Source organism: Streptomyces sp. NPDC023573, from assembly GCF_055559735.1.
In genome coordinates, this window is sequence record NZ_JBVHKB010000009.1 from 166456 (window position 1) to 224126 (window position 57671).

Genomic DNA, 57671 nt, shown 5'->3' on the forward strand with positions numbered 1-57671 from the left:
GCTGGCCGCGCTGCTGGGAGCGGCGGCCGCCGAGTACGCGCGCACCAATGGTGCCGTACGGGCCTCCCGCAGCATCGAGGACCTGATCATCCCCGACCTGGGGCGCGAAGAGGCGGAGCGGTACGACGCCGCGCTCGCCGAGATCGAGCTCCGAGCAGGGCTACTGCGGGAACAGTCCGCCGCCCTCGACGACCTGACCCGCATCACGGCCGCCGGCCTCGCCGACGGCACCTTGACCATCCAGAACCTGCCCGGACTTCCGGGAACTGACGACTGAAGGAGACGGTCTGCCCGATGGCTACCGCTGCGAAAAAACCCACCGACCAGGCGGAGCTGTTCAGCGCCTCCACCACCAAGGAGATCCAGGCGATCCTGTGGAAGGCCGCAGACAAGCTGCGCGGCTCCATCGACGCCGCGCAGTACAAGGAGTTCGTCCTCGGCCTGATTTTCCTGAAGTACGTCTCCGACGCTTTCGATGAGCGCCGGAGTGAGCTGGCCACGGAGCTTGCCGACGACGGCATCACCGAGGATCGGATGGACGACTTCCTGGAGGACCGCGACGAGTACACCGGCGCACACGTCTTCTGGGTCCCGGAGACTGCCCGCTGGTCGTGGATCGCGGCAAACGCCAAAAGCCAGGGCGTCGGCAAGCTGCTCGACGAGGCGATGGATGCGGTCATGGCGGAGAACGCCTCGCTTAAGGGCGTCCTGCCGAAGATCTTCAACCGCGACAACATCGACCAGAAGCGCCTGGCTGAACTCGTCGACCTCATCAGCGACGCCCGCTTCGGCGGCACCGAGGACAAGCCGGCGCAGGACGTGCTGGGCGAGGTGTACGAGTACTTCCTCGGCAACTTCGCGCGTGCGGAGGGCAAGCGGGGCGGCGAGTTCTACACGCCGCAGTCCGTCGTCCGGCTGATCGTGGAGATCCTGGAGCCGTACGAAGGGCGGGTGTACGACCCGGCATGCGGCTCGGGCGGTATGTTCGTCCAGGCGGCCAAGTTCATCGAGGCGCATCAGGGCCGGGGGCACAAGGCCGACATCGCGGTCTACGGCCAAGAGCTCAACGAGCGGACCTGGCGTCTGGCCAAGATGAACCTGGCCATCCACGGCATCGACGGCAACCTCGCAACCCGTTGGGGCGACACCTTCGCCGAGGACAAGCACGCCGACCTCAAGGCCGACTTCGTCATGGCCAACCCTCCCTTCAACATCAAGGACTGGGCGCGGGACGAGAGCGACGCGAGGTGGAAGTTCGGCGTTCCGCCGAAGAACAACGCTAACTACGCGTGGCTCCAGCACATGGTCTCGAAGCTAGGCGAGCGGGGAACCGCTGGCATCGTCCTTGCTAACGGCTCGATGAGTTCCCAGTCGAGCGGCGAGGGTGACATCCGCCAAGCAATGGTGGAAGCGGACTTGGTTGCGTGCATGGTCGCACTGCCGTCCCAGCTGTTCCGTACTACGCAGATTCCGGCCTGTCTGTGGTTCCTGGCTAAGGACAAGACGCCGCAGGGCGCGAAGCGCCAGGAGGACCGGCGGGGTGAAATCCTGTTCATCGACGCCCGAGCAATGGGCGAGATGATCGATCGGACCGAGCGCATCCTGACCGAAACCGACCTCGCGAAGATCGCTGGCGCGTACCACGCATGGCGGGGTACAGCGTCGGCACGGGAGGAGGGACTGACTTACGAGGACGAGCCGGGGTTCTGCTTCTCAGCAGATCTGGAGACCGTGCGTCAGCACGGGTACGCGCTGACACCGGGACGGTATGTCGGCGCCGTCGAGGTGGAAGAAGAAGACGTGGAAGCAGTGGCGGCAAGGATCGCCGAGCTGACGGAGGAGTTGTACACACTGTTCGAGAAGTCGGTGACGCTGGAGAAGATGGTCCGGGAGCGACTGGGAGCGATCCGTGGCTAAGACGAACACATCCACCGGCGGCCGCGCCGCCACAACGGGCATCATCCCCGGTAAGTGGGCACTGAGTGTCGGTAAGCCCAGCATTCCAGCGCCTCCTGGCTTCAACTGGACTCCGCTGTCCGAAATCGCTCGCCTTGAGAGTGGGCACACTCCAAGTCGTCGAAATCCTGAGTACTGGGACGGAAATGTTCCATGGATCGGCATCAGGGATGCGACTGGAAACCACGGGCGGACAATTACGTCCACCCTGCAAACCATCACCCAGGCTGGACTCGATAATTCGTCTGCCCGTTTGCTTCCTGCTGGCACCGTCTGTTTGTCCCGCACCGCATCGGTGGGCTATGTCGTCACCATGGGCGCTCCCATGGCGACGAGTCAGGACTTCATCAACTGGGTTTGCGGGCCGAAGCTTTCGCCCCGTTACCTCCACTACATTTTGGTCATGGAGCAGGATTCCGTTCGGCGGTTCGCTCACGGGACCACGCACCAGACGGTGTACTACCCGGAAGCTAAAGCCTTCCATGTATGTATCCCTAATCGCGAAGAGCAAAATCGAATCGCGTCCATGCTCGGGGCGCTGGATGACAAGATTGCTGTCAACGAGCGAATCACAGCGACAGCCGATGAACTGGCCAGAACTCACTTCAGGGCAGGTTTCTCCCTTGCTCTCGACTACGTGACGGATGGCACCTCCCTACCGCCCGAGTGGGCCGTATCGACTATTGGCGATTCCGCCACTACAGTCGAAACAGGAATTCGCCCCAAGGGGGGTGTGGCTCAGTACACGTCCGGCACTCCAAGCATCGGGGCCGAAAGTGTCATTGGGCTTGGGAAATTCGACTTCACCAAAACAAAATTTGTACCCGAAAACTTCTTTGCTGATATGCGGAGAGGAATTATCCAGGACCTGGATATTCTCGTCTACAAAGACGGAGGGAAGCCGGGAGACTTTAAGCCGCACGTCACGCTGTTTGGGAAAGGTTTCCCATTTTCCAAGATGTGCATCAATGAGCATGTCTATCGCGTCCGAATGGCATCCAGCGTCGGGCAAGAGTTCGGGTACTACTGGTTGTCTTCTGTGCCGGTCATGGCAGAGATGCGACGGAGAGGTACGGGTGCGGCTATTCCTGGAATGAATTCGTCAGCGTTTAAGAGTATTCCGCTCGTTGTTCCCCCCTCCGACAAACTGGCCTCGTTCACAGATGCTGCTGCTCCCTTGGTGGACAGGGCCCTCATGGCGGCCGTTGAGTCCCGCACCCTCGCCACCCTCCGCGACACCCTCCTCCCCCAGCTCATGTCCGGCCGCCTCCGCGTCAAGGACGCCGAGAAGATTGTCGAGGACAACACGTGACGCACCCCGACTACGACAACCAGAACCACCGACCCCATGAGTCCGACTGGGAGCTCCTCGCCCTCGACGAGCTCGGCGAGCTCGCCTGGCAGCACACCCCCGGCAACGAATTCGCCCCCGGTTCCGGCCACCGCAAGTCGTGGGCCGACCTGATCCTCTACCCGGACCTCACCGAGGCCGTCGAGCGGCTCAACCCCGCCCTCCCCCCGGACGCCGTCCGTGACGCCGTCGCAGCCGCTGCGACCCCGGCGTCCCAGGACACGTACGAGGAGAACCGCACCGCCCACGACAACCTCACCGCTGGCATCCGATCCGTCACTTACACCGATGCCTTCGGCGCCGAGCACAACCCGACCATCCGCCTCATTGACCTGGACGACCCCGAAGCAAACGTCTACCGCGCCGTCAACCAGGTCACCGTCATCGACGGCGAGAAGAATCGCCGCTTCGATGTAGTCCTCTACGTCAACGGCCTACCCGTCGCCGTCCTGGAGCTGAAGCGCGCGGGCGACGAGGACGCCACGCTCCAGACTGCGCACTCCCAGGTCACCCGGTACGTCGAAGAGTTCCCGACCGCCTTCCGCTACAACGCGGTCGTTTTACTCTCCGATGGCATCACGGCGAAGTACGGCACGCCCTTCACCCCATACGAGCACTTCGCGCCGTGGAACACGGACGAGTTCGGTGCCCGCGTCGAACCGCTCGACGCCGAGGGCATATGGGACTCGGGCCAGAACCTGGCCGTACATGGCCTCTTCACCCAACTGCGCTTCATCTCCCTCATCCGGTCCTTCATCAACTTCGTCCCATCGAAGCGGATGAAGCGCATCGCCAAGCCCCACCAGTTCTATGCGGTGACCCGCGCCGCAGAAGCCGTCCGCGAGGCCTCCGCGAGCGACGGGAAGGCTGGCGTTGTCTGGCACACCCAGGGGTCCGGCAAGTCGGAGGAGATGGTTCTCACCACCACGATGGTGATGAGGGACCCGGCGCTGCTGAACCCGACGGTCCTCGTCATCACCGACCGCACGGACCTCGATGATCAGCTGTACTCGACGTTTCTCGAAAGCGAGATCCTCCCGCAGCCGCCCATACAGGTCCACACGCGCGCCGAGCTCCGAGAGACGCTCGCCGCCAAGCGGGTCGGCGGCATCCTCTTCACCACACTGCAGAAGTTCGGCAAAACCAAGGAGGAGAAGGACTCCGGCGCGTTCCACCCGCTGCTCTCCGACCGCCGCAACATCGTGGTCGTCGTCGACGAGGCGCACCGCAGCCACTATGACTCCCTCAAGGGCTATGCCCGCCACCTGCGTGACGCGCTCCCGCACGCCACGCTGCTCGCCTTCACCGGCACCCCGATCTCCGAGGACGACCGCAACACCCGCGAGGTCTTCGGCGACAAGGGCGCCTACAACGGCTACATCGACGTCTACGACCTCAAGCGGGCCGCCGACGACGGCGCTACCGTCAAGGTTTTCCATGAGAGCCGAGTCATCCAGCTCGTGCTGGACGAGGACGTCGACCCGACCACTATCGACGAGGAGGCCGACCGCATCACCGACGGCCTCGACGACACCGAGCGCCGCCGGGTCGAGCAGGCCGTCGCGACGATGAACGCGATGTACGGCGCGCCCGCCCGTGTAAGGGACCTCGCCGCCGACCTCATCGAGCACTGGGAGGGGCGGCGGGAGCGGATGCAGCCGTTCGTCGGTGTCTCCGAGGCGGGTGGCGCGACCGGCAAAGCGATGGTCGTGTGCGCGACCCGGGAGATCTGCGTCCGCGTCTACGACGCCCTGCGCGAGTTGCGGCCCGAGTGGCACAGCGACGAGGTCGACAAGGGCGTCATGAAGATCGTCTTCTCCTCCAACTCTCGCAAGGACCCGGACCACCTTCTGGTCCATGCCCTGAGCGACGGCCGGCGCAAGACGGTCATCAGCCGGGCCAAGGACCCCGACGACGAGCTCGAGCTGCTCATCGTCAACAACATGCTGCTGACCGGCTTCGACGCCCCGCCGGTCCACACGATGTACCTGGACCGGCCGCTGAAGGGCGCCAACCTGATGCAGGCCCTGGCCCGCGTCAACCGCCGCTTCCGCGCCAAGGAGGACGGCCTCCTCGTCGGGTACGCGCCGCTGACCGAGAACCTCCAGCGCGCTATCGCCGAGTACACCGAGGCCGACCAGCAGGACCGCACCCTCGGCCAGGACCTCGACCGGGCTCTGGACGAGCTGCGCAACGAGTACGACATCCTCGCCGACATTCTGCGTGGCTTCGAGTGGCGCCAGCGGTTGGAGATGCCGTCGAAGACGGCGTTCATCGACGCCGCCATCAAGGCCGCGAACTACCTGCGTGACCCGCGCACGGCCGGCAACAATCCTGACAAGCTCGACGACGCCCGTCAGACGCTCGGCCGTCGCTTCCGCGAGCACGCGCACCGCCTGGAGCGCTTCTACGCGCTGTCCGCCAGCGCCAAGAACATCGGGGAGCGCTTCCCGGACCACCCGGCCTGGCGGCGGGACGTCCAGTTCTTCGTCGAGGTCCGCGCCTACATGGCGAAATACGACGCGATGGACCGCGAGGCCCGCGGCCTGCCCGTCGCCCGCGACATCGAGCTGTACCTCTCGCAGCTCACGTCCTCGGTCGTCGAGACCAGGGGCGTGACGGACCTGTTCGCCGAGGCCGGCCTGGAGACCGCCGACCTGACGCACCTGAACGACGCCCTCGTCGCGCAGCTGCAGAACAGCGAGACCCCGCACCTGGCGGCGGAGGCGCTGCGGCGGCTTATCGAGCGGAAGATGCGTGAGGTGACGCGGCACAACGTGGTACGGCGCACCACGTTTTCCGAGCGGCTGCAGGACCTGATGGTCCGCTACATGCGGCAGCAGTACACGAGCGCCGAGCTCATTGCCAAGCTCGTCGAGATGGCGAAGGAGGTCATGGACGACGCCCGGCGCGGCGAGAAGTTCGAGCCGCCGCTGGACTGGCGCGAGCTCGCCTTCTACGACGCCCTGGCCGACCACGGCACGGCGCAGTCGGTGATGGGCGACGACGTCCTGGCCGGGGTTGCCCGTGAGCTGGTCGCGGAGGTCCGCAGCAAGCTGAAGCCGGACTGGATCGCCCGCGAGCCGGTACGCGCCCGGCTGCGCAGCGCCATCAAGCGCCTCCTGGCCCGCCGCAACTACCCGCCGGACCAGTCGCCGGAGGCCATCAACCTGGTCCTCAAGCAAATGGAACACTTCGCCAACGAGTGGTCCACGAAAGAACAGAAGGAGAACTGAGCCACAGTTCCGTGGCCGTGCTGGCTGGAACCATCTGACTCTGCGCTAAGAACGAGATGGCTCGCGTCTGCACTGCGATGGACCTGCTGTACTCCGAGAACTGGAGTGCCCTGCTGTTATGGCAAGGCCCGGTGCAGACCAATTGTTTCTGCAGGGCGCTCAGTAGGAATCAGCGCAGTCAAGGGGGGCGCTCGTGGACGGCGTAAGAATGACTCGCACCTGTTTGAAGTGCCGCAACTTTATCGAGGTCGAGCAGGACGGTTGCGTGGCCATCCACACCAGGCCGCTGAGTGGTCTCCACTGCCATGCCTCCGGTCAGCTCGCCTCACTCGTGTCGGTCCAGTGGGGGCTTGGACCTCGACATAGCCGCACGATTGTGAGCGGGGGCAAAAGAAGCGGGCATGGTCGGCGGAAGAAGGCCGAGTACCTCAAGCCCCCTGAGTGGATACCGAGTTATCAGGGCGCGCACCTGCCGTCGATCGGTTTGCCCGCCAAGGGATGGTTAGGCGTCTGGTTTCCGGCTCACACCATGTGGGAACACGAGCGGAAGCTCTACAACTGGCTCGGAAGCGACCGGTCGTTCCGGTGGGACGGCCGCCAGGGGTGTTGGACGGTTGCCAGCGATCACTTCCCCCGAATAAGCAGGGAGCTGCTCCAGAGGTACCCGGGCGTCCTCATCGGCCGGGAGTACAACCCGAGTGAAAGGTGCAACTCGTCCTGTCAGAATGCCCGGGGCTTCCTGTGCACCTGCTCCTGCCTTGCCAAGTACCACGGCCGCGGGAAATGGCGCAGCGGGTGGAGGACGCTGGGCGAGTTCAGCGATCGCCGCGAAGGAAGACCGTGGCACTGGATGGCCGTTGCCGTTGCAAGCTGATCGCCTCGCCACGCCCCCGCGCAGAAAGCTTGCCCAGCCGCCGAGCCCGCGTCCCGATCCCGCCGACGGAAATCCCTGCCCCCATGGCCGCCCCGGCTGAAGAGGCGCCACCGTGTGTCGGCGGCGGTCGAGCCGCCTCTTCACCGCAGTTCAGCGCACGACCGCCTCGGACGTGCGGGCCGGGTCAGTGTTCGGTGGTGAAGACAGCCTCCTGCGCGAGCTTGTTGGCCGGCCTCACGCGACTGCTGTCCGGGTACAGGTGGAAGACAAAGGCCTCTGCCTTGTTGGCGAAGTCCGTTGCGGGCCGCGTGATACGGCCGTTGACGAGGACAACCAATCGCTTCCCCTCGATCGCTGCGTCGGCATAGAGCTGCTTGATGTCGGCGGTTCCCAGGTCCTTGGACCGCTGCCACCATGCGATGTGGACTTCGTCCGAGCTGAATGGTGAGTCGTCGGAGGACGAGAATTTGAGGTCGGCGAACCCCATGGACCGAAGCTGGGCCGCGACTTCCGTGACCAGGACGTGAGGGCTGGCTGAGACCATTTCCTCACTGAAGAGGGCGAGTCCTTCTGAGCCGCTCGTCCCATGTGCCTCGATCTTGGTAACCGCTTCCGGGCAGGGGACGAAGGCGAATGGGTTGTCCATGAGTTCCTCGATCACGTCCGCCAGGCGGGTCGGATCGCCGTCGGGCAGTGAAGCCCCGGGTGTGCGGCTCGCCTGACCGTGAATGAGGCTGTTGAGATCAAGGCGCCACTGGACGCCATGCTCGAAGTCATGGATGTCAACCATCCACCCGAGGGTGGGTTTGCAGGAGACGCGGATCGTCCGAGGGCCACTCCGGGTAATGAGGAAGTCGCCCTCCTGCCGCGGAAGACTACGAGCTTCCCATCCCTTCGACGCCTCGTTGGCCCGCAGCCTGTTGTTTGCCACGACTTGGGCGACGGGAATGCCCCGCCCGACCAACGCATCCGCTAGGCAGACGATCCGGCACATCTCCGGCTCATCCCACTTCCAAGGGCTCGCCTCCTCGCGTCTGCCCCTCCAAGCAGCGATGCGCTCGTGGAAAGCGTCAGCCAGGACTCCCTCGCCCGTGCGTGGATCCCAGATACGAGGAGAACCTCCGTCGGCAGGACCGTATATGAGCCAGAACAGGTGGTAGTCGTATGGGCGACCGAACCTCGTCATCCAGAGCAGAGTCTTCGTGCCGTCGTCCCCGGCGACGGTGAGGGCCGCAGCGCGATGCTCTCCGACCAGCTCCTGCATTCGCAGCCGGTCGTTCAAGTCGGGATGCCTTTCGCGGACCGCTGACTCGACGCGCTGGTAGGCGAAGAAGGTTCCCATGGCAGACGACATGTCACCCCACGGAATCTGCATGAACGTCATCAGTCCGAACCCCCTACGCCTGTGGTCAGAGCAAGCCTCGGTGATCACGCTAGCGCGGTATCCGGCTCGACTGCCCTTGTATACGAAGAGGATGGCGCCCAACCGCGCTCACGTGTACGGAACCTCCCGGCAGTCGTGTTGGGGTCGATCGTCCGCGTGGTCGCCAGACGGCCACGCGCACCACTGGATTACGCCAACCAGTTTGGCCGCCCGCTGCCTGACCGTGCTGCAAGTACAGGTAGCGCGGAGGGGGCGCGGAGACCTACAACGCCATCGAGACGAGTAGCCCCGTCCTCCGCAACGTACGGGACTTACGACCGGTTGTGGGTAGGGAGAGTGCAGGGCGCAACCCGCGCGGCTTCATACTGGCCCACAACGAGGCGGCTGGCACTCGGATAGTCCCAGCTCCGCGAGGACTTGGCTCGCGAGGTCGAAGGACTGGTTGCGGGGGCCGTGCGGGACGGACACGGCGGACTCGAAGCTCCGTTGTGCAGCCAGGGCTCTGGGCCCCACCAGGCCAGCTAGCCGGTAGTGGCGCCACAGGGGTACGGCCTTCGCCGCGTCGACGATGACGAGATCCGGCCGGCGCCAGATGGCCAGGGCCCAGCGCTCGCCATCGGGACCACCCGTGGCCCATGCCCCCACTAGGGATTCATCCTCGGAGGCGCCGATCGCTTCCAGGGCCACGAGTGCGGGGTTACTGAAACGTCCGACGGCGTGCAGCATGAGCCGCCCATGGCGGTGCACGTCGCGGCCCCTTTCGGCGAGGGCCGAGACCGCGTCGTCGAGGGGATCGTCCTGAACGATGTCGCCCGCCACGGAGAGCACGTTCTCCGGGGCCACGGTGAGGCCGAAGGCGTTGCCCAGCAGGGACGCGTACTCGGCGATGTAGGCGGCGTCCGCTGCTGGAAGGAGGTGGCCTACCGCTGCGGATGTCTCGTTGAAGATGAGGGTCTCCGATGTCACCTCGTAACGGGGAGCGCAACTCCGGAGCACGGCGAGGGCGACTGCGGCGAGACTTCCGACCTCCGGCTCGATCCGGGTGGGAACGTCCCGTCCGTCCATGGCGCGCACTGCACCGGCCAGCAAGGGCATCCAGCGGGTATCGGTCGGTGGCCACGCGCCCGCAGCCACGGTCCAGAGGGCCAGGCGCACCGCCAGCATCCGCTCGAGCGGTGTCTTCTGGGGTTTCGGGGTGACGAGGTCCTCGACCCAACGCTGGTACTTGCGGCAGATGACCTTTCCGGCCTGTCGGAGATCGGGAACCAGCAGCGAACCCTGAGCACTGTCGAGTGGTTCGGTGTCCTGCTCCGCCGCCACCGACTCGGCGTCGTCCTCGTCGAGGCCCGCCTCGATGTCGTCGGTGAAGCGCTCGTCCCAGGCCACCATCAACAGGTCCTGAAAGGGCTCTTCCACACCGGCGGGCAGTGGGAGGCCGAGCGCGAAACGGACGAGCGGGGTTCCGATACGTCCGGCGCACTCGTCCAGGTAGCGCTCCCAGCCCTCCTTGTCGTCCGGTGTCCGCGTCGGGACTGTCGTACTCGGAGTACTCGTGACCGCAGGGGCCGTCGTCGATGCCGACTGCAGTACCGTCCGCAAGGATTCCAGGTCGCTCAGGAAACGCTCTGCGAGCCGAACGTCCGTGAACAGGTCCAGCGGCTGCGCACTGGGGACCTGGGACGGGGCCGGGGCTGACCGACGCAGGACGCGTTCCACATCGACTACGAAGACGATGTTGCCGAAGTTCGGGACACCCGAATCGTCGACGGTCACCAGACGTACGCGGCTGCCCCCGGCCGCCAAGACCGGCATGGTGGTCGTCGCCTGCCCCGGGGCGAGGTCCGAGAGGCGCTCCCACTGCTCCGGCGGCGCCTCGGCTGCCGACAGTTCCACATGGCTGATGACGGGCAGCGGCCGGGCGAGACTGATCTCCAGTCCGTCGGCCACGCGGACGGCACCGAGCAGGAGCGGTCCGCTGCGAGTCTGCGGGCGGGGCAGGGACGGCGCCGCCCGCAGCCGCGTGACCGGTTGTTCCATACCGTCGGGGAGGAGCGAGGCGGAGCTGGGGGTGATGATTCCGAGCTCGCAGTTGCCGCCCTGGCCCTGCTGGAGCAGTAGGGCGGCAGAGGAGAGGTTCGGGCTGCCGGTCAGGGCCCAGCGCCGCCCTTCCGCCACCCACTCGACTAGTTTGCCGTGGCGGTATCGCTGCCCGTCGTCACTGATGATCCGGCCGCCGTACTGCTGGACCAGCCCGGCGACCGACTGTCCGTCGAGATCGGTGAGGCCGGGCTGGTAGGCGAGGGTGAACCGGCTCGGGCGGAGGCGGTCGAGCAGGTGTCCCAGGGCCCGGCCCTGCCGGTCGTGGAACGGTGCGAAGACAGCCAACTCGTCGACCGGCCCGTTGGGCAGTTGGCTGAGGATGGGTGAGTGGAGGCTGCTGACGACACGCGTCTCCCGGTCTACTGGGGTCCTGTCACGGTGGAGTCGTGCCAGCAGGGCTGCGACCCTTCGCAGGGCCTGGGGGACGTGGGCCGAGAACTTCACCTCTTCGGGCAGGTCACGCAACCACGCTGCCAGTTCCAGGACCGCGGCCGGACTCCGGTCGTCAAGTACGCGAAGCACCGTCCATAACTCGGCGTTGCTCTGCCAGCCGGCCAGAGTGGTGTTGCCCGAGCCGAGCGCGATGGTGGCGTGCTCCTGTCCGGCCAGGACCACCACCTTCGGGTGGAACGCGGGTCCACCCGTGTATGCGAGCCCTGCCAGGTAGCTGCGCCCTGCTCGACGAACGGCTCTGGGATCAGACCTCGCCATGCCGACGTCCCCGACCACGGTGACACGAGCTCCCGTCGACTGGGTGACGCCGAGGGCGACCTCCTCGAAGAAGCCGAAGTCCGCGGTGAAGCTCAAGAACAGTGCTTCTTCGAGACTCTGACCGCCGTTTCGGGTCTCATCAAGAATGAGCGTGAGCGGCGATGCAATCGTGGATGACGGCTCGGTACTCGGGGCCGGTCCGCTGTTAGGCAACGAGCTCCTCCCCCCTGGCGGTCACCGACCAACGCTGTTTGCAGCGGTGCAGCACGCCACAGGTCGCCAGGACGGTGCCCAGTTGGTCCAGGCGTAGGCCCACGTCGCCGCGGCCCTCCTGGCTGGTCCTGTACAGCAGGCCGCTTCGTTCGTGCAGACGTGTGGGCAGCCAGAGCGAACCGTCGGGACGGCGCCGAGCCTTGGCCAGCGCGATGCGCTGGGACCGCGCCACCATGTCGTGGACCAGTCGGCGTGCCGTGTCACGCAGAGGCGCGGAGCGGGCTTCCTCCAGTCTCCACCCAACCCATTCCGGTCCGAGCTCGATACCGCGCTGCCCGAGGAACGCGTCACGGACCCGCCCCGAGAGCTCATCCACGCGGCGTGCTCCGACGGCCAGCACGCCCAGTTCGTTGAGGGGCAAAGGTGCGTCCGCTCCCCGAAGGCAGAGCTCGGCCGGCAGCGGCGCTCCGGTCGTGCTTTGCGTCGCAGGAAGGGACGCCAGGAACTCGTCCACAGTCTGTGGCGGTAGTTGTTCGGCAAAGCGGTCGGCCAGTTCCTCGGTCGTGATCATCCCTTCGACGTGCTCGACGAGCCATGACCACAGACGGCGCCAGGCACCGACGGAGTAGTTCCGCAGGGCCACCCCCCGCCACACGGGCGCCGCGTCGACGCCCCTGGTCACGCAGTCCGTTGCCAAGAAATCGCCGAATGCCAGCACACGGCCGACGTCCCGGGTGAAGCGCCCGACCGGGTGCTGGTAGACGATCCGTGCCATCAATTGGATCGTTTCCCGTCGAGCCCTCGACCGCGGATCTACATCAGATGCGTCCGGCCCGCACATGAGGTCAGCCAGCCAAAGTCCGTCAGCGTGCTCACCACCGGCACATACGCACAACTTCTCGCCCAGCGAGGCCAGATCGCCAACGTGCAGCGTGTCCTCGGTGGCCAGCTCGAGCAATTCGCCCAGGCCAGAGCGTACCGCCGACGCGTCGAGTCGAGGTCCGGGCAGGGGCATCCTTCCGGGGCTGAGGATGCCCAAGGCGGTTTCGGACCCTGCGTACGGCCCCCAAAAGCCCCAGGGGTTGCCCACGTACCCTTCCTTGCCCGCAGCCGCAGACTCAGCCATAGAAATTGCACCGCAGCGGAGCCTCTGGGACAGGGCATCGACCCCGTGAGCGCGTGGCATCCATTCCAGGCCCTGGGGATGGTGTGCGAAGGACACGGCGGCGAGGGCGACCTCGGATCGGCGGAGCAGCTCCTGAGCTGCTGGGGCAGACAGCCCCGCTGCGTCGGCGTGTGCCGCGACCAGGCCGTGAAGGGCGTAGTACCGCGCATGGGGTGTTACCGCAGTGACGCCGGGTACCAGGTGATCAACCATGTGCATGACGTGCCGCTCCACCGAAAGCGGATATCGGCCCGCGGCGACATCCAGGCCCGAACTGCTCCATGCCGGGCCCCCCACCGCTCTGGGGGCAGACTCTGCTGCTGGGGCCGCCACCGACTCAGGCACGGAACCTCGATGAGCCTGAGGGGCGCTTGGCCCCGCACACGATCGACTCCCAGCGGTCGCCGGCCGGGAAGCATCGGCTCACCCGGTCCGTCGCGAAATCTCCTCGCATGCTCCGCCCCCAATACCGTTCAACGAGCCGTGATCGCGGGTCGCCATTCTTACGCATCTTCCGTGCGTATAAAGGTCCTTGCTCATTAATCTGGCGCAATGGAACCCGAGTTCGTGGGGTTCTACCTACCGTGATCCGGTCCGGCTGTGGATCGGTCCAGCCGGACCAAACGGGTAGAGGCTGAGCCGGGTGTGGTCCAGCACAGCGCTTCGTAGTTGGTACGTCTCCGCGCTCCTGCCAGCTTGCGGCCACAATTGAAACTGCTGCCGATGTCCTGTGAGGCACGTGTGCACCACCGTGAGGGATGGTGACGAACTCCGCGGTGCTGGAGTTGGTGCACGTATGAGAGATGGAGTGTGCCGACAGGGTGTTCCTGCGCCGAGGGATGCCAACGTACGCCGTGTGATGTTGGCCCAGCGCAGTCGGAACACCGCTCCGGAGATGGCGCTGAGACGGGCGCTGCACGCGCTGGGCTTCCGCTATCGCGTTGACCTGCCGCTTCCGGGCATGCGCCGTCGGCGTTTGGACCTGACGTTCGTGAGGTGGCGCACTGTGGTGTTCGTGCAGGGGTGCTTCTGGCATGCCTGTCCGCAGCACATGCACGCGCCGCTGCACAACGCGGAGTGGTGGCGGGAGAAGTTCGAGGGCAACGTTCGGCGGGACACCGACACGGACACGCGCCTCGTCCGGATGGGGTGGGTGCCCTTACGGATCTGGGAACACGAGGTCATCGACGCAGCGGTGGGCAAGGTGGTGCGTGCCCTCGGCGAACAGGGGCATCCGCGGGCGCTGCGGATCCTGGGCGCTGCAGCGCCGGCGAGCATGTAGACCTTCTTAGGTGTGCCGTACACATGGTCGGGAAATGATCTTCGAATGATTGGGGAAGGCCAGCACGGGCGCCTCCGTAGGTGCAGGTCAGACCCACCCGTGAACGGTCCACCGCACACACGAGATCCCGTCCGATCGCAAGATCGGGCGGGATCTCGTCGTTTCCCGGCGGGGTTCACGGGGTCCGCCGCAGCGCGCCGGGCCGGCGCCCGCCCGGTTGACCACCCGGTAACCTGGGCCTTCCTCGCTCATCAGCCCTTCCGTCGACCGCTGTTGAGGGTTACGCGGGTCAGGTGCGGGCGAGGGAGCCTGTTCGTGGTTCCGTTTGGAGGGCGCACTGTGACAGCCGGTATACCCAGCTCCCGCATCGACACCAGCAAGCCGCACCCGGCACGGGTCTACGACTGGCTGCTCGGCGGGAAGGACAACTACCCGGTCGACCAGGAGGTCGCCGAGAAGCTGCCCGCCGAGGCGCGGGTCAACGCGGCGCGGAACCGGGCTTTCATGCACCGCGCCTCCGCCTGGCTGGCCCGGCAGGGCGTCGGTCAGTTCCTGGACATCGGGACCGGCATCCCCACTGCGCCGAACCTCCATCAGATCGTCCAGGCCGTCACCCCGGGCGCCAGGGTCGTCTACGCGGACAACGACCCCATCGTGCTGCGTCACGCGGAAGCGCTGCTGGTGAGCCACCCCGACGGTGCGACCGACTACATCCACGGGGATGTGCGTGAGCCCGAGGCGATTCTCGAACAGGCGGCGCGGTCAATCGACTTCACGAAGCCCGTGGCGCTGTCCCTCATCGCGCTGATGCACTTCCTGCCCGACGAGCAGGATCCGTACGCCATCACCCGCAGGCTGGTCGGGGCGCTGGCTCCGGGCAGCTTCCTCGTGCTGTCGCACGGGACCGCCGATCAGCATCCTGAGCTCAGGCAGGAGACGGAGTCCGCGTACAGGAAGGGCGCGATCGCGCTGCGTATGCGTTCCCGCGCGGAGGTCGAGCCGTTCTTCGAGGGGCTGGAACTCGTCGAGCCGGGGCTGGTCACGGCTCCCGAGTGGTATCAGGAGGAGCCCGCGCCGGTGTACGAGCGGAGCGGGTTCTACGTGGGTGTGGCGCGGGTTTCCTAGAAGGGCCGGCCCAGCGGTTTGGCCATGCAGATACTGCTGTCGTACGTGCGGTAGTGCCCGAACTTCTCGCAGAGCACGTATCCGCTGGAGGTGTACAGCGCTATGGCCTCGGGCTGCTGGTCGCCGGTCTCCAGGACCATGCGCGTGCGGCCGGCCGCACGGGCGTCGTCCTCCAGGGCGGCGAGGATACGGCGTGCGAGCCCCCGGCCACGGCCCTCGGGGACGACGAACATCCGCTTGATCTCGGCGTCGCCGTCAGAGTAACCCTCGTCGTTCCGCTCCTGGCTGCGCCAGCCGCCGGTGGCCACGGGACGGTTCTGCTCGTCGTAGGCGAGCAGGTACAGTCCGCGAGGCGGATCGAACATGGTGGCGTCGAGCGGTGTGATGTCGCCCTCGTCGCCGTAGCGCTCGGCGTATTCGAGCTGCACCTGGTCGTTGAGTTTCACGGCGTCGGGGTGATCGAAGGGCCGGGGGTGGATATTCATGCGCGCAATAGTACATGTATGCATGCCCTGTGTGTAGGTACTGTACCCGGATGCTGACTGTTACCACCGTGAACGTGAACGGGCTCCGTGCCGCCGCGAAGAAGGGCTTCGTCGAGTGGCTGGGGCAGACCGAGGCCGACGTGATCTGCCTCCAGGAAGTCCGCGCCGAGGCGCAGCAGCTTCCTGAAGAGGTGCGGGAGCCCGAGGGCTGGCACGTCGTGTTCGCCCCGGCCGCGGCCAAGGGGCGCGCCGGGGTCGCCGTCTACACGCGGCACGCGCCGGAGCGCGTCCAGATCGGGTTCGGCGGGTCCGGCGTCCCGGGGTGTGAGGAGTTCGACACCTCGGGCCGCTACGTCGAGGTGGACCTGCCGGGTGTGACGGTCGCCAGCCTCTATCTGCCCTCCGGTGAGGTCGGCACGGAGAAGCAGGAGGAGAAGGAGCGCTTCATGGCGGCTTTCCTCCCCTATCTCCAGGGCCTGAAGGCGCGGGCGGCGGCGGAGGGGCGCGAGGTGGTCGTGTGCGGCGACTGGAACATCGCCCACCGCGAGGCCGACCTCAAGAACTGGAAGGCCAACAAGAAGAGCTCCGGCTTCCTCCCCGAGGAGCGGGAGTGGCTGACCCGGGTCTTCGACGAGGCCGCGTACGTCGATGTGGTGCGCGCCCTGCATCCGGAGGAGGAGGGCCCGTACTCCTGGTGGTCCTACCGGGGCCGGGCCTTCGACAACGACACGGGGTGGCGCATCGACTACCAGGTGGCGACCCCGTCTCTCGCCGGGCGTGCGGTGAAGGCGTGGGTGGAGCGCGCCGCCACGCACGGCGAGCGGTGGAGCGACCACGCGCCGGTGACGGTCACCTACGAGCGCTGACCGTCCTCGCGTCGTAGCCGCCGGTCCAGGGCCATCGACAGCTCGGCGTCCACCACCGCCTGGGCGAGCGTGCGCAGTTGCTCCGGCTCGCTCTGTGCGGTGTGAGTGCGCAGGACGCGTACGAAGAGGTCGGCGAGAGCGTCGGCGTGCTCGCGGACCTGGCGGCCCGCGGTGAGTACGGCGTCGAGCGGTACGCCGGCCCGCACCAGTTCGGAGGACGCCTCCAGCAGCCGGCGGCTGATGTGGACGATCTCGTCGCCGTCGATGCCGAGATAGCCCAGCTCCATGGCGGCGGAGAGGTTCTCCGCCGTGGCCTGGTCCTGGAAGTAGTCGGCGAGCTGCTCGGGCGTGAGCCGGACAGGGGTCTCCTCGGTCGGTTCGCCCAGGCCCAGCACCTCGGCGACATCGCGGCCGCTGTCGAAGGTGGTGGCGAGGTCGGCGATGCCGTTGAGGGTGTGTCCCCGCTCCAGCAGGCCCGTGATCGTGCGCAGCCGGGCCAGGTGGTGGTCGTCGTACCAGGCGATGCGACCCTCGCGGCGAGGTGGCTGGATCAGGCCGCGCTCCCGGTAGAAGCGCAGGGTGCGCACGGTGATGCCGGCCTCCCGGGCCAGCTCCTCCATGCGGTACTCGCGGTGCTCGCGTCCTTCAGCCACACCCGCACCCTATGTTGTACCGCCGGTAACTTTCCTCGGTCCGCCCCCTACCCATCGGTACGGAGCTGCCCTACTCTCCCAACAGTGCCAGTGATTGCTGGCAGAGTCGTGGCACGTACCGCGGGGAGGCGGCAGCATGGCCCAGCACGAGCACGTACGAGTGGCGGTGATCGGATCCGGATTCGGGGGCCTCGGCGCGGCGGTCCGGCTCCGCCGCGAAGGCATCACCGACTTCCTGGTCCTCGAACGCGCCGGTGCCGTCGGCGGCACCTGGCGGGACAACAGCTACCCGGGCTGCGCCTGCGACGTGCCGTCCCACCTGTACTCGTTCTCCTTCGCGCCCAACCCCGACTGGCCGCGCACCTTCTCCGGGCAGCGGCACATCCGCGCCTACCTGGAGCACGTGGCCGACACCTTCGGGCTGCGTCCCCACATCAGGCTGAACCACGAAGTCACGGTCATGCGCTGGGACAACGACGAGCTCCACTGGGTGATCGAGGCGGCGAACGGCGCCACGGTCACGGCCGACACAGTCGTGTCCGCGACCGGCCCGCTCTCCGACCCGAAGCTGCCGGACATACCGGGGCTGGCCGAATTCCCCGGCAAGGTCTTCCACTCCGCGCAGTGGGACCACGACTACGACCTGAGCGGCAAGCGCGTCGCCGTGGTCGGCACCGGCGCCTCCGCGATCCAGATCGTCCCGGAGATCCAGCCGAAGGCCGGCCGGCTCACGCTCTTCCAGCGGACCCCGCCCTGGGTCATGCCCCGCATGGACCGGGCGATCAGCGGCGCCGAGAAGTGGCTGCACCGGACGCTCCCGTTCACCGCCACCGCGCGGCGCGGACTCCTGTGGGGTATCCGGGAGTTGCAGGTGGGGGCCTTCACCAAGCACCCCGACCAGCTCGGGCTGGTCGAGACGATAGCCAAGTCGAACATGGCGCGGGCCGTCAAGGACCCCGCGCTGCGGGCCAAGCTGACCCCCTCGTACCGCATCGGCTGCAAGCGCATCCTGCTGTCCAACGCCTACTACCCGGCGCTCGCGCAGCCGAATGTGGACGTGGTCGACTCCGGCCTCTCCGAGGTGCGGGGTTCCACGCTGGTCGGGTCGGACGGCACGGAGACCGAGGCCGACGTGATCATCCTCGGCACCGGCTTCCACGTGACGGACATGCCGATCGCGGACCGGGTCGTCGGCGCCGACGGCATCACCCTCGCCGAGTCCTGGAAGGACGAGATGCAGGCGCTGCGGGGTGCGACCGCCGCCGGCTTCCCGAACTGGATGACGATCATCGGCCCCAACACGGGTCTGGGGAACTCCTCGATGATCCTCATGATCGAGTCCCAGCTGAACTACATGGCCGACTTCATGCGTCAGCTGGACGTCCTGGGCGGGCGCGTCGCTCTCGACGCGCGGCCCGCCGCCGTGGGCGCCTGGAACCACCGGGTCCAGGAGCGGATGAAGCGGACCGTCTGGAACACCGGCGGCTGCACCAGCTGGTACCTCGACGCCAACGGGCGCAACACCACGGTCTGGCCGGGCACCACGGCCGAATTCCGGCGGGCCACCCGCTCGGTCGACCTGGGGGAGTACGACGTCATCCGTCCCCCCGCCCTCCACTCCGCGGCGCGCGCCGTGACCGAGGAGGCCGCGCGATGAGCCGGCTGACCCAACGGGCGGAGACCCCGCTCATGCCCGTGCCCGTACGTGAACTGGGCGTCGTCTCCGCCGACGGCTCGCGCGTCCACGTCGAACTGCACGGCCCCGAGGGCGCGCCGGCCGTGGTGCTGGCTCACGGCTGGACCTGCAACACCCGCTTCTGGGACGCCCAGGTGCGGGACCTCGCGGTGGACCACCGGGTCGTCGTCTACGACCAGCGGGGTCATGGGCGTACGCCCGCGGCCGGGCCCGGCGGATACAGCACACGGGCGCTGGCCGACGACCTGGAAGCGGTGCTGAGGGCCACGCTCGCCCCGGGGCAGAAGGCGGTGCTGGGCGGGCACTCGATGGGCGGGATGACGCTGATGGCGGCGGCCGGCCGGGCCGCAGTACGGGAGCACGGGGCGGCGGTGCTCCTGTGCAGCACCGGAAGTTCGCGCCTGACCGCGGAGTCGCTGGTGCTCCCGCTGCGGGCCGGTGCCCTCCGCACGCGGATGACCGCGGCGGTCCTCGGTGCGCGCGCGCCGCTCGGCCCGGTCAACGCGGTGTCGAAGGCGATCCTCAAGTACGCCACGATGGGGCGTGGTTCTGCCCCGGAACGGGTGGATATCTGTGCCAGGATCGTCCATGCGTGTCCTCGCCGGGCGCGCGTCGCCTGGGGGCACGTGCTCGCGGAGCTCGACCTCGAGGCGCGTCTGCGGGAACTGCGGCTCCCGACCGCGGTGATCGCGGGCACGGAGGACCGGCTGACGCCGCCCGTGCACGCGAGGGCCATCGAGGCGGCGCTGCCGCAGAGCCTCGGGCTCACCGAGCTGGCGGGCATGGGCCACATGACGCCCGTCGAGGCGCCGGAGGCGGTCACGGCGAAGCTGCGCGAGCTGGTGGCCTCGTACGTCACTGTGGACGGTGCGGGCAGTACGGCGGAAGCCGTGAGCGAGGAGGAGGTCGCATGAGCGTCAGTCGGAGTCTCGAAGGACAGGTCGTCGTCGTCACGGGGGCGGCGCGGGGCGTGGGGGAGCTGCTGGCCCGCAAGCTGTCGGCGCGGGGCGCCACGCTGGCGCTCGTCGGTCTGGAGCCGGACGAGCTGAGGGAGGTCTCGGAGCGGCTGCACTCGGACAGCGACCACTGGCACGCGGACGTCACCGACCACGAGGCGATGAGCCGGGTCGCCGAAGAGGTCAAGGCGCGCTTCGGGAAGATCGACGTCGTCGTCGCCAACGCGGGCGTCGCTGCGGGAGGTCCGCTCGTGGACTCCGACCCGGAGGCGTGGCGCAGGGTCATCGAGGTGAACCTGATAGGCGGCGCGGTGACGGCGCGGGCGTTCCTGCCGGTGCTCATGGAGAGCCGTGGCTACTTCCTCCAGATAGCGTCGCTGGCGGCGATGACCCCGGCGCCGATGATGAGCGCGTACTGCGCGTCCAAGTCGGGTGTGGAGGCGTTCGCGCACTGTCTGCGCGGCGAGGTCGGCCACCGGGGCGTGAAGGTCGGGGTCGGCTATCTGTCCTGGACCGACACGGACATGGTGCGGGGCGCCGACGAGGACGACGTCATGCGGGAGTTGAGGCAGCGGCTGCCGTGGCCGACGAACCGCACCTACCCCCTCGGTCCGGCGGTCGACCGGATCGTCGCCGGGATCGAACGGCGCTCCGCGCATGTGTACGCGCAGTGGTGGCTGCGGGGGATGCAGTCGATCCGGGGTTATCTGCCGGCGGTGATAGGGACCGTCGGACAGCGCGAGATGAAGCGCTTCGGGTCCCGGCTGGACGGTGTCGGCAAGGGGCTCGTGGGGGCCGGCGGCGAGGCCGACCAGAAGGCCCGAGTGGGACGCGGATGATCGAAATGCGGCGAATGTCCGGGTGTGTAAGTCTGAGCGAGGTCCCACCGGGGCCGACCCCACGCACCCACATAGGAGTGAACGGCATGGGCATCGCAGACCAGTTCAAGGACAAGGCGCAGGAGCTTGCCGACCAGGCCAAGCAGCAGAAGGCGGGCGGCAAGCGGGACGAGGCGCGTGAGCGTTCCTCGGACCGCCAGGACCGCGCATCGGAGCAGGCGCAGGGCCGTCGGCCCGGCGCCCGGGACCGGGCGCAGGACGCGGCGGACCAGACGCGTGAGCGTTCTGAGCGCTGACGCACTGCGCGTCTGAGGTCTGTTGGGGCGTACCCGGGTGCCGGGTACGCCCCTTCGCGTGCGCGGTGCGGGTGCGGGGTGCGCGGGACTTTCGGGGCTCTGCCCCGGGCTCCGCTCCTCGATCTCCCCCCCCAGACTTCGTCCGGGGGGACCCCCAAAGGGCTTGATCCGGCTGGGCTCGGTGGAGTCGGCGGGCCTGGTTCTGGCGGGTTGACCGGGTTCTGGGTCACCTCGGCGGCAGTGGGGGCCTGCGCAGGTTCGGGGCCGTGTCGTAACTGGGGGGTGTGGACGCGGGGTGGGCGGCCAGCAGGTCCAGGGCGACCCTGACCGCGTCGTCCAGGACCGCGTGGCGGCCCTCCGCCCAGTCGAGGGGGGTGCGCAGCGCCTCCAGGTCGGGCTCGACGCCGTAGTTCTCGACGGACCAGCCGTAGGTGTCGAACCAGGCCGCGTTCATCGGCACCGTGATCACCGTGCCGTCGCCGAGCTTGTGCCGGCCGGTCATCCCGACCACGCCGCCCCAGGTGCGCTGGCCCACCACGGGCCCCGTCTTCAGCAGCCGGAACGCGGCCGTGATCATGTCCCCGTCGGAGGAGGTGGCTTCGTCGGCCAGCGCGACGACCGGCCCCCGGGGCGCGTTGGACGCGTAACTGACCGCCTGGGCGTTGCGGGTCAGGTCCCAGCCGAGGATCGTGCGGGTGAGCTTCTCGACGACCAGCTCGCTGATGTGGCCGCCCGCGTTACCCCGTACGTCCACGATCAGGGCCGGGCGCGACACCTCGAGCCGCAGATCGCGGTTGAACTGGGCCCAGCCGGAGCCGCCCATGTCGGGGATGTGCAGATATCCGCACTTGCCGTGACTCAACTCCCGTACGACCTCGCGGCGTTTGGCCACCCAGTCCTGGTAGCGCAGCGGGCGTTCGTCGACCAGGGGGACGATCGCGACGCGCCGGGACCGGCCGCCGCACTCGCCTCCGGCCGGGCGGAACGTCAGCTCCACCGTGGTGCCGCCCGCAGCCGTCAGCAGCGGGTACGGCCCCGCCACCGGGTCGACCGGCCGGCCGTCGACATGGGTGAGCACGGCGCCCTCCCGGATCCCCGTACCGGCCAGCGGCGAACGGGCCTTGGAGTCCGATGAGTCACCGGGCAGGACCCGCTGCACCGTCCAGTCGCCGTCCCGGCACACGAGGTTGGCGCCCAGCAGTCCGATCGCGCGCTGGTAGTGCGGAGGGCCCTCGTTGCGGCGGGCGGGGGAGACGTAGGCGTGGGAGGTGCCCAGCTCGCCCAGGACCTCGCGCAGCAGATCGGCGAACTCGTCTGGGGAGGCCACCCGTTCGACCAGCGGACGGTACTGCTCCAGCACGCCCTCCCAGTCGATGCCGCACATGTCCGGTTCCCAGAAGTAGGACCGGATGATGCGCCCCGCCTCCCCGTACGCCTGGCGCCACTCGGCCGCCGGGTCGACGTCGTGAAGGATGCGGCGCAGGTCGAGGAAGACCGTGGTGTCGTTGTCGCCGGGCTCGTTGGACGGTACGGCGCGCAGCTCGCCGTCGTCCATGACGACCAGCCGCGTGGCGTCCCCGCTGACCGCGAACCAGTCGAGGTCGCCGACCAGTTCGGTCTTGCGGGCCTTCGCGATGTTGAAGTGCTCCAGGGTGGGACGGCCCGACATGTCCGCCGGGTTCGCGAAGGTCTCGCCCAGCGCGCCTGAGATCGGCCAGCGCAGCCAGACGAGGCCGCCGCCGCTGACCGGCTGGAGCCCCGAGTACTTCGACGCCGAGACCGGGAACGGGGTCACCCTGTTCTCCAGACCCTCGAACTCCACCATGACCGTCGGCCCCTCGACCGTGCCCTCGGGGATGTCCACCGGGTCAAGGCCGCCCGCCGCGGGCCTGCCGTCCGGTAGCAGCGCGAAGGGGGAGGGGGTGGCCGAGGTGAGGGGGACCAGATACGGGCGGCAGCCCAGCGGGAAGGAGAGGTCGCCGGTGTGGACGTCGTACACCGGATCGAAGCCGCGCCAGGAGAGGAAGGCGAGATAGCGGCCGTCGCCCGTGAAGACGGGGTTCTCGTCCTCGAAGCGGCCGTTGGTGACGTCCACCGTCACCGGGGCGTCCGGGCCGGTGATCCGGGCGAGCTTGATCTGCCGCAGCGACCGGCCGACACCGGGGTGCGACCAGGTCAGCCAGTGTCCGTCGGGGGAGAACGCCAGATCGCGGACGGGGCCGTTCACGGAGCGGATGAGTTCGGTGACCTCCACGGCGGCCTCGGCGGTGTCCCCCGCCCCGGCTTCGACGAGGCTGCCTTCGACGCGCCCGCTGTCCAGGTCCTCGATGACCTCGACGACGTCGACGACGGCCTCCGTCTCCTCCGCCGTGTCCAGCAGCAGCAGCCGGCCGTCGTGCGACGCGATGGCCAGCCGCTCGCCCCCCGGGTCGGAGATCAGCTCGTGGACCCTGCCCAGCCGCCCGGCGGCCAGCCGGCGGGGCGGGCGGTCGCCGCTGGCCCGGGGGAGATAGGCGATCTCGACCGCGTCCTCCCCGTCCGCGTCCGTGACGTACGCGACCTGACCGCTGCTGCCGAGCATCTCCGGCAGCCGGACCCGCACCCCAGGGGTGTCGGCGATCGTCCGGGCGGGACCGTCGCGGTGGGTGAGCCAGTACAGGCTGCCGCGCACGGAGACGGCGCTGGCCCGGCCCGTCTCGTCGACGGCCAGCGAGTCGACGTGGCTGGACGCCGGCACCTGGTGCGTACGCCGGCCCGTCCGGGGACCTCCGAGCCGCACTTCCAGCTTCCGGGGCACCGCGTCCGGCGACTCCAGATCCTCGACCAGCCACAGATCGCCGGCGCACTGGTAGACGACCCTGCTGCCGTCGCTGGAGGCGTGCCGGGCGTAGAACGCGTCATGGTCCGTGTGCCGGCGCAGATCGCTGCCGTCCATCAGGCAGGAGTAGAGATTGCCGACGCCCTCGTGGTCGGAGAGGAAGGCGATCCGGCGCCCGACGAACATCGGTGCGTCCAGATGCCCGCCGATGTCCGGCAGCAGCCGCTCGCCGTGGAGCCAGAGCCGGCCGGTGGCACCGCCCCGGTAGCGCTTCCAGGCCGCCGGCTCGTGCGGAGGCTTGCCGGTGAGCAGGAGGGTGCGGCGCTCGCCGTCGATGTCGGCGACAGCGATGTCGGAGACGGGCCCCCAGGGGAGCTTGCCGCCTGGACTGCCGTCGGTGGGGACGCTGTACGCCCAGGAGAAGTACGAGAACGGCTGGTTGTGCGACGACACGGCGAGGATCTGGGACGAGTCCCCCGGGTCGGGGCTCCAGCCGCAGACCCGGGCGTCGGTCGACCCCCAGTAGGTGAGTCTGCGGGCGGGCCCCCCGTCGACGGGGGCGAGGTGGATCTCTGGATCGAGCGTGCGCCAGGTCGTGTAGGCGATACGGCCCCCGTCGGGCGAGAAGCGCGGATGACTGACCCTGGTCCGGTCGACAGTCAGCCGCCACGCCCGGCCGGGCCGCTGCCCCGCCGGGGCGAGAGGGGCGACCCAGAGGTCGTCCTCCGCCGCGAAGCAGAGCAAGTCCTTGTGGAGGTGCGGGAAACGGAGATACGCGACGTCGTCACTCACCCTCCAATGCTTTCCGTGTGGAGGGTCAGCGGCAACTTGTGGTGCAGGACACAAGCGAAACTGTCCCGTTTCGCGCGGGTAGGGGAGTACCTTCCAAGTGTACGAAACAGTTTCGTTCCGTTAGTTGATCTTCGGCTGACGTACGATCCAGCGGACGCGAGGAAGAGGAGGTCGACCCCATGGCACGCAGCCGGCTCACGCCCGAACGCGAGAACGAGCTGTACTCCGCCGTGCTCGACCTGCTCGGCGAGGTCGGCTATGAAGCCCTGACCATGGACGCCGTGGCCGCCCGCACCCATTCCAGCAAGGCCACCCTCTACCGCCAGTGGGGGAGCAAGGCCGAGCTGGTCGTCAAGGCACTCCGGAACGACAAGCCGGTGCACCTCGCCGATGTCGACACCGGTTCGCTCCGTGGTGACTTCCTCGCCGTGATGGGGCAGACCGACGACTGCACGATGGAGAAGAACTCCGCGCTGATGCGGGGTCTGAGCCATGCCGTCCACAACAACCCCGATCTCTTCCAGGCGCTGCGCGAGCTGCTGATCGAGCCCGAGATCAACGGTCTCGGATCGATGCTCCAGCGGGCCGTGGACAGAGGTGAAGTGCGTGCGGACAATCCGGCGCTTCCCTATGTGCCGCACATGATGATCGGCGCCTTCGCCGCTCGTGAGCTGGTCGAGGAACGGCCTGTCGACCAGGCCTTCCTCACCGATTACGCGGAAGCCGTGGTGTTCCCCGCCCTCGGCGTCTGACGTCCCCTTCTTTCCGTACGACCCATCTCCCCGACGCTCCACCTGACACGCCGCTCTCGTCGTCGGGCTGGTTCCTCATGCCCTCTTCCACTCAACGACCTGACCGGGAGTACCCCTCCGTGGCTACATTCCTGTACAAAATGGGACGGCTCGCCTTCCGGCGCCGCCGTTACGTCGCCCTGATCTGGGTGGCACTGCTGGCGCTGGCCGGGTTCGGCGCCGCCTCCGCGTCGACCGCCACCTCCAGCTCCTTCTCGATCCCCGGCACGGAGGCCCAGCGCGCCTTCGACCTGCTGGAGGAACGTTTCCCCGGAGGCAGCGCCGACGGCGCGACCGCCCGGGTCGTCTTCAAGGCGCCCGAGGACGAGAAGGTCACCTCGGCGGCCAACAAGGCCGAGATCCAGGGGATCGTCGGCGAGCTGAAGTCCGGCTCGGACCAGATCGCCTCGGTCGCCGACCCGTACCGGGCGAACGCCGTCAGCAAGGACGGGTCCACCGCGTACATCTCCGTCTCCTACAAGGTGAGCTCCATGGAGCTCACCGACGGGACGCGTGAGGCCCTGGAGGAGGTGGGGCACGACGCGCAGAGCAGCGGCATGCAGGTCGAGATCGGTGGTGACGCGCTCCAGGTGATGCCGGAGACGGGAGTCACCGAGATCATCGGCGTCGCCGTCGCCGCCGTCGTCCTGGTCATCACCTTCGGCTCGCTGATCGCCGCCGGGCTGCCGCTGCTGACCGCCCTCGTCGGGGTGGGCATCGGGGTCGCCTCGATCACCGCGCTGGCCAACGTCCTGGACCTGGGGTCCACCACCTCGACCCTCGCGATGATGATCGGCCTCGCCGTCGGCATCGACTACGCGCTGTTCATCGTCTCCCGCTACCGAGCCGAACTGGCCGAGGGGCGTGAGCGTGAGGAAGCCGCCGGGCGGGCCGTGGGAACGGCGGGATCCGCGGTGGTCTTCGCCGGTCTGACCGTCGTCATCGCCCTGGTCGGCCTCGCCGTCGTCAACATCCCGATGCTGTCCAAGATGGGCTTCGCGGCCGCGGGCACCGTCGCCATCGCCGTCCTCATCGCACTGACCCTCGTACCGGCGATGCTGGGCTTCGCGGGCAAGCGGGTCATGGGCCGCAAGGCGCGTAAGGCCGCAGAGGCGCAGGACAAGCCCGAGGCGAAGCCGAACATGGGCACCCGCTGGGCCCGGTTCGTGCTGCGCCGCCCGGTGTGGGTGCTGCTGGTGGGTGTTCTCGGCCTCGGCGCGATCGCCGTACCCGCCGCCTCGCTGGAGATGGGTCTGCCGGACGACGGCGCCCAGCCGAAGTCGACCACGCAGCGCCAGGCGTACGACATGCTCTCCGACGGCTTCGGCCCCGGGTTCAACGGTCCGCTGATGGTCGTCGTCGACACCGGTAACAGCTCCGACGGCAAGGGCGCGGTGAACAGGGTCTCCGACGAGATCGAAGGCTCCGGCGGCGTCGCCGCCGTCACTCCGGCCACCTTCAACAAGGCCGGCGACACCGCGACCATCACGGTCATCCCCAAGGACCGGCCGAGCTCCGTCGATACGGAGAACGTGGTCCACGCCATCCGCGACGCGGGTGAGGACGTCAGGAGCGAGACCGGTGCCGAGGTGCTGGTCACCGGCGCCACGGCCATGAACATCGACTTCTCGCAGAAGATGAACGACGCGCTGCTGCCCTATCTGGCACTCGTCGTCGGCCTGGCGTTCCTGCTGCTGATGGTGGTCTTCCGCTCGGTCCTCGTCCCGCTGAAGGCGGCCCTCGGCTTCCTGCTCTCGGTGGTCGCGGCCCTCGGCGCAGTCGTCGCGGTCTTCCAGTGGGGCTGGCTCGGATCGCTCTTCGGGGTCGAGCAGACCGGTCCGATCATGAGCATGATGCCGATCTTCATGGTCGGTGTGGTCTTCGGCCTCGCGATGGACTACGAGGTCTTCCTGGTCACCCGGATGCGCGAGGCGTACGTCCACGGGGAGACGCCCGGTCAGGCGATCGTCACCGGCTTCAAGCACGGGGCCCGGGTGGTCACGGCAGCCGCTGTGATCATGATGGCCGTCTTCGCCGGCTTCATCGGCTCCTCGGAGCAGATGATCAAGATGATCGGCTTCTCGCTCGCCATCGCCGTCTTCTTCGACGCCTTCGTCGTACGCATGGCCATCGTGCCGGCGGTGCTCGCCCTGCTGGGCAAGCGCGCCTGGTGGCTGCCGCGCTGGCTGGACCGTGTGCTGCCCAACGTGGACGTCGAGGGCGAGGGTCTGCGCAAGGACCTCTCCGGCGACGGCCCGGCCGAGGGCGGCGGGGAGCGGGAGCTGGTCCGCGCCTGACGCACCGATGAACCCCGGGGTCTGCTGCTGAGTGGATGAGCGGAGCGCGACCCCGGAGCGCCGGTCACCTGTGGGGACGGGGGACCGGGGCGACGATGAGCCCCCGTGCACGCGGCACGGGGGCTCGTCCCTGCTCAGGCGGGGGTGACGGGGGCGGCGGCCGCCGGGCGCTTCGCCGTCAGCGCGCGGGTCCGCGCCAGGAAGCGGATGACGGGTGCGACGTCGAACTGGAGGACGGCGACACCGTCCGTGGAGTGCAGTTCCAGGATCAGCTGGGCCCGGCCGCACGGCCATATCCGTATGTCGTCGCGAGTGACGGGGGAGCGCAGCCCGCGTTCCAGGAGGTCGAGGCCGAAGGAGCGGTCGGCGCCTCCGGGGAGGCGGACGTGGACGGTCCCCGGCTCCTCGGGGTCGCAACGCAGTTCGACGGGGACCGGCCGGGGGTCCGGGCCGTCGGTGATGAGCCGGGCTCGGGCGAGTTCTTGGATCACGAGGGACATGGCCGGCTCCTCCTGTGTGAAAATCTCTCCCCCTAATGTCCCATATATTCCCATTTGGGCATGTTGAGGGTGGGTGTAGTTGTCATTCCTGCGCTCTTGCGCACTATTCGCAACAGAGCCCTATCATGGAGCGTTTGCCGACCCCGCCAGCAGTAACGCTCGAAGCGGAGCCACTCCATGCATGTACCCGACGGTTTCATCAACGCACCTGTCTCCGCTGTCGCAGGTGTCGTCGCCGCGGGCGCGGTCGCCGTCGGTCTCCGCGGCGCCCGACGCGAACTGGACGAGAGGACCGCACCACTGGCCGGGCTCGTCGCCGCGTTCGTCTTCGCCGTGCAGATGCTGAACTTCCCGGTCGCGGCGGGCACCAGCGGACACCTCCTGGGCGGGGCCCTGGCAGCGATCCTGGTCGGCCCCTACACGGGGCTGCTCTGTATAGCGGTCGTCCTGCTGATGCAGGGCATCCTCTTCGCCGACGGCGGCCTCACCGCGCTCGGCGTGAACATCACGGTGATGGGGGTCGTCACCACCGTCGTCGCCTACGCGCTCTTCCGCGGGCTGACCCGTGTGCTGCCCCGCACCCGCCGCTCGACGACCGCCGCCGCCTTCGTGGCCGCGCTCGTCTCCGTGCCGGCCGCCGCCGTCGCGTTCACCCTCATCTACGCGATCGGCGGCACCACCGACGTACCCATCGGCAAGGTGCTCACCGCGATGGTCGGCGTCCATGTCCTGATCGGCATCGGGGAGGCCGCGATCACCGCGCTGACCGTCGGCGCCGTGATCGCGGTGCGCCCCGACCTGGTCCACGGGGCGCGCGGGCTCGCCGCCCCGCTCAAGCTCCGTGTCGACGGCGAACTCGTCGACGCGCCGGCCGCGCCGGCCCCCTCCCCCGCTCCGGCGGCCGCCCGCTCCACGCGCAGGGTCTGGGCCGCGGGCCTCGCCGCCGCTCTCGTCCTCGCGGGCTTCGTCTCCTTCTACGCCTCCGCCGACCCCGACGGTCTGGAGAAGGTCGCCGCCGACAAGGGCATCGACGAGAAGGTCCAGGAACACGACGCGGCCGGCTCCCCGCTCGCCGACTACGGCGTCAAGGACGTCGGCAACGCCCGCGTCTCCGGAGGCCTCGCCGGAGTGATCGGCGTCGGTGCCACCGTCGCCGTCGGCAGCGGCGTCTTCTGGGCCGTGCGCAGGCGCCGGGCGCCGGAGACCCCCGCATCCCACACCACCGGGTCCGTCTGAGATGGGCGCCGGCCACGCGCACAAGCTCTACCGGCACGGGCGCTCACCGGTCCACGCCCTGCCGCCGCACTGCAAGCTCGCCGCCGTCCTCTGCTTCGTCGTGGTCGTCGTCTCCACCCCGCGCGAAGCCGTCTGGGCCTTCGGGCTGTTCGCGCTGCTGCTCGCCGCCGTCGCCGCTCTGGCCCGGATCCCGGCCGGGTTCCTGCTGAAGCGGCTGGTCATCGAGGTGCCGTTCGTGGCGTTCGCGCTGCTCATGCCGTTCGTCGTGCCCGGGGAGCAGACCGAACTGCTCGGCGTCCCCGTCAGCGTTCCCGGCCTCTGGGGCGCCTGGAACGTCCTCGCGAAGGGCACCCTCGGCGTGGCGGCCTCGGTGATCCTCGCCTCGACCACCGAGCTGCGCTCCCTGCTGCTCGGCCTCCAGCGGCTCCGGCTGCCGCCGTTGCTCGTCCAGATCGCGTCCTTCATGATCCGGTACGGCGACGTCATCACCGACGAGCTGCGCCGGATGTCGATCGCCCGGCGCTCCCGTGGCTTCGAGGCGAGCGGGGTACGGCACTGGAGCGTCCTCGCCAAGACGGCGGGCGCCCTCTTCATCCGGTCCTACGAGCGCGGCGAGCGCGTCCACCTCGCGATGGTCAGCCGCGGCTACACCGGCACCATGCCCGTGATCGACGAAGTGACCGCCTCCCGCACCCAGTGGGCGCACGCCGCGGCGCTCCCCGTGCTCGCCCTCGTCGTATGTCTGCTGGGATGGACCGTATGAGCCTGCCCACCGCCCCCGCGCCGTCCCTGGAGGTCAGCGGCCTCGCCTACGCCTACCCCGACGGCCACCAGGCCCTCTTCGGCGTGGATCTGACCGTGGCCCGCGGTGAACGCGTGGCGCTGCTCGGCCCCAACGGCGCGGGCAAGACCACCCTCGTCCTCCACCTCAACGGCATCCTCGACGCGGGCGCCGGCACCGTCCGGGTCGCCGGGCTGCCGGTGGAGAAGCGGCACCTCGCCGAGATCCGCCGCCGCGTCGGCATCGTCTTCCAGGACCCCGACGACCAGCTCTTCATGCCGACGGTCCGCGAGGACGTCGCCTTCGGGCCCGCCGCGGCCGGCCTGCGCGGACCCGAACTGGAGGAGCGGGTCATGACCGCGCTCAAGCAGGTCGGCATGGAGGAGTACGCCGCGCGGCCCCCGCACCACCTCTCCTTCGGCCAGCGCCGCCGGGTCGCCGTCGCCACCGTCCTCGCCATGGAGCCGGAGATCCTCGTCCTGGACGAGCCGTCCTCGAACCTGGACCCGGCCTCCCGGCGTGAACTCGCCGACATCCTGCGCGCCTTGGACGTCACCGTGCTGATGGTCACCCACGACCTGCCGTACGCCCTCGAACTCTGCCCCCGCGCCGTCATCCTCAGCGAAGGGGTGATCGCCGCCGACGACCGCACGCACGACCTCCTGTGCGACGAAGACCTCATGCGCAGGCACCGGCTGGAGCTGCCCTTCGGCTTCGACCCGCGTTCCGTGTCCGTACCGCGTTCGTGAACAGGAGGTGACCCGCCACCCGTTCCACCTGCGGCGCGATGCACCATGGGGGGATGAGCGGGAGCGCGGTAGCAGGTGTGGACGTACGGGGCACGGTGGCGCCGGGATTCGAGGCGGTACGGGACGCTTTCGTCAGAAACTTCGAACAGCGCGGCGAACGGGGAGCGGCCGTCGCCCTCTACCACCACGGCCGCAAGGTCGTGGACCTGTGGGCCGGTACGAGAGACGTCGACGGCACCGAACCCTGGGCCGTGGACACCGTCCAGATCGTCCGCTCCGCCGGTAAGGGCATCGCCGCCGCCGTGCCGCTGCTGCTGCACCAGCGCGGACAGGTCGACCTCGACGCCCCCGTCGGCACGTACTGGCCGGAGTTCAAGGCGAACGGCAAGGAACGCGTCCTCGTACGCCATCTCCTGGCCCACCGGGCCGGGCTGGCCGCCCTCGACAGGGCGCTGACACCCCAGGAGGCGGCGGACGGCACCACCGGAGCCGCGGCCGTCGCCGCGCAGCGGCCCCAGTGGGAGCCCGGCACCGACCACGGGTACCACGCCCAGACCTACAGCTGGCTCGTCGGTGAACTGGTGCGCAGGGTCACCGGGCGGACCATCGGCCGCTGGGTCGCGGAGGAGATCGGGCGCCCGCTCGGCCTGGACTTCTGGTTCGGGCTCCCGGCCGACGAGGCGCACCGCATCGGGCGGATCGGTCCCGTCGAACCCCCGCCGGCCCAGGTCGGCGGCGCCCTGCGCATGCGCCCCAAGCGCTCCGTCGTCGACGCCTACGCCGATCCGGCCTCGCTGACCCGCCGCGCCTTCGGAGCGATCGACCCCTTCCCCGACGAGAACGCCCCGGACTACCGCGCGGCGGAACTCCCCGCCTCCAACGGCGTCGCCACCGCGCGCGGCCTGGCCCGCTGCTACGCCGCGATGATCGGCCAGGTCGACGGAGAGCGGCTGTTCGCCCCCGCCACCCTCACCCTGGCCCGCACCGAGGAGTCCGCGGGGCCGGACCGCGTGCTGGTCGTCAGCACCCGCTTCGGCCTCGGCTACATGCTGCACGGCCCGGCGGCGCCGCTGCTCGGCCCGGGGTCGTTCGGGCACCCAGGCCGCGGTGGTTCGCTGGGCTTCGCCGACCCCGAAGCGGGCATAGCGCTCGGCTATGTGACGAACGGTCTGCAGAAGGGAGTTACCGCCGATCCGCGTGCCCAGGCCCTGGTCCGGGCAGTACGGTCGGCGCTATGACTCCTCGCCTCGACGGATACGCCGCCCTCCTCACCGGTGCGGGACAGGGCATCGGGGCGGCCACCGCCCGCCGGCTCGCCTCCGAGGGGGCGGCCGTCCTCGTCACCGACCTGGACGCCGGCCGCGCCGGGCGCACGGCGGCGGGGATCCGCGACACGGGCGGCACCGCCGAAGCCCTGGCCTGCGACGTGGGCGACCGGGCGGCGGTCGAGGCGGCGGTGGACCACGCGGTCGCCGCCTTCGGACGGCTCGACGTCCTGGTCAACAACGCCTACGCCGACCACGAGGACGCCCCGCTCTTCGAGGACGAGGCGGACGAGGTCTGGGCCCGCAGCCTCGACATCACCCTGACCGGTCCCTACCGCTGCTCCCGCGCCGCACTGCCGCACCTGGTGGCCTCCGGTCGGGGCTCCGTCGTCAACATCGGCTCTGTCAACGGCGAACAGGACTTCGGGGGCCACGCCTACAGCGCCGCGAAGGCGGGCCTGGCCAGCCTGACCCGCACCCTCGCCGGCCATGCGGGACCGCGCGGCGTCCGCGTCAACCTCGTGGCGCCCGGCACGATCCGTACGGACGCCTGGGCGGGCCGTGACGCCGAGCTGGAACGGGCCGCCGCGCTCTATCCACTCGGGCGGGTCGGCGAGCCGGACGACATCGCGTCCGCCGTCGCCTTCCTCGCCTCCCGGGACGCGGCCTGGATCACCGGCACCACGCTGCGGGTCGACGGCGGACTGCTCGCCGTCAACACCGCCTTCCGCGCGGCGATGGACGGGGCATCGGTACAGCGGTGACGCCCTGCCGGTCCGGACCGCTCAACTCGTGTGCAGCATCAGGCCGATGCCGACCACCATCAGGCCGGCCGCGGCGATCCGCGGGGCCCCGAACCGCTCCTTGAAGAAGAGGGCCCCTATCGCGGCGCCCACGATGATCGAGGACTCCCGGAGCGCGGCGATCGGAGCGAGCGCCGCCATCGTCTGCGCCCAGAGGACGAGACCGTAGGCGGTGACCGACAGGGCCGCGCCCAGCAGCCCCCGTACGGCGAACGGGGTGAGCTGGGGGACCAGTTCGCCCCGGCGGCGCCAGAACGCGTAAGCGGGGATGGCGATCCCCTCCAGGATCATCAGCCAGGCGATGTAGCCGATCGGTGTCCCCGAGGCACGCACCCCCACACCGTCGACCGTCGTGTAGCCGGCGATGGCCAGGCCCGTCGCGAGGGCCGCCAGGATCGCGGGCCAGTGGGGACGCTTGCCGGAGCCCCGGATGCCCCACAGCGCCAGCCCGACGAGCCCCGCCGAGGCCACGGCGACGCCCGCCGTCGCCCAGCCGTCCGGGCGCTCCCCGACGAACACGGCGGCCAGGACCGTCACGACGAGGGGGGCCGTGCCCCGGGCGATCGGATACATCTGGCCGAAGTCGCCCAGGGTGAACGAGCGCATCAGCAACAGCATGTACGCCACGTGCAGACCCGCGGAGACGAGGAGGTACGGCCAGGCGCCGGCGGCCGGGAGCGGGGCGAAGCAGGCCAGCACGAGCCCGATCAGCGCCCCGCCGCCGGAGATCAGGGTGAAGGACACCAGCTGGTCACGTATGGCGTGGGCGATGGCGTTCCAGCTGGCGTGCGTGATCGCGGCGGCCAGGACGGCCGACGCCACCAGGGGCGTCACGCCGTGTCCTCCCGCACGTCCACCACGGTGCCGCCCGCGAGTTCGACCAGGCTCCCGGGGTCGAGCGGGAAGACCGTGTGCGGGGTGCCCGCGGCTGCCCAGACCGTCGTGTGGCCGAGCAGCCCCCGGTCGGCCAGCACCCGGGTCCTCGTACGGTGCCCGAAGGGCGGGACCCCGCCGATCGCGTATCCGGTGGTCTCCCGGACCAGTTCGGCTCCTGCCCGCTTGACCTTTCCGGCGCCGAGCTCCGCCCGCACACACTCGACGTCCACCCGGGAAGAGCCGTCCATCAGGACCAGGACGGGCACACCGTCCGCTTCGAAGATCAGGGACTTGACGATCTGGCTGAGCTCGCAGCCGATCGCCGTGGCGGCCTCGACCGCGGTGCGCGTGGCGTCGGGGAAGCGGCGTACCTCGACGTCCAGGCCCAGCTCCCGCAGGGCTTCGGCGAACCGGGGGTGGGCATCGGACGAGGTCGTGGAGGGGGTGGTCCCGGGAGTGCTCATGGGCGCACGCTACTCAACGGCCCCGGGGGCGGACCACAGCGTTCCCCCGGCAGCCCCTTGCGCGCCCGGCCGGCCGGCGGGAGGCCCGGGGGCGCGCGATCCGCGCACCCGGGTCCTGCCTCAGGAACCCGCGCGCAGCACCGCTGCGACCACCGGGCCGGCCGCGTCGCCGCCGTGGCCGCCGGACTGGACGACCGCCGCCGCCGCGAGGTCGTCGCTGAAGCCGGTGAACCAGCTGTTGGACGTACCCTGCCCGTCGACCTCGGCCGAGCCCGTCTTGGCGCCCTTGTCACCGCCCACCGAGGCCATGGCCGCCTTGCCGGTGCCCCAGGAGGCGGTGGCCCGCATCATGTCGTTCAGCTGCCCGGTGACGTTCTGGGACAGGGAGCGGGACGCGGTGGCGAGCTGACGGTCGTCCAGTGACCGCGGGACGATGACGGGCTGCTGGAACGTTCCTGTGCGGGCGGTCGCCGTGATGGACGCGATGTTGAGCGCGTTCATCTGGACGGTGCCCTGGCCTATGTACTGCGCCGCCGCCTCACCGCCGGTCTCCTCGGGCACGCTGCCGTCGTAGGAGACCACGCCGGTCTGCCAGTTCAGGCCTATTCCGAAGACGTCCCTGGCCTCCTTGGCGAGCGCGGCGTCGTCCTTGGTGTCGTCGATCTTCTTGATGAAGGCGGTGTTGCACGAGCGGGCGAAGCTCGTGGTGAAGTTGCTGGAGGCGGGAAGCTCGAAATTCTTCAGGTTGTGGAACGTACGTCCCTGCCAGGTCGCTTCCTTCGGGCACTCCGCCGCACCGCCCGCCGTCACCAGGCCCTTCTCCAGGAGCATCGCGGCGGTCATGATCTTCAGCGTGGAGCCGGGCGCCTGCTTGCCCTGCATCGCCGCGTTGAAGCCGGTCGCCGGGTTGTTGGCGACGGCGCGGATGGAGCCCGTGGACGGCTTCACGGCGACGACCGACGCCCCGCTGAACTGCTTGACCGCCTTCTCGGCCGCCGCCTGGGCGTCCGCGTCGAGCGTCGTCTGCAGCTTGCCGGGCTTCCCCTTGGCGAGCGTCAGCAGCGTGGTGTCCGGCAGCTTCTCGTCGGCGGGCTCGATCCAGGTCTCGATCCCCGGTGAACCGCCCGCCTTGTCACCGTACTTCTCGCGCAGGCTGTCCAGGATCGGCCCGAGCGACGGGTACGTCTCCTTGTCGAGCACCTTGCCGTTGTGGTCGACGGCTTCGATCGCCGCAGAGGAGGACTCGCCGGTCTTCAGCGACGCCCCTTCGGTGAGCTCCGGATGGATCACCGTCGGCTGCCAGTCGACGAGCGCCTTGCCGGTGGTCAGGCCGCGCACCACGGTCAGCTCCGAGGAGTACGACCAGGGCTTGGTCTTCCCTTCGAAGGAGACGGTCGCCTTGACCGTGTACGGCACCTTCGTGCCGACGGCGGCACCCGGCGTGATCACCGCCTTGGTGACGTGCGCCTCGTCGGCGTAACCGGCCAGCAGCGGCTCGGCGACGGACTCGTTGTTGGTGAGCAGGGCGGCGGCCGACGCGTCACCCGACGCCCACGCGTCGAGGAAGCCCTTGGCGGTCTCCTCGATCTCCTCCTTGCCCGGCGGCCCCGTCTTCACCTCGGAGGACTCCGAGGCGGTCCCCATGCCCCCGGACCCGTCCCCTCCGAGCACCACCTCGTACACGCCGTAGCCGAGTCCTCCGGCCACCAGTACGAACACTCCGCCGATCACGGCGACCTTCGCTCCACTGCGCATCTGTGCAGTCCCCCTCCCCAGGAAGCCTTCTTGAACATGTTCAAGAAGACCGCTCTCTCGGCACTTTACGGGACGGGAGTGAACCTGGAGGGGGTTGTTACCGGACTGGGATGCCCCCGGAAGCCTCGCCCCGACGCCCTGGCCTCGGCGGGGACGCGCATCGCCGATGCTCGGCCGCACGGGGTCGGTCGCGAGCATTGCCGACGATGACACGCCTCGCTATGTTAATTCAGAATCACATTGCTCAGCACTATCCCGAACGTGGCGACAGCGCAACTCGCAAGCCGGACAAGGTGCACAGCGCCGTCCGGTTCCAGCAGGGAAGTGGGTAAGTAAATGCACGATCTCAACAGGCGAAGCATCCTGTCCCTCGGTGCCGCGCTCGGCCTGGTGGGGGTGGCGGCCCCCGCCAAGGCATGGGCGTGGACATCGGCGGACTCGGTGGCCGGAACCGGCTCGGGAGCCGATCCGGAGTACGTCTGGGACAGCGCGACGGACCCCCTCATGGCGTCGCTGCTCGAGAACGGCCGGATCCCCTCGGTCAACACCGCGATGGAGAAGTGGGTGAACAACGGCGATCCGCTGCCCAGCGGACTGCCGGCCGCCCTCACCGCGCATCTGCGGACCTTCAACAAGCTGCCCTCGTGGGCCGACACCGCGAAACTGACCCGCGCCGCCGACTTCAACCGGCGCAAGGACACCTACCTGTTCATGCTCTACGGCCTCGGCAGCGGGATCATGAGCACCGTGATCCCGCGGGAGGCCAGAAGCGTCTACTGGTCCTTCGGCGGCGCCGACATGAAGGACCGCGCGGCCAAGACGTTCACCTTCGGCTACGACCTGTCCGAGCTGCGCGCCTTCGAGCCGTCGGGGCAGTTCATCGTCACCGCCAACAAGACACGGCTGGTGCACGGAGCGGTACGCCACCTGCTTCCGCAGTCGCCGCACTGGAAGAACGGCGCCGACCAGACCATCCCGATCAGCGTCGCCGACATCCTGGTCACCTTCCACAGCCTGGGCACTTACGTGCACAGGAAGATGCGTGACTGGAAGATCCCGATGTCGGCCGCGGACGAGGAGGCGTTCCTGCACTCCTGGCAGGTCGCCATCCACCTGCTCGGGGTGCCGGCCGAGTACATCCCGAAGACCTGGGCGGCCGCGGAAGCGCAGTCGGCACAGGTGCTCACCCCGATCCTCGCCCCGACGCCCGAGGGTCTCGACCTGGCGGAGGTGCTGCTCGGCCTGACCGCGGAGATCGACCTCGGTGTGACGCGCGGTTTCCTGAACGAGTTCGTGCGCTACGCCCTGAGCGACGAGGTCGGCGACTGGCTGAAACTCCCGCGCGACTACGCGGCGGCGGCCCTGGTCCGCACCGCGTGGCCGGCCTTCATCCTGTTCCGCGAGGGGCTGTCACCGGTCATGCCCGGCGCCTTCTACATGCTCGACCAGTTCGTGCGCGCCCTGGCCATGCTGTTCCTCAACAAGGGCGGATCCGGGACCACCACCCCGATCACGATCCCGACCGGGAACAGGCCGACGAGCTGAATCACCCCGGCCCCGGGGGGACATCGGCGGGCGCTCCCGGGCGCCCCCCGATGCCCCCTCAGACGCCCAGGGCCCCCACGACCAGCGCGGTCACGGCGTCACGACGGTCCTGGCCGTCCCGCCACCGCAGTGCGCGTCCGGCCTCGACCGCCACCCCGAACCCCGCGTGCACCAGCACCCGGGCCTGACGGGGGTCCAACTCCGGGCGGGCCAGCCGCAACTGCTGCTCCCAGACGGCGATGTGTTCACGCTGGGCGAGGACCAACGACCGCCGCAGCTCTCCCGGCAGGCCGACGAGTTCGGCCTCGGCGACGCTGTTGAGCGCGGTGTACTCGAAGCTGTAGGCCACGTACGTCGCCGCCAGCGCGGCCACCGCGTCGTGCGGGCCGGCCACCCCCCGCAGGCTCTGCTCCACACCCTGGGCCAGAAGCCCCGCCGCCTGGAGGCACGCCGCCGCCAGGATGCCGACCTTGCCGTCGTAGTGACGGTAGAGCGCCGACGGCGCCAGCCCCACCGCCTCCGCGATCTGCCCGTTCGTGACGCTGGCGAAGCCGTCCCGAGCGAACAGCGGGACGGCGGCCGCGAGGATCTCCGCGCGTCGCGTACGCGGCACCGTCCGTGCGGGCAACTCGACGGAACGCGCGCCGCTCCTGGGCGCCTTCGCGGTGTCGGTCGCGGCCACACGCAGCGCGGACGCCGACAGCAGGTCCTCGGCCCGGCGCTGGGCGATCGAGGTGTGATGCATCGTGATGGACGCGATCGCACCGAGAGCCGCCATGGCCCGCAGGCGCCCGCCGGGCAGCGGGTACGCGCGCCGCACCGCCCCGTCGACCCGCCCGACGACGTGCCCGAACTTCGCCATGAGGCGCCGGCGGTCCTCGGTCCCGAGGTACCTGGCCTCCCACCGGTACACCCCGCCCGACGCGCGATGGGCGACGGTGACGCGGGTGACGGCGTCGACGACCTCCGCCAGGGGGGCCCCGGGCGGCACCTCGTCGAGCGCGGCGACGAGCCGCTGCGCCGTGACGTCGGCGCACTCGGCGAACAGCGCGTACTTGTTCGGGAAGTGCCGGTACAGGGCCGCCGCGGTGATACCCACGCCGGCCGCGATCTTCTCCATGGACGCCGCGTGGTACCCGTGCTCGCTGAAGACCCGGCCGGCCGCCTCGACGATGAGCTGCCTGCGATTGCGGGGCCGGGTGGCCGCGGCCGGATCGGTCACGGCCGGGCCGGTGGAAGCGGATACGGGGCCATGCCAGGAGTCAATCACACGCGCACACGGGGGATTGGGCTCCCTCGGCGCACACCGCCGGACCCTCGGCCCGCACCCCGCTACACCCAGGTGTCCAGCCACATCCGGTCGCGCCAGGCGTCCTCCGGGATCGACGTGCCCGTGTAGATCGGCCAGAAGTAGATGAAGTTCCAGACGATCAGCAGCACCAGGACCCCCGCCGCGATCGCGCCCAGCGTGCGTCTGCGCTCACCCGTGGGATCGGCGGTGTCCATGCCGAGACGGTGCTTGGTACCCGTGCCGGCCGCAGGGCCCAGGAGTGCGCCGATCATCATCGTGACCGCCAGACACAGGAACGGCACGAACACGACCGCGTAGAAGAGGAAGATCGTCCGCTCCTGGTAGAAGAACCAGGGCACCCAGCCCGCCGCCACCCCGCACGCGATCGCGCCGGCCCGCCAGTCGCGGCGGAAGGCCCAGCGCCACAGCACGTACAGCAGCGCCACGCACGCCGCCCACCAGAGCAGCGGGGTGCCGAGCGCCAGGACCTCGCGGGCGCACTTGCCGCTGGTGGACTCCAGGCAGCCCGTCTCCTCCTCGTAGAAGTACGAGACGGGGCGGCCCAGCACGATCCAGCTCCACGGATTGGACTGGTAGGTGTGGCCGGAGGTCAGGCCGACATGGAAGTCGTAGACCTGGTTCTCGTAGTGCCAGAGGCTGCGCAGCCAGTCCGGCAGCCACGTCCAGCTGCCGCCCTTGCCCTCGGTGGCCGCCCAGTCGCGGTAGTACCCCTTGTCCGTGACGATCCAGCCGGTCCACGAGACGAGGTAGGTACCGATCGCGACCGGCACCGTGGAGACGAACGCCGGCAGCAGGTCCCGCAGGACCACGGCCCTGTACGGCTGCACGGCGCCCGCCGTGCGACGCGCGCCGACGTCCCAGAGCACCGCCATCACACCGAACGCCGCCAGGATGTAGAGCCCGTTCCACTTCGTCGCGAAGGCCAGGCCGAGCATCAGACCGGCCGCGATCCGCCACGGGCGCCACCCGAGGCGGAGCGATTCGGCGATGTGGGCGTCCGGGCGCAGGATCCCGTCCTCGTCGACCGGGAGCGCCGCGGCCAGCTTGCGGCGGGACCGGTCACGGTCGATGAGGAGGCAGCCGAAGGCCGCCAGCACGAAGAACATCAGCACCAGGTCGAGCAGCGCGGTGCGGCTCATCACGAAGTGCAGTCCGTCCACGGCCAGCAGGGTGCCCGCCAGGCAGCCCAGGAACGTCGAGCGGAACAGCCGGCGGCCGATGCGGCACAGCATCAGGACCGAGAGGGTGCCGAGCAGCGCCACCATGAAGCGCCAGCCGAACGGGGTGAACCCGAACATCTGCTCGCCGAACCCGATGATCCACTTGCCGACCGGCGGATGGACGACGTAACCCGGGTCCACCGGGATGTCCACCGAGGACGGGTCCCGCAGGATCAGCTTGTCGACGTCCTTGGGCCAGGAGCCCTCGTACCCCTGGTTGACCAGGGCCCAGGCGTCCTTGGCGTAGTAGGTCTCGTCGAATATCACCGCCTTCGGGCTGCCCAGGTTCCAGAACCGCAGCACCCCGGCGACCAGGGCGACCAGCAGCGGCCCGCCCCAGGCGGACCAGCGCACCAGGTGGCCGGCGAGGACCGGCGGCACGGCGAGCACCTTCCAGAACTGGCGGCCGGGGCGGGCGTAGGGCGGGTCGAGGCGCTCGCGCAGCCCCGTCTCCGGCCGTGGGGAATGGCCGAAGCGGCGCAGCCGCTGCTGCCAGGAAGGCGGCTGGTCGCCGGTGTGATCCCCGGCGTCGTTGCCCTGCTGGGCCTCGGGCGCAGTACTCGTCACCGCGCCATCGTAGGGAACGCATCTGTGCGAGGGGTGCCGCCCGTGCTGGGAGGATGGCCGATGTGACTGGAACGACTGGAACGCTCGTACTCGCAGGGACCCCCATCGGCGACGTGGCGGACGCCCCGCCACGGCTCGCCGCCGAGTTGGAGACGGCCGATGTCGTGGCCGCCGAGGACACCCGGCGGCTGCGCCGGCTCACCCAGGCGCTGGGTATCCGCACGACGGGGCGTGTCGTGTCCTACTTCGAGGGCAACGAGTCGGCGCGTACGCCCGAACTCGTCGAGGCCCTCGTCGGCGGCGCGCGTGTCCTGCTGGTCACGGACGCCGGGATGCCGTCCGTCTCCGACCCCGGCTACCGGCTCGTCGCCGCCGCCGTGGAACAGGACATCAAGGTCACCGCCGTACCGGGCCCGTCGGCCGTGCTGACCGCGCTCGCACTGTCCGGGCTGCCCGTGGACCGCTTCTGCTTCGAGGGCTTCCTGCCGCGCAAGGCCGGCGAACGGCTGGGCAAGCTGCGCGAGGTCGCGGACGAGCGCCGCACGATGGTCTTCTTCGAGGCCCCGCACCGGCTGGACGACACCCTGGCCGCGATGGCCGAGGCGTTCGGGGCGGACCGCAGGGCCGCCGTGTGCCGGGAGCTGACCAAGACGTACGAGGAAGTGAAGCGCGGCCCGCTGGGCGAGCTGGCGGTCTGGGCCGCCGAGGGGGTGCGCGGCGAGATCACCGTCGTGGTCGAGGGCGCCACGGACTCCGGTGACGAAGGACTGGACGCCGCCGAGCTGGTGCGCAGGGTGCAGGTGCGCGAGGAGGCGGGGGAGCGGCGCAAGGAGGCCATCGCCGCGGTCGCCGCCGAGGCGGGGCTGCCCAAGCGCGAGGTGTTCGATGCGGTGGTCGCGGCAAAGAACGCGGCTCGGACCGGCCAGGAGCAGGGCAAAGGACTAACCTGAAAGGTAAAGCCTGAGCCGCGTACCGGGCCGTTCGGCCACGAAACGGCCAAAAGCGTTCCAACACTCGGCAGACCTGGTGCACCGCCGTCGGCGAAGGCGTCCACTTGAGGGTGGAACGCACCATCCGGAGTGCTTGTCCGGAGTGCTTGTCCACCGGACAAGAGGAGCAGGCATGAGTGAGATCGCAGCAGGCACCGCGCACGAGGCGTACGCCTTCGCGTGCATGAGGTGCGGACACGGCTGGGAACAGGCCTACGAGATAGAGCACCACGTCGACGGTTTGGGCAACGCGTTCGTCGTGTACAAGGCGGACGGGGAGCGCGTGCCGTCGCCGCTGTCCACCCCGGCATGCGCGAACTGCGGCGGCCACGTGGTGCGGATCATGCGGGCCGGCCGGGTCTCCACCGTCCAGCAGCTGCTCCGGCCCCCGCTGACCACGGCCGGTCGCCAGGAGGCCCCCGCGGAGATGTCCGTGGCCACCGCCGCCCCGGCTGCCGGCTCCGGATCGCACCACTGGCAGCTGTCCGATCTGCTCCGCCCCTTCCACCGGCGCTGAGAGAGAGCTCAGGCCCTCGTAGAGTCGGGGGCATGAGCCGTACCGAAGCCCCGCCGCTCCCCGAACCCCTCAGGGTCCCGGTCGCCGATTCCCACACCCATCTCGACATGCAGGACGGAACGGTCGAGGAAGGGCTGGCCAGAGCCGCGGCGGTCAACGTCACCACCGTCGTCCAGGTCGGCTGCGACGTGAAGGGTTCCCACTGGGCCGCCGAGACCGCCGCCGCACACCCCGCCGTGCACGCCTCCGTCGCGCTGCACCCCAACGAGGCGCCCCGCATCGTGCACGGGGACCCGGAGGGCTCGGCGCGGCAGGGGGTCAGGGAGCCGGGCGGGAGGGCCGCCCTCGACGAGGCGCTCGCCGAGATCGACGCGCTGGCCGCCCTCGGCCACGTACGCGCGGTCGGCGAGACCGGGCTCGACCACTTCCGTACGGGTCCCGAGGGCATGGCCGCCCAGGAGGAGTCCTTCCGTGCCCACATCGAGATCGCCAAGCGGCACGGCAAGGCACTGGTCATCCACGACCGCGAGGCCCACGCGGACGTGCTGCGGATCCTCGCCGACGCCGGGGCGCCGGAGCGGACCGTCTTCCACTGCTACTCCGGTGACGCCGAGATGGCCCGGATCTGCGCGGCGGCCGGGTACTTCATGTCCTTCGCGGGCAACGTCACCTTCAAGAACGCGCAGCCGCTCCGCGACGCGCTGGCCGTCGCCCCCGCCGAACTCGTGCTCGTCGAGACGGACGCCCCCTTCCTCACCCCGGCCCCGTACCGCGGACGGCCCAACGCGCCCTACCTGATCCCGGTCACGCTCCGTGCCATGGCCGAGGTGAGGGGCACCGACGAGGACACCTTGGCCGCCGCCGTCTACGACAACACCGCGCGCGCGTTCGACTTCTGAGGGCCGACACACACACTCCGGGCGGCACTTAGGGTAATCGTACGACTTTGCACGGTTACGGGGGGACCGCTATCGTGCCCGCGCAACGGGGACGGCAGGCCGGAACGTCTGGAGCGTCGTGGGCCATTCACAGGGCAGTCACCGCGCGGCGCGCGGCAGTCGGCGTACGGGGCAGGCCCCGGCGAGGCCCCCCTTCCCGCCCCCGGCGCCGCCGCGCTCCCTCCACGAGGAGCGGACGATCGTCGCCGGGCTCCGGCCCGGCCCCCTGCCGGTCCATGACCCGACCGTGCTGGACACCCCGCTGGTGCCCCGTCGGCCGGCCCCGCGGAGGGCGACCGGAGGACACCGGGCGGCCCGGCGCCACCGGCGTGCCGCGGGCGTCGGCGCGCCGGAAGCCCTGCGGCGGATCGTCCCCCGCGCCCTGGTCGTCGCCGTCCTGGCGGGCGGCACCGCCGGGTTCCTCGCCCAGGACAAGGCCGTACGCGTCGACGTCGACGGGACATCACGCACCCTGCACACCTTCGCGGACGACGTCGGGGAGCTCCTGGAGGCCGAGGGCGTCACCGTCGGCACCCGCGACACCGTCGCCCCCGCCCCCGCCACGGCCCTGGACGACGGCGACGAGGTCGTCGTCCGCCGGGAGGCACGCGGCTTCGGCCCTGTGCCGGGCGGCGCCCCCTGGCTGCCACGGCGGCCGTAGGCTTAACGGGTGAGCACCACAGAGCCCGACGCCCTCCTGGGCCCCGCAGACATCCGCGAGCTGGCCGCAGCGCTGGGCGTACGCCCCACCAAACAGCGCGGCCAGAACTTCGTCATCGACGCCAACACGGTCCGCCGGATCGTACGGACCGCCGAGGTGCGGCCCGACGACGTGGTGGTCGAGGTCGGGCCCGGCCTGGGCTCGCTGACCCTGGCCCTGCTGGAGGCGGCCGACCGGGTCGTCGCCGTGGAGATCGACGACGTGCTCGCGGGCGCCCTGCCGGCCACGGTCGCCGCCCGGCTGCCTGGGCGCACCGACCGCTTCGCCCTGGTCCACTCGGACGCGATGCTGGTCAAGGAGCTGCCCGGCCCCGCGCCGACCGCGCTCGTCGCCAACCTGCCGTACAACGTCGCGGTGCCCGTCCTGCTCACCATGCTGGAGCGCTTCCCCACCATCGAGCGGACGCTCGTGATGGTCCAGGCCGAGGTCGCCGACCGGCTGGCCGCCCGGCCCGGCAACAAGGTCTACGGAGTGCCGTCGGTCAAGGCCAACTGGTACGCCGACGTCAAGCGCGCCGGGTCGATCGGCCGCACCGTTTTCTGGCCCGCGCCCAACGTCGACTCGGGCCTGGTGTCCCTGGTCCGCCGCGCGGAACCGGTCCGCACCACCGCGAGCAGGGCCGAGGTCTTCGCCGTCGTGGACGCCGCCTTCGCCCAGCGCCGCAAGACGCTCCGCGCGGCACTGGCGGGCTGGGCGGGCTCCGCGCCGGCCGCCGAGGCCGCCCTGACCGCCGCGGGGATCTCGCCGCAGGCCCGCGGCGAGGCGCTGACCGTCGAGGAGTTCGCCGCCATCGCCGAGAACAAGCCGGAGCCCTCCGCATGAGCCGCAGCGTCACCGTCCGCGTACCCGCCAAGGTCAACGCGCAGCTCGCGGTGGGCGCACCCCGCCCCGACGGCTTCCACGACCTGGCCAACGTCTTCCTCGCCGTCGGCCTCTACGACGAGGTCACCGTCACCCCCGCCGACACCCTGCGCGTCACCTGCTCGGGACCGGACGCCGGCCAGGTCCCGCTGGACGCCACGAACCTCGCGGCCCGCGCCGCGATCGCGCTCGGCGCCCGGCACGGCATCGCCCCCGATGTGCACATCCACATCGCCAAGGACATCCCCGTCGCCGGCGGCATGGCGGGCGGCAGCGCCGACGGCGCCGCCGCCCTGCTGGCCTGCGACACGCTCTGGGCCACCGGCGCCACCCAGGAGGAACTCCTGGCGATCTGCGCCGAGCTGGGCAGCGACGTGCCGTTCAGCCTGATCGGCGGGGCGGCACTCGGCGTCGGACGCGGTGAGCAGCTGACGCCCGTCGAGGTCGGCGGAAGCTTCCACTGGGTCTTCGCCGTCGCCGACGGCGGACTCTCCACCCCGGCGGTCTACGGCGAGTTCGACCGGCTCACCGCCGGCACCGACGTGCCTGAGCCGACCGCCTCCCCCGCACTCCTGGCCGCCCTGCGCAAGGGGGACACCACCGCACTCGCGGGCGCCCTCGGCAACGACCTCCAGGCCGCCGCCCTCTCCCTGCGCCCCTCGCTGGCCGGCACCCTCGCCGCGGGCACCGCCGCCGGCGCCCTGGCCGCACTGGTCTCGGGATCCGGGCCGACCACCGCCTTCCTCACCGCCGACGAGGAGTCCGCGCGGAAGGTGGCCGACGCGCTGCTGGCGTCCGGCACCTGCCGCGAGGCCCGGGTGGCCGTCTCCCCGGCGGCGGGAGCGACGGTTCAGCGACCGTAGCGGCAGCGGCCGGAGGCGATTCGGTGTGTGCAGGCCGGAGGGGCAAGGGACGCAGCCGCGGGCAGCGGGCCCGGGTCAGCCCAGCTCCAGGGTCCTCTTCGCCAGCTCGTACGCAGGGAGCATCGCCTTGTGCTCCTGGGAGTCCAGCCCGCCCAGGTGCACCACTACCGGGCCGTCCGGCGTCGCGACGGCGAAGGCGCGCTCCGTCTTCCGCTCGTCCAGCAGCTCGACGGTCACCGTGTAGGTGACCTCCGCGGCTGCCACCGACCCCGCTTCGGTCGCCTTGAACGACGCCTCGGACGCATTCGTGTCGCCGGCCAGGAAATCCTCCAGCGCGGCTCGCGGGGTGGTGCCGGAGCCCTCGCCCTGCCACACCCGGAGATAGCCGATGTTCCCGGCCGGCTTGGCGTCGATCTCGCAGACCATCGTGGCCGAGCCCTGCTGCCCCAGTTCCGCGAGCTCCGAGCCGGGATCCACTTCCACGGCCTCCGGCGTCCAGTCCGCCGCCAGGGCGAACGTCACCGGCAGCTCGCAGGCCGAGCCCGGGGCGCCCAGCGTGGCGCCCTTCGCCACAGCGGGACTCTCCGCGGCCTTCGAGGGGACGCGGTCCCCGTTCTTGCCCGTGTCACCGCCGCCCGGCGACGACGAACAGCCCGCCACCGCCACCGTCACCACGACCGCCGAAACCAGGGCCCGCCCCGCGCCACGCATCATGAAGTCCCCACCCCACAGATGTTCCGAACCGCTCCGACCTGGGGTTACTCCCCATGATCGATCGCCGCACGCTATCGCACCCCGCGCGGCGACTACTCTGGGACGTCGAGCGGTCCCCGACGCGAGGACCCCCGAGGCAGGAGTGAAATGGCCGTCAATCTGGTCAATGTCGAGCAGGTCAGCAAGGTGTACGGCACCCGTGCCCTGCTCGACGGTGTATCCCTCGGGGTGTCCGAGGGCGACCGGATCGGCGTCGTCGGCCGCAACGGCGACGGCAAGACGACGCTCATCCGGATGCTCGCCAAACTGGAGGACGCGGACACCGGCCGGGTCACCCACAACGGCGGGCTCCGCCTGGGTGTCCTCACCCAGCACGACTCGCTGGACCCCCAGGCCACCATCCGGCACGAGGTGATCGGCGACCTCGAGGACCACGAGTGGGCCGGCAGCGCCAAGATCCGCGACGTCCTGACCGGCCTCTTCGGGGGCCTCGCGCTCCCCGGCTTCGAGCACGGCCTGGACACCGTCATCGCCCCGCTCTCCGGCGGCGAGCGGCGCCGTATCGCGCTGGCGAAGCTCCTGATCGCCGAACAGGACCTGGTCGTCCTCGACGAGCCCACCAACCACCTCGACGTCGAGGGCATCTCCTGGCTCGCCGGACACCTGCGGACCCGGCGCTCCGCGCTCGTCTGCGTCACCCACGACCGGTGGTTCCTGGACCAGGTCTGCACCCGCATGTGGGACGTCCAGCGGGGCGCCGTCCACGAGTACGAGGGCGGCTACAGCGACTACGTCTTCGCGCGGGCCGAGCGGGAGCGGATCGCCGCGACCGAGGAGTCCAAGCGGCAGAACCTGATGCGCAAGGAGCTGGCCTGGCTGCGACGTGGCGCCCCCGCCCGTACGTCCAAGCCGCGCTACCGCATCGAGGCCGCCAACGAGCTGATCGCCGACGTGCCGCCGCCGCGCGACACCAGCGAGCTGATGAAGTTCGCCAACGCCCGCCTCGGGAAGACCGTCTTCGATCTGGAGGACGTCACCGTCCAGGCCGGGCCCAAGACGCTCCTCACCCACCTCACCTGGCAGCTCGGCCCCGGTGACCGCATCGGCCTGGTCGGCGTGAACGGCGCGGGCAAGACCTCGCTGCTGCGGGCGCTCGCGGAGGCGGCCCGCAGCCAGGGCGACGTACAGCCCGCGGCCGGGAAGGTCGTCGTCGGCAAGACCGTCAAGCTCGCCTACCTCTCCCAGGAGGTCGCCGAGCTCGACCCGAAACTGCGGGTGCTCGAAGCCGTCCAGCAGGTGCGCGACCGGGTCGACCTCGGCAAGGGCCGCGAGATGACGGCCGGCCAGCTCTGCGAGCAGTTCGGCTTCGTCAAGGAGAAGCAGTGGACGCCCGTCGGAGACCTGTCCGGCGGCGAGCGGCGGCGACTGCAGATCCTGCGGCTGCTGATGGACGAGCCCAACGTCCTCTTCCTCGACGAGCCCACCAACGACCTGGACATCGAGACGCTCACCCAGCTGGAGGACCTCCTCGACGGCTGGCCCGGGTCGATGATCGTGATCTCCCACGACCGGTTCTTCATCGAGCGGACCACGGACAAGGTGATGGCGCTCCTCGGCGACCGTGCGCTGCGGATGCTGCCGCGCGGCATCGACGAGTACATCGAGCGCAGGCAGCGCATGGAGGAGACGGCGACACCCGCGTCCGCCGCCGGGTCCTCGGTTCCCAGGGCCGCTCCGGCGGAGGCCGTCTCGCCGCAGGCCGCGCGTGCCGCGAAGAAGGAACTCCAGAAGGTCGAGCGGCAGCTCGACAAGATGTCGACCAGGGAGACGACGCTGCACGCGCAGATCGCCGACAACGCCACCGACTTCGAGAAGGTCGCCGCGCTCGACGCCGAGCTGCGTGAACTGGTCGCGGAGCGGGACGTGCTGGAGATGCGCTGGCTCGAACTGGCCGAGGACGCCTGACGGGCGGCCCCGGTACGGCCCGGAGGCCGCGCCCGGGCGGGTGGTAGAAAGTAGGCCCGTCCGGGTTGGCGTGACCCTGCGGAACCATGACCGTACGAGGGGGACTCCGCCGATGACTCAGCCTGCCGGGCCGCAACCGCAGGAAGGCTTCGGCGCACCGTACGATCCGCCGTCGGGCGCCCCTGGATACGGCTACCCGCCGACCCCGTACGCCCCGCATCCCGGACCGTACGGGCCTTCGGCGCAGGGGAGTTACGGCCGTCCGCCGCAGCCGTCCGGCGTCACGGGCCCGGCGGGGCCCGGCGGCGGTGGCCGCTTCAAGGGCAGGACCGGCGCGATCGTCGGCGCCGTGCTCGCCCTGGTCCTGGTGGCCGGGGGCGGCGTCTGGTTCGCCCTGAGCGGTGACGACGACGGCAAGGAGCCGGCCGCCGGACCCGCGCCCACGGCCGGCCAGGGCGACGGCAAGGGTGAGAGCGACCCGGAACTGGCGACCCGGCTCGACGGCCTCCGCGAGCCGGGCGAGGCGAAGGTCCGCTGGGTCCAGAGCCTGGGCGTCGACCTCCCGGGCCGGGCCATGGGCGTGTACGGGCCGTGGAGGGCCGGCGACATCGTCGCCAAGGCCTTTTACCGCACCGTGTCGGGCTACTCGATGTCCGACGGAGCGGTGCGGTGGAGCCTGCGACTGCCCGAGGACATCTGCGGAGCACCGACGCTGCCCACCACGGACGGCAAGATCGTCGTCGTCACCGAGGGGGAGAAGAGCGACACCGGCGCGGACTGCTCGGTCATGCGGATGATCGACCTGCGGACGGGGAAGACGGGCTGGACGAAGTCCATGCCGAACAACCCTGACATCCAGAGGCGCCCCGCCATGGCGGCGAACGGCGCCACGGTGACGTTCGCGCGTCCCGGACAGGTCCACACCTACCGGGCGGAGGACGGACAGGAACTGTTCGCCGCCCAGCCCCGCGACTGCCAGTCCTACTCCTTCGTGAGCGGGCCCCGGATGGTGGCCCTCGCGAACTGCGCGGAGGGCCACGAGGTCCAGGAGTTCGACCCGGCGTCCGGGAAGCTGAAGTGGCGGTACGCCGTCGAGAAGGGCTGGTCCGTCGAACAGGTCTACTCGGTCAGCCCCTTGGTGGTGGCGACGGGGAAGGGCGAGGCGTGGCGGCTCGTCGCCCTGCGGGACGACGGCACCTACCGTTCGGGTATCGATCTGGGGACCCGGGACGTCGACCTCGGGTTCGCCGGCTACGAGGTGAGGTGCGGCGGTTACCTGGTCGTCTCCCGGAACAGGGACGACTGCGAAGGAGTCGCCGCGGACGACGACACCTTCTACATCTCCACCAAGCGGAAGCACGTCGAGTTCGACACCGACAACCGGATCGTCGCGTTCGACCTCGATACCGGCCGGCAGAAGTGGGCGGCCGACGCCCCGCTCGGGCGGAGGATGGAACCGATGCGCGTGGACGGCGGGAAGCTGCTCGTCCACGTGGCCGCGACGACGTCGCGGGGCGGCGAGATCGCCACGCTCGCCCCCACCGGCGGCGAGCCGCGGACGCTGCTCGCCCATCCGGCGTCGACGGCCGCCATCGAGGCGGGCATGACCGCCGCCGAGGTCGACTACGAGGACGGCCGTTCCCTCCTCACCCTGCCGCTCGTCGGCACCGCCGAGGACGACGGGACCGAGATGAGCATGAAGACGATGCTCGCCTTCGGCGAGTGAGCGGGCAGTCCGCCCGCCGCGCGGCGGACGGCGCGGAGGCGAACGCCGCCCTTCGCAGGCGCAGTTGACGGGTCGTCGGGGACACGGGTCCCGGGGCGGCCACCGCAGGCGCGTAACGGCGGCATCACGGCCCGGTTCTCCCTTGGGAACAGGGGATGGACCGATCCGGTGCCGGGCGCGGTGCGGGTGGTACAAAGAAGCCCCGCTCGACTGTCGTAACGCCGCGGAAGCCATGCCCGATTCGCTCCTTTCCGGGGGGAATTCAGAGATTTCTCGCACCTGATCCTCTGAGCCCAGCGGAATCGCGGGGGAGACCGGACCGGGCACCGGACCGCACGAAGGGGGACGTGCTGATGACCCAGCCGCCCAGCCATCAACCGCCGCAGGGGGGCTTCGGGGCTCCGCAGGATCCGCAGGGCACTCCTCAGCAGCCGCCACCACCGGCAGCTCCGCCGCAGATGCCGCCCGCACCGCCGCAGACCCCGCCGCCGGGGGCGCCGCAGACACCCCCGCCCGCGCAGCCCGGCTACGGCTACCCGCAGGCCCCCGGGGCACAGCCCGGCTACGGCTACCCCCAGGCACCCGGCCAGGCACCCGGCCCCTACGCCCAGCAGCCCGGACCCTACGGCGCACCGGCCGGCCCGTACGCGCAGCAGCCCGGCCCGTACGGTCAGCAGCCCGGCCCGTACGGTCAGCAGCCCGGTTACGGCTACCCGCAGCAGCAGTACCCCGGCGCTCCCGCACCCACGCCCGGCGGCTCCGGCGGCAGTCCCTTCAAGGGCAAGCCCGCCGTCATCATCGGTGGGGCGCTCGCCGCGCTCCTCGTGGTCGGCGGCGGCGTCTTCTTCGCGACGAGCGGTGGCGACGACGAGAAGAAGCCCGTGGCCGGGACCAGCAGCGGCGCCCCGGCCCCGAGCGCCTCGACCGGCGTCGACCAGGGCGACGGCAAGGGCGACGGGCGTGAGGCGAACGACGACCTGAACGCCGGCCGCAAGGACGGCGAGGCGAAGGTCCTCTGGACCACCGCGAACGACATCGACCTCCCGCGCGACGGCGCCGACGTGTACGGCCCCTGGATCGTCGGGGACACGGTCGTCAAGGGCATGTACCGCTCGGTCTCCGGTTACTCGGTCGCCGACGGCAAGGAGAAGTGGACCCTCCCGCTGCCCGCCGACATGTGCGCGGCTCCCGAGACGGCCACGGCCGACGGCAAGATCGTCATCGGCGTGATGAGCGGTACCACGGACAAGGCGAACTGCTCCGTACTCCAGATGATCGACCTCAACACCGGCAAGGCCGGATGGAAGAAGCCGGTCAAGAAGAACGGCAACTTCGACATGATGTCCAACATCGGTCTGGCGATCAGCGGGGACACCGTGGCCATCGGCCGCACGAGCAACTCCAACGCCTTCCGGGTCAGTGACGGCAAGGAGCTGTTCGGCAACCCGTCGGGCAACTGCAAGCCGTACTCCTTCGCCGGCGGCCCCAAGCTGATCGCCGCGGTCAACTGCAGCACCGGCGACCTGGACAACCCGCAGCAGCAGGTCCAGGAGCTCGATCCGGCCACCGGCAAGGCCAAGTGGACGTACCAGGTCGAGCGCGGCCTGGAGGTCGACAAGGTCTACTCGGTGAACCCGCTGGTGGTCTCGCTGATCCAGTACGAGGAGAAGAAGCGGACCATCGTCGCGCTCAACGAGAACGGCACACTCCGCACCCGCCCGGCCATCGAGAGCAAGGACAATCTCGCCGTCGACTGCGGAGGCACCCTGAACTTCACGGAGACGCTCGAAGGCTGCGTGGGCGTCACCGCCGACGCGAACAGTTTCTACATGATGACCGGGGACGACAGCAGCGGCACCGCCCGCACCAACAAGGTCGTCGCGTTCGATCTGAACACCGGCAAGGTCAAGTGGAGGGCCCCCGCCCCCGCCGGACACATCATGAAGCCGCTCCGGATGGAAGGCGGCAACGTCGTGGTCTACGTGGAGCCCTCCTACGACGAGGGCGGGGAGATCTCGGCCATCGCGCCCACCGGAGGCGCGCCCAAGGCGGTGCTGCAACACCCGGACTCCACGGCGCAGATCGAGAAGTTCTACTCGGCCGAGGTCGCCTACGCGGGCGGCCGTTCCTTCATCGTCAGCGACCGTGTCAGCGGCCGCGACGACTCGGAGGGCGAAACCACCATGATGGCCTTCGGCAAGTGACGGCCGGCGACGGCATCCCCAGTCCTTCCTTCTTCTCAGACTCCGCAGAGGTACGCACGCCATGACCCAGCCGCCCAACGAACCGCCTCAGGGCGGGTTCGGCGCCCCGCAGGACCCGCCGCCCGGCGGATTCGGCGCGCCCACCCCGCCGCCCGCCGACCCGTTCGGCAAGCAGCCCCCGCCCGCGCCGCCCACTCCGCCCGCCGGCGGCTACGGCAGCCCGCCGCCGCCCCCGCCCGGGCAGCAGCCGCCGCCGAATCCCGCGTACGGCTACCCGCAGGCGCCGCCCCCCGGCCAGCCGCCGGCCCAGCCCGGCTACGGCTTCCCGCAGGGGCCCCCGCCCGGACAGCCGGGCATGCCCCCGCAGCAGGGGTACGGCTACCCGACCGCTCCGATGCAGCCGCAGTACGTCGCACCCCAGCCGGGCGGCGGCAAGAAGTTCAACACCCAGATGCAGATCATCGTCGCCGCGGTCGTGGCCGTGGTGCTGATCGTCGGCGGAGGGATCTTCTACGCCTCCAGCGGCAGTGACGACGGCAAGCAGGACGAGGCGTCCTCGGCCGGAACCGAAGGCAAGGGCGGCGAGGGCAAGGGAGGCGAGGGCAAGGGCGACGGCCTGGCCGGCGGCACCGAGAAGGCCCCGGCCGACACCAAGTCCGAGGTCGGCTTCCAGCTCCCGCACCCGAAGGTCACCGACACCACGAACGTCGCCGGCTCCTGGGTGACGGACAAGGTGTACGTGAAGACCGGCGTGTACGAGGTCGTCGGTTACGACCTCGCCAAGGGCACCAAGCTCTGGACGATCCCGCTGACCGGTCAGCTCTGCGCCGCGTCCCGGCACATGAGCAAGGACTTCAGGACGGCCATCGCCTTCGAGGACGGCAAGCCGAGCGCCGCGGACAAGTACCCCTCCTGCACCCAGATCGGCGCGCTCGACCTGGCCACCGGCAAGCTGATGTGGAGCAAGTCCGTCACCTCCGCGTCCAGCGGGGACAAAGCCGTCAGGTTCAACGAGGTCACGCTCAGCGGAGCCACGGTCGCCGCAGGCGGCACCAGCGGCGGCGCCGCCTTCAACCTGGCGAACGGCGCCGAACTCTGGAAGCCGAAGGCCGACACCAACAACTGCTACGACATGGGCTACGGCGGCGGCGAGGCCCTCGCCGTGGTCCGCAAGTGCGGTGATTACGACGCTCCGCAGCTCACCATCCAGGCGCTGAACCCGACCACCGGCGCACCGCTCTCCTCGTACAACATGCCGGCCGGCGTCGAGTACGCGAGCATCGTCTCCACCAAGCCGCTCGTCGTCGCGGCGGACGTCGGCGACACCGCCGGCGACGGCAGCAGCATCTCGGACTTCTTCTCCATCGACGCGGCCACCGGCAAGCTCATCGTCCGGATCTCCGCCGACGCCGACAAGTACGCGGCGGACTGCGGCTCCACCGAGGTCGAGGAGTGCACCGCACTGGCCGTCGGCAACAACAAGCTCTACGTGCCGACCGAGAGGCACGAGGGCGGCGGTGAGTACGGCGAGACCAATGAGATCGTCGCGTTCGACCTCACCACCGGCAAGCTCGTCGGCGGCAGGGCGGACGCGGGTGACCGCTACGCGCTGACCCCGCTGCGCATGGACGGCTCCAACGTCATCGCGTACAAGGAGCCCCCCTACGACAAGGGCGGCCAGATCGTCTCCATCAACGGCTCGACCTTCGAGCAGACCGTGCTGATGGTCAACCCGGACGAGGAGTCGGCCCGCGACGCGGAGACGAGCTTCTCCGTCGACTACTCCGAGTTCCTCTACGAGAAGGGCCGGCTGTTCATCTCCGAGCAGATGGTCAGTGAGCCCAGCAAGTCGAGCTCGCTGGACGACAAGCAGTACCTCGTCGTCTCCTTCAGCACCGACTGACCCGCCCGCCCGGCCCGTTCGCGGGCCGGCGGCGACGGCCCTGCCGGTTGATCACCCGACCGGCAGGGCCGGTCGTTTTCCGACGGCGAAGCGACCCTGAATGACGCAGAATTCGGCATTCCGGGGGGCTTCTGCCCGGTAGAGGGCGCGCGGCGTCGAACAAGCGTGTAACTTGCCGGGGCAGAGGGGCCGGGGGGCCTGTTCAGGGTTACGCAGCGGTAGTGCGCTGCACACATGGGGGCTTTTCCGATGGGCGTGCGGCTCATGGTGGTCGATGACCACCGACTGCTCGCCGAGGCACTCGCCTCGGCACTGAAACTGCGGGGGCACCGCGTGCTCGCGGCAGCCGCTCCGACGTCGGGGGCCGCCGAACTGGTCGTCAGCAGGGCACCGGAGGTCTGCCTGTTCGGCACGGCGGCGCCCGCCGAGCCCGGGGCCTTCGACCCGATCGCACGCATCGGACGGGAGCGTCCGCAGGTGGCCGTGGTGGTGCTGGGCCCGGTGCCGAGCCCGCGGGGGATCGCCGCCGCGTTCGCGGCGGGAGCGGCCGGCTACGTCCGGCACGACGAGCGGATAGAGGGCGTCGAGCGGGCCATGATCAAGGCCAGGGCGGGTGAGGTGGCGGTCGCACCCCAGCTGCTGCGGGGCGCCTTCGCGGAGCTGCTGCATCCGGCGGTGCAGCCGGACGACGAGGGCCAGCGGCTGCTGCGGATGCTGACCCCGCGCGAGATCGAGGTGCTGGTGCGGGTCGCCGAGGGCGAGGACACCCGGTTGATCGCGGCCGGCATGGGGATCGCTCCGAGTACCGCGCGGACCCATGTGCAGCGGGTGCTGATGAAGCTCGGAGTCGGGTCCCGGCTGGAGGCCGCCGCGCTCGCGGCCCGTACGGGACTGCTCGACCGGGCCGCGGCGGGAACGCCGCAGGGGCCGGACGGCCTCGCGTGAACGCGTGATCGTCCGGCCCCCGCGGGGTGCCGGGGTCAGCTCTCCGGTGTGCCGGGGGCCTCGTCGGGCACCTGGGCCGGGCGCAGCTTCATCCAGATCAGGAAGAAGAGCCCGAGGGCCAGCATGGCGAGGCCGGTCCACAGGTTGATGTGGACGCCCTCGGCCTTCTTCAGGTCGGCGTCGGACGGGCTGATGCCGGCGATGGTGACGATCACTCCGTAGACCACGAAGAGACCGCCGATGATCCGCCGGATGTCGAAGAGCCGGGCCGCGGTCGCGGACTTCTGCTCCAGATCGGAGACTTCCTTGTGCAGGTCGGACATGGTGAGTGCCTCCGATCAGAGCGAGTAGGGCAGGTAGCAGGCGGCGGCGAGTACGACCGCGCCCCAGCCGAGGAGGGCGGGCTTGCGGTACCAGGCGTTGTCGCCCTCGTCGGGAATCTCGTCGGCGTCCGGGGACTCCGTGCCGTAGACCAGACCGGCCAGTTCGGCGGCGGGCTTGGGTGCCGTGAAGAGGGTGACCACGACCATGACGACCGCACCCGCGACGAACCCGACGATCGCGGAGACGAAGTTGGCGCCCTGGTCGGTCGGGGTGTCGATGATGCCCTGCTTGTAGATGACGAAGTAGTTGACCATCGCGGCCGTGGTGCCCGCGGCGAGCCCCCAGACGCCTGACTTCATCGAGGCGCGCTTCCAGAACATGCCGATGATGAAGACGACGAACATCGGGACGTTGAAGAACGAGAACAGGGTCTGCAGGTACGTCATGATGTTGGAGAAGCTGGCCGCGATGAACGCCGTGCCTATGGACGCCAGCACGCCGATCGCCGTGATCAGCCGGCCGAAGCGCAGGTAGTAGGCGTCGGACCGGTCCTTCTTCACGTATCGCGCCCAGATGTCCGTGGTGAACACCGTGTTGAACGAGGAGACGTTGGCCGCCATCCCGGCCATGAACGCGGCGAGCAGACCGGTCACCGCGATGCCGAGCACACCGTTGGGCAGCAGTTCCCGCATCAGCAGCGGAATGGCGTCGTTGTAGCTCGGGTCCTCCTTGCCCCCGGCGCCGATGTTGGGCACGACGACCGCCGCGACCAGGCCCGGGATCATCACCAGGAACACGATGAACATCTTCGGGAAGGCGGCGATCAGCGGGGTGCGCTTCGCTGCGGAGAGGTTCTTCGCGGACAGGGCGCGCTGGACCTCGGCGAAGTTGGTCGTCCAGTAGCCGAAGCCGAGCACGAAGCCGAGGCCGAGGATGATCGTCAGCCAGTTGGCGCCGAGCGGGTTGGCGTCACCGATGCCGGTACCGCCCCAGGCGGACATGAAGTCCGTGCCGTGCTGTTTCTCCAGCGATCCGCTGAGGCCGTCCCAGCCGCCGACACGCTTGAGACCCAGCAGGGTGATCGGGATCAGCGCGGCGAGGATGACGAAGAACTGCAGCACCTCGTTGTAGATCGCGGACGAGAGGCCGCCGATGGTGATGTAGAGCAGGACGAACACGCCGGCGACGACGATCGCGACCCAGCGGTCCCAGCCCAGCAGTGCCTCCACGACGATCGACAGGGCGTAGAGGTTCACGCCCGCGATCAGGATCGCCGCGAAGGCGAAGAGCACGGAACTCAGCAGGTGCGCCGACCTGTCGAAGCGCTGGAGCAGGAACTCCGGCACGGAGCGGACCTTGGACCGGTAGTAGAACGGCATCATCACCAGGCCGAGGAAGACCATGGCGGGGATGGCGCCGATCCAGTACCAGTGGACGACCGCGACGCCGTACTGCGCGCCGGTCGCCGCCATGCCGAGGATCTCGGTCGCCCCGAGATTCGCCGCGACGAAGGCCAGGCCGGTCACCCAGGCGGGCAGGGACCGCCCGGACAGGAAGAAGTCGAGGCTCGTCTTCACACTGGCCCTGGCGGCGAAGCCGATGCCGAGCACCACGACGAAGTAGATCGCCAGAATTGTGTAATCGAGCCCGTTCGTGGGGAGCCGGAGCCCTTCGGCCAGATATTGCATGGGGGGTACTCGCTTCGTTGCGCGAACTGAACCCGACGGAACCTACGCCCATGTGTTCAAAAAATGAACAGGTCGCATGGCGTTCTTTGTTTGATCGTGATCGCACGGGATGAAATGTCCGGGTTCCGGGTGTCCCTGTGCACAGGGTGTTCACAGGACTCGTCGGCATTGACTGTCGTGTTGAGTTGTGATTTGTTATGTGCGGTTATGTTCGGAGGGCGTTACATGGAGGAGCCTGGTGAAGAAGACGGTTACGACCCTCGCCGACGGCCGTGAGCTGATCTACTACGACTCCGCGGACGACACCGTCCGCGACGCCGTCGACCTGCGGCCGCTGGATGCCGTCTCGACGTC

The 57671-nt window shown here is 69.8% G+C and carries 46 protein-coding genes (2 of these 46 only partly in view); 31 read left to right on the plus strand and 15 right to left on the minus strand.

Annotated elements, in window-relative coordinates; translation table 11 throughout:
- The 4 genes in view from ACZ32T_RS27305 to ACZ32T_RS27320 are tightly spaced (at most 17 nt apart) and all read left to right on the plus strand, a layout consistent with a single transcriptional unit that may run on beyond the window.
- Nucleotides 1-277, plus strand: the final stretch of a protein-coding gene (locus ACZ32T_RS27305; RefSeq protein WP_467369527.1) for a hypothetical protein. Its footprint begins 1877 nt before the window's first position; only the last 277 of its 2154 coding nucleotides appear in the window; its start codon lies off the left edge, out of view; the stop codon is at nucleotides 275-277.
- Nucleotides 278-294: 17 nt separating this feature from the next.
- Nucleotides 295-1917: a class I SAM-dependent DNA methyltransferase gene (locus ACZ32T_RS27310; protein WP_167846869.1), complete on the plus strand. Its 1623-nt coding sequence runs from the start codon at nucleotides 295-297 to the stop codon at nucleotides 1915-1917.
- A complete protein-coding gene (locus ACZ32T_RS27315) occupies nucleotides 1910-3268 on the plus strand; it encodes a restriction endonuclease subunit S (RefSeq protein ID WP_467369529.1) in 1359 nt (452 codons plus the stop codon). Before ACZ32T_RS27310 ends, ACZ32T_RS27315 begins: the two co-directional genes overlap by 8 nt.
- The gene (locus ACZ32T_RS27320) at nucleotides 3265-6543 is read left to right on the plus strand and encodes a type I restriction endonuclease subunit R (RefSeq protein WP_467369531.1); all 3279 of its coding nucleotides are present in this window, start codon (nucleotides 3265-3267) and stop codon (nucleotides 6541-6543) included. Before ACZ32T_RS27315 ends, ACZ32T_RS27320 begins: the two co-directional genes overlap by 4 nt.
- A gap of 1058 nt (nucleotides 6544-7601) precedes the next feature.
- On the opposite strand, the gene ACZ32T_RS27325 is transcribed toward ACZ32T_RS27320, so the two are convergent.
- The 3 genes from ACZ32T_RS27325 to ACZ32T_RS27335 form a co-directional block, all read right to left on the minus strand.
- Nucleotides 7602-8849: a hypothetical protein gene (locus ACZ32T_RS27325; protein ID WP_467369533.1), complete on the minus strand. Its 1248-nt coding sequence runs from the start codon at nucleotides 8847-8849 to the stop codon at nucleotides 7602-7604.
- A 312-nt stretch (nucleotides 8850-9161) separates the two neighbouring features.
- Nucleotides 9162-11708, minus strand: coding sequence for a phospholipase D-like domain-containing protein (locus ACZ32T_RS27330; protein ID WP_467369535.1), 2547 nt, complete (start codon nucleotides 11706-11708; stop codon nucleotides 9162-9164).
- Nucleotides 11709-11817: 109 nt separating this feature from the next.
- Nucleotides 11818-12600 (minus strand): hypothetical protein, encoded by a 783-nt coding sequence (locus tag ACZ32T_RS27335; protein ID WP_193463142.1) that lies wholly within the window; start codon nucleotides 12598-12600, stop codon nucleotides 11818-11820.
- Nucleotides 12601-13786: 1186 nt separating this feature from the next.
- Here ACZ32T_RS27335 and ACZ32T_RS27340 point away from each other — a divergent pair.
- Both ACZ32T_RS27340 and ACZ32T_RS27345 read left to right on the plus strand, forming a co-directional pair.
- Nucleotides 13787-14272, plus strand: coding sequence for a very short patch repair endonuclease (locus ACZ32T_RS27340; RefSeq protein WP_467369538.1), 486 nt, complete (start codon nucleotides 13787-13789; stop codon nucleotides 14270-14272).
- Nucleotides 14273-14611: 339 nt separating this feature from the next.
- Complete coding sequence (locus ACZ32T_RS27345; RefSeq protein WP_467369540.1) at nucleotides 14612-15397, plus strand: SAM-dependent methyltransferase; 786 nt, start codon at nucleotides 14612-14614, stop codon at nucleotides 15395-15397.
- On the opposite strand, the gene ACZ32T_RS27350 is transcribed toward ACZ32T_RS27345, so the two are convergent.
- A complete protein-coding gene (locus tag ACZ32T_RS27350) occupies nucleotides 15394-15882 on the minus strand; it encodes a GNAT family N-acetyltransferase (RefSeq protein ID WP_467268571.1) in 489 nt (162 codons plus the stop codon). The two genes, ACZ32T_RS27345 and ACZ32T_RS27350, sit on opposite strands and share 4 nt — an antisense overlap.
- A gap of 50 nt (nucleotides 15883-15932) precedes the next feature.
- Between ACZ32T_RS27350 and ACZ32T_RS27355 the strand changes: the two genes are divergently transcribed.
- Nucleotides 15933-16748, plus strand: coding sequence for an exodeoxyribonuclease III (locus ACZ32T_RS27355; protein ID WP_467268569.1), 816 nt, complete (start codon nucleotides 15933-15935; stop codon nucleotides 16746-16748).
- Here ACZ32T_RS27355 and ACZ32T_RS27360 read toward each other — a convergent pair.
- Nucleotides 16736-17368 (minus strand): MerR family transcriptional regulator, encoded by a 633-nt coding sequence (locus ACZ32T_RS27360; RefSeq protein ID WP_467268864.1) that lies wholly within the window; start codon nucleotides 17366-17368, stop codon nucleotides 16736-16738. The genes ACZ32T_RS27355 and ACZ32T_RS27360 overlap by 13 nt on opposite strands.
- A 169-nt stretch (nucleotides 17369-17537) precedes the next feature.
- Here ACZ32T_RS27360 and ACZ32T_RS27365 point away from each other — a divergent pair, with 169 nt between their 5' ends.
- From ACZ32T_RS27365 to ACZ32T_RS27380, 4 genes are all read left to right on the plus strand, one after another.
- Entirely contained in the window at nucleotides 17538-19058 is a 1521-nt protein-coding gene (locus ACZ32T_RS27365; RefSeq protein WP_467268566.1) for a flavin-containing monooxygenase, read from the plus strand.
- Nucleotides 19055-20011 (plus strand): alpha/beta fold hydrolase, encoded by a 957-nt coding sequence (locus ACZ32T_RS27370; protein WP_467268565.1) that lies wholly within the window; start codon nucleotides 19055-19057, stop codon nucleotides 20009-20011. The genes ACZ32T_RS27365 and ACZ32T_RS27370 overlap by 4 nt, the downstream gene beginning before the upstream one ends.
- Complete coding sequence (locus ACZ32T_RS27375; protein ID WP_467268564.1) at nucleotides 20008-20892, plus strand: SDR family oxidoreductase; 885 nt, start codon at nucleotides 20008-20010, stop codon at nucleotides 20890-20892. The genes ACZ32T_RS27370 and ACZ32T_RS27375 overlap by 4 nt, the downstream gene beginning before the upstream one ends.
- Nucleotides 20893-20978: 86 nt before the next feature.
- The gene (locus tag ACZ32T_RS27380; RefSeq protein ID WP_467369542.1) at nucleotides 20979-21188 is read left to right on the plus strand and encodes a hypothetical protein; all 210 of its coding nucleotides are present in this window, start codon (nucleotides 20979-20981) and stop codon (nucleotides 21186-21188) included.
- Nucleotides 21189-21414: 226 nt separating this feature from the next.
- Here ACZ32T_RS27380 and ACZ32T_RS27385 read toward each other — a convergent pair whose 3' ends face one another.
- Nucleotides 21415-24798 carry a S41 family peptidase gene (locus tag ACZ32T_RS27385; RefSeq protein WP_467369544.1) on the minus strand — a complete coding sequence of 1128 codons (3384 nt, stop codon included), beginning with the start codon at nucleotides 24796-24798 and terminating at the stop codon, nucleotides 21415-21417.
- Between the two features lie 179 nt (nucleotides 24799-24977).
- On the opposite strand from ACZ32T_RS27385, the gene ACZ32T_RS27390 reads away from it, so the two are divergent.
- A complete protein-coding gene (locus ACZ32T_RS27390; protein WP_467268561.1) occupies nucleotides 24978-25550 on the plus strand; it encodes a TetR/AcrR family transcriptional regulator in 573 nt (190 codons plus the stop codon).
- A gap of 119 nt (nucleotides 25551-25669) precedes the next feature.
- Nucleotides 25670-27886: an MMPL family transporter gene (locus tag ACZ32T_RS27395; RefSeq protein ID WP_467268559.1), complete on the plus strand. Its 2217-nt coding sequence runs from the start codon at nucleotides 25670-25672 to the stop codon at nucleotides 27884-27886.
- 134 nt (nucleotides 27887-28020) lie between these two features.
- On the opposite strand, the gene ACZ32T_RS27400 is transcribed toward ACZ32T_RS27395, so the two are convergent.
- A complete protein-coding gene (locus ACZ32T_RS27400; protein WP_467369547.1) occupies nucleotides 28021-28386 on the minus strand; it encodes an SsgA family sporulation/cell division regulator in 366 nt (121 codons plus the stop codon).
- A gap of 177 nt (nucleotides 28387-28563) precedes the next feature.
- On the opposite strand from ACZ32T_RS27400, the gene ACZ32T_RS27405 reads away from it, so the two are divergent.
- The 5 genes from ACZ32T_RS27405 to ACZ32T_RS27425 all read left to right on the plus strand — a co-directional run bounded on the left by ACZ32T_RS27405 (nucleotide 28564) and on the right by ACZ32T_RS27425 (nucleotide 33181).
- Entirely contained in the window at nucleotides 28564-29622 is a 1059-nt protein-coding gene (locus ACZ32T_RS27405; protein ID WP_467369549.1) for an energy-coupling factor ABC transporter permease, read from the plus strand.
- Nucleotide 29623: 1 nt separating this feature from the next.
- Complete coding sequence (gene cbiQ, locus ACZ32T_RS27410) at nucleotides 29624-30385, plus strand: cobalt ECF transporter T component CbiQ (RefSeq protein ID WP_467369551.1); 762 nt, start codon at nucleotides 29624-29626, stop codon at nucleotides 30383-30385.
- Nucleotides 30382-31152 (plus strand): energy-coupling factor ABC transporter ATP-binding protein, encoded by a 771-nt coding sequence (locus tag ACZ32T_RS27415; RefSeq protein ID WP_467268551.1) that lies wholly within the window; start codon nucleotides 30382-30384, stop codon nucleotides 31150-31152. Before cbiQ ends, ACZ32T_RS27415 begins: the two co-directional genes overlap by 4 nt.
- Before the next feature lie 77 nt (nucleotides 31153-31229).
- On the plus strand, nucleotides 31230-32390 hold the full coding sequence (locus ACZ32T_RS27420; RefSeq protein WP_467268863.1) for a serine hydrolase domain-containing protein: 1161 nt from the start codon (nucleotides 31230-31232) through the stop codon (nucleotides 32388-32390).
- The gene (locus ACZ32T_RS27425) at nucleotides 32387-33181 is read left to right on the plus strand and encodes an SDR family NAD(P)-dependent oxidoreductase (RefSeq protein ID WP_467268548.1); all 795 of its coding nucleotides are present in this window, start codon (nucleotides 32387-32389) and stop codon (nucleotides 33179-33181) included. Before ACZ32T_RS27420 ends, ACZ32T_RS27425 begins: the two co-directional genes overlap by 4 nt.
- 21 nt (nucleotides 33182-33202) lie before the next feature.
- On the opposite strand, the gene ACZ32T_RS27430 is transcribed toward ACZ32T_RS27425, so the two are convergent.
- The 3 genes from ACZ32T_RS27430 to ACZ32T_RS27440 all read right to left on the minus strand — a co-directional run bounded on the left by ACZ32T_RS27430 (nucleotide 33203) and on the right by ACZ32T_RS27440 (nucleotide 36315).
- Nucleotides 33203-34054: an EamA family transporter gene (locus ACZ32T_RS27430; protein ID WP_467369553.1), complete on the minus strand. Its 852-nt coding sequence runs from the start codon at nucleotides 34052-34054 to the stop codon at nucleotides 33203-33205.
- Nucleotides 34051-34560: a YbaK/EbsC family protein gene (locus ACZ32T_RS27435; RefSeq protein ID WP_467369555.1), complete on the minus strand. Its 510-nt coding sequence runs from the start codon at nucleotides 34558-34560 to the stop codon at nucleotides 34051-34053. Before ACZ32T_RS27435 ends, ACZ32T_RS27430 begins: the two co-directional genes overlap by 4 nt.
- A gap of 120 nt (nucleotides 34561-34680) precedes the next feature.
- A complete protein-coding gene (locus ACZ32T_RS27440; RefSeq protein WP_467369557.1) occupies nucleotides 34681-36315 on the minus strand; it encodes a penicillin-binding transpeptidase domain-containing protein in 1635 nt (544 codons plus the stop codon).
- Nucleotides 36316-36651: 336 nt separating this feature from the next.
- On the opposite strand from ACZ32T_RS27440, the gene ACZ32T_RS27445 reads away from it, so the two are divergent.
- Nucleotides 36652-37860 carry an oxygenase MpaB family protein gene (locus tag ACZ32T_RS27445; RefSeq protein WP_467268540.1) on the plus strand — a complete coding sequence of 403 codons (1209 nt, stop codon included), beginning with the start codon at nucleotides 36652-36654 and terminating at the stop codon, nucleotides 37858-37860.
- Between the two features lie 58 nt (nucleotides 37861-37918).
- On the opposite strand, the gene ACZ32T_RS27450 is transcribed toward ACZ32T_RS27445, so the two are convergent.
- Both ACZ32T_RS27450 and ACZ32T_RS27455 read right to left on the minus strand, forming a co-directional pair.
- Complete coding sequence (locus ACZ32T_RS27450) at nucleotides 37919-39082, minus strand: TetR/AcrR family transcriptional regulator (protein WP_467369559.1); 1164 nt, start codon at nucleotides 39080-39082, stop codon at nucleotides 37919-37921.
- A 110-nt stretch (nucleotides 39083-39192) separates the two neighbouring features.
- Nucleotides 39193-40959: a dolichyl-phosphate-mannose--protein mannosyltransferase gene (locus tag ACZ32T_RS27455; protein ID WP_467369561.1), complete on the minus strand. Its 1767-nt coding sequence runs from the start codon at nucleotides 40957-40959 to the stop codon at nucleotides 39193-39195.
- 53 nt (nucleotides 40960-41012) lie between these two features.
- On the opposite strand from ACZ32T_RS27455, the gene rsmI reads away from it, so the two are divergent.
- From rsmI to ACZ32T_RS27485, 6 genes are all read left to right on the plus strand, one after another.
- Nucleotides 41013-41909, plus strand: a complete 897-nt coding sequence (gene rsmI / locus ACZ32T_RS27460) for a 16S rRNA (cytidine(1402)-2'-O)-methyltransferase (RefSeq protein WP_467268534.1) — start codon at nucleotides 41013-41015, stop codon at nucleotides 41907-41909.
- 172 nt (nucleotides 41910-42081) lie between these two features.
- Nucleotides 42082-42465, plus strand: coding sequence for a hypothetical protein (locus tag ACZ32T_RS27465; RefSeq protein ID WP_467369563.1), 384 nt, complete (start codon nucleotides 42082-42084; stop codon nucleotides 42463-42465).
- A 32-nt stretch (nucleotides 42466-42497) separates the two neighbouring features.
- Nucleotides 42498-43364 carry a TatD family hydrolase gene (locus ACZ32T_RS27470; protein ID WP_467369565.1) on the plus strand — a complete coding sequence of 289 codons (867 nt, stop codon included), beginning with the start codon at nucleotides 42498-42500 and terminating at the stop codon, nucleotides 43362-43364.
- A 118-nt stretch (nucleotides 43365-43482) separates the two neighbouring features.
- A complete protein-coding gene (locus ACZ32T_RS27475) occupies nucleotides 43483-44064 on the plus strand; it encodes a ubiquitin-like domain-containing protein (RefSeq protein ID WP_467369567.1) in 582 nt (193 codons plus the stop codon).
- A 9-nt stretch (nucleotides 44065-44073) separates the two neighbouring features.
- Complete coding sequence (rsmA, locus tag ACZ32T_RS27480) at nucleotides 44074-44946, plus strand: 16S rRNA (adenine(1518)-N(6)/adenine(1519)-N(6))-dimethyltransferase RsmA (RefSeq protein ID WP_467268525.1); 873 nt, start codon at nucleotides 44074-44076, stop codon at nucleotides 44944-44946.
- Nucleotides 44943-45848, plus strand: a complete 906-nt coding sequence (locus ACZ32T_RS27485) for a 4-(cytidine 5'-diphospho)-2-C-methyl-D-erythritol kinase (RefSeq protein ID WP_467369569.1) — start codon at nucleotides 44943-44945, stop codon at nucleotides 45846-45848. Before rsmA ends, ACZ32T_RS27485 begins: the two co-directional genes overlap by 4 nt.
- Nucleotides 45849-45923: 75 nt before the next feature.
- Here the strand turns inward: ACZ32T_RS27485 and ACZ32T_RS27490 are convergent, their stop codons facing one another.
- Nucleotides 45924-46562, minus strand: a complete 639-nt coding sequence (locus ACZ32T_RS27490) for a lipoprotein (RefSeq protein ID WP_467268520.1) — start codon at nucleotides 46560-46562, stop codon at nucleotides 45924-45926.
- A 147-nt stretch (nucleotides 46563-46709) separates the two neighbouring features.
- On the opposite strand from ACZ32T_RS27490, the gene ACZ32T_RS27495 reads away from it, so the two are divergent.
- From ACZ32T_RS27495 to ACZ32T_RS27515, 5 genes are all read left to right on the plus strand, one after another.
- Nucleotides 46710-48527: an ABC-F family ATP-binding cassette domain-containing protein gene (locus tag ACZ32T_RS27495; protein ID WP_467268518.1), complete on the plus strand. Its 1818-nt coding sequence runs from the start codon at nucleotides 46710-46712 to the stop codon at nucleotides 48525-48527.
- A 112-nt stretch (nucleotides 48528-48639) separates the two neighbouring features.
- A complete protein-coding gene (locus ACZ32T_RS27500; protein ID WP_467369571.1) occupies nucleotides 48640-50253 on the plus strand; it encodes an outer membrane protein assembly factor BamB family protein in 1614 nt (537 codons plus the stop codon).
- Nucleotides 50254-50606: 353 nt separating this feature from the next.
- Entirely contained in the window at nucleotides 50607-52457 is a 1851-nt protein-coding gene (locus ACZ32T_RS27505; protein ID WP_467369573.1) for an outer membrane protein assembly factor BamB family protein, read from the plus strand.
- A 61-nt stretch (nucleotides 52458-52518) separates the two neighbouring features.
- Entirely contained in the window at nucleotides 52519-54360 is a 1842-nt protein-coding gene (locus tag ACZ32T_RS27510; protein WP_467369575.1) for an outer membrane protein assembly factor BamB family protein, read from the plus strand.
- 249 nt (nucleotides 54361-54609) lie between these two features.
- A complete protein-coding gene (locus tag ACZ32T_RS27515; RefSeq protein WP_467369684.1) occupies nucleotides 54610-55305 on the plus strand; it encodes a helix-turn-helix transcriptional regulator in 696 nt (231 codons plus the stop codon).
- Nucleotides 55306-55340: 35 nt separating this feature from the next.
- On the opposite strand, the gene ACZ32T_RS27520 is transcribed toward ACZ32T_RS27515, so the two are convergent.
- On the minus strand, nucleotides 55341-55628 hold the full coding sequence (locus ACZ32T_RS27520; protein WP_467268508.1) for a hypothetical protein: 288 nt from the start codon (nucleotides 55626-55628) through the stop codon (nucleotides 55341-55343).
- Between the two features lie 15 nt (nucleotides 55629-55643).
- On the minus strand, nucleotides 55644-57317 hold the full coding sequence (locus ACZ32T_RS27525) for a sodium:solute symporter family protein (RefSeq protein WP_467268506.1): 1674 nt from the start codon (nucleotides 57315-57317) through the stop codon (nucleotides 55644-55646).
- 238 nt (nucleotides 57318-57555) lie between these two features.
- Here ACZ32T_RS27525 and galT point away from each other — a divergent pair, with 238 nt between their 5' ends.
- A protein-coding gene (gene galT / locus ACZ32T_RS27530; protein WP_467268504.1) for a galactose-1-phosphate uridylyltransferase crosses the window boundary here: on the plus strand, nucleotides 57556-57671 show its 5' end (the start). It continues 928 nt past the right edge of the window; 116 of the gene's 1044 nt are visible here — the first part of the coding sequence; its start codon is at nucleotides 57556-57558; the stop codon falls past the right edge of the window.

Coding starts and splice junctions, on each gene's coding strand:
- ACZ32T_RS27310 (WP_167846869.1), top strand. CDS start 295: ATGGCTACCGCTGCGAAAAAACCCACCGACCAGGCGGAGCTGTTCAGC.
- ACZ32T_RS27335 (WP_193463142.1), bottom strand. CDS start 12,600: ATGGCACGGATCGTCTACCAGCACCCGGTCGGGCGCTTCACCCGGGAC.
- ACZ32T_RS27340 (WP_467369538.1), top strand. CDS start 13,787: ATGAGAGATGGAGTGTGCCGACAGGGTGTTCCTGCGCCGAGGGATGCC.
- ACZ32T_RS27350 (WP_467268571.1), bottom strand. CDS start 15,882: ATGAATATCCACCCCCGGCCCTTCGATCACCCCGACGCCGTGAAACTC.
- ACZ32T_RS27355 (WP_467268569.1), top strand. CDS start 15,933: ATGCTGACTGTTACCACCGTGAACGTGAACGGGCTCCGTGCCGCCGCG.
- ACZ32T_RS27360 (WP_467268864.1), bottom strand. CDS start 17,368: ATGGAGGAGCTGGCCCGGGAGGCCGGCATCACCGTGCGCACCCTGCGC.
- ACZ32T_RS27365 (WP_467268566.1), top strand. CDS start 17,538: ATGGCCCAGCACGAGCACGTACGAGTGGCGGTGATCGGATCCGGATTC.
- ACZ32T_RS27370 (WP_467268565.1), top strand. CDS start 19,055: ATGAGCCGGCTGACCCAACGGGCGGAGACCCCGCTCATGCCCGTGCCC.
- ACZ32T_RS27375 (WP_467268564.1), top strand. CDS start 20,008: ATGAGCGTCAGTCGGAGTCTCGAAGGACAGGTCGTCGTCGTCACGGGG.
- ACZ32T_RS27380 (WP_467369542.1), top strand. CDS start 20,979: ATGGGCATCGCAGACCAGTTCAAGGACAAGGCGCAGGAGCTTGCCGAC.
- ACZ32T_RS27390 (WP_467268561.1), top strand. CDS start 24,978: ATGGCACGCAGCCGGCTCACGCCCGAACGCGAGAACGAGCTGTACTCC.
- ACZ32T_RS27400 (WP_467369547.1), bottom strand. CDS start 28,386: ATGTCCCTCGTGATCCAAGAACTCGCCCGAGCCCGGCTCATCACCGAC.
- ACZ32T_RS27405 (WP_467369549.1), top strand. CDS start 28,564: ATGCATGTACCCGACGGTTTCATCAACGCACCTGTCTCCGCTGTCGCA.
- cbiQ (WP_467369551.1), top strand. CDS start 29,624: ATGGGCGCCGGCCACGCGCACAAGCTCTACCGGCACGGGCGCTCACCG.
- ACZ32T_RS27415 (WP_467268551.1), top strand. CDS start 30,382: ATGAGCCTGCCCACCGCCCCCGCGCCGTCCCTGGAGGTCAGCGGCCTC.
- ACZ32T_RS27425 (WP_467268548.1), top strand. CDS start 32,387: ATGACTCCTCGCCTCGACGGATACGCCGCCCTCCTCACCGGTGCGGGA.
- ACZ32T_RS27435 (WP_467369555.1), bottom strand. CDS start 34,560: ATGAGCACTCCCGGGACCACCCCCTCCACGACCTCGTCCGATGCCCAC.
- ACZ32T_RS27440 (WP_467369557.1), bottom strand. CDS start 36,315: ATGCGCAGTGGAGCGAAGGTCGCCGTGATCGGCGGAGTGTTCGTACTG.
- ACZ32T_RS27445 (WP_467268540.1), top strand. CDS start 36,652: ATGCACGATCTCAACAGGCGAAGCATCCTGTCCCTCGGTGCCGCGCTC.
- rsmI (WP_467268534.1), top strand. CDS start 41,013: ATGGCCGATGTGACTGGAACGACTGGAACGCTCGTACTCGCAGGGACC.
- ACZ32T_RS27465 (WP_467369563.1), top strand. CDS start 42,082: ATGAGTGAGATCGCAGCAGGCACCGCGCACGAGGCGTACGCCTTCGCG.
- ACZ32T_RS27470 (WP_467369565.1), top strand. CDS start 42,498: ATGAGCCGTACCGAAGCCCCGCCGCTCCCCGAACCCCTCAGGGTCCCG.
- ACZ32T_RS27485 (WP_467369569.1), top strand. CDS start 44,943: ATGAGCCGCAGCGTCACCGTCCGCGTACCCGCCAAGGTCAACGCGCAG.
- ACZ32T_RS27490 (WP_467268520.1), bottom strand. CDS start 46,562: ATGATGCGTGGCGCGGGGCGGGCCCTGGTTTCGGCGGTCGTGGTGACG.
- ACZ32T_RS27495 (WP_467268518.1), top strand. CDS start 46,710: ATGGCCGTCAATCTGGTCAATGTCGAGCAGGTCAGCAAGGTGTACGGC.
- ACZ32T_RS27500 (WP_467369571.1), top strand. CDS start 48,640: ATGACTCAGCCTGCCGGGCCGCAACCGCAGGAAGGCTTCGGCGCACCG.
- ACZ32T_RS27505 (WP_467369573.1), top strand. CDS start 50,607: ATGACCCAGCCGCCCAGCCATCAACCGCCGCAGGGGGGCTTCGGGGCT.
- ACZ32T_RS27510 (WP_467369575.1), top strand. CDS start 52,519: ATGACCCAGCCGCCCAACGAACCGCCTCAGGGCGGGTTCGGCGCCCCG.
- ACZ32T_RS27515 (WP_467369684.1), top strand. CDS start 54,610: ATGGGCGTGCGGCTCATGGTGGTCGATGACCACCGACTGCTCGCCGAG.
- ACZ32T_RS27520 (WP_467268508.1), bottom strand. CDS start 55,628: ATGTCCGACCTGCACAAGGAAGTCTCCGATCTGGAGCAGAAGTCCGCG.
- ACZ32T_RS27525 (WP_467268506.1), bottom strand. CDS start 57,317: ATGCAATATCTGGCCGAAGGGCTCCGGCTCCCCACGAACGGGCTCGAT.